Origin of the sequence: Accumulibacter sp. (assembly GCF_031732815.1) — a bacterium.
Taxonomy (GTDB): domain Bacteria; phylum Pseudomonadota; class Gammaproteobacteria; order Burkholderiales; family Rhodocyclaceae; genus Accumulibacter.
The window spans coordinates 1-47,333 of sequence record NZ_JAVMKF010000035.1; the positions used below are offsets into that span (position 1 = coordinate 1).

The window sequence follows — 47,333 nt, forward strand, 5'->3', positions numbered from 1 at the left end:
GCGGTGCCGCACTCAAGCGCCGCCGCGGATTTGCAGCTCTGCCGAAAGGACACGGAAAGCCGCCCGGGACACACCGTGCCTCGCGCACGTGCTGCGCTGGGGTACGCTGGCGAAGGTCGACTCGGCGCGGTCGGTGGTGCGCTGGTGCATCGAGTGCTCGACCAAAAAGTCGTACAAAACGAGCACGGCTTCGCAGTCCTTGACGTGACTGTCGCTGGCCTCCGGTTATCTGGCCTGGTCGCTCTTCAGGAAGGTATTGGAGGCGATGATCGCCAGCGCTCGGGTGGGCGGCGCCATCCCGACGATTTCGTGCAGCACCGCTCGGGCCTGTCCTGCACGCTCATGGAGAGTTTGCTAGCACGTAGGCGCGGTGGCGCACCCAGCGGCGCTGCGGGCGGCTTTCGGGATCGAGCGGGTCGGGCGCCGCCCGTAAGCCGAGCGCCGCGGTCGCCGGGTTCGACTGGACGTAGCGCACACAACGGTATGAAGAATTGCCGATATCACCCTAGGCGAGAGGTGCACCGTAGCCGGCAGGCGACCTGCCCTGGCCGCGACCGCGCGACCGAAATTTCGCTGCGCCTTAGCTGTTCGCCCAGTCGATGATCGGCTGCCACTGCTCGACATCGCGCGCTGCGCGCGATGGGGTAAGGTCGAAAATCGTCATGCCGAGCATCGTCGTCTGGACGTAAAGCTGAGTGTTGCGCAGATACGCGAGAACAGGAACGTCGAACCTGGCGAAGAAGTGCTCGAGTTCGGTGGCTGAGCGCGTGCGTGGGTCTACGCGCATTCCGACGACGGCAACGAAGGCATGCTCGTTGCGCACGGCCTTTTCTTCGAGCAAGGCGGCCAGGAAGTGGCGCGTTGCCAGCATGTCGAAGAGCGAGGGCTGCACCGGTACGAGGACGCGATTGACCTGTTTGACGACGGTATCAAGTGCGCGGCCGTGCAGGCCGGCTGGCGTGTCGAGGACGACGTGCGTCGTCCCCTTCGGCGGTTTGGCCGTTTTTCCCGGTTCGATTTCCCAGTTGCGGATTTTCGGCAGCGCTTCAGGTCGCAGGCGCAGCCATTCGCGTGACGATTGCTGGCGGTCGACGTCGCCCAACATGACGCGATGACCGCTGCGTGCAAGGTGACCGGCGAGATTGATCGCCAGCGTCGATTTGCCCGAACCGCCCTTGGGATTGGCAACCAGGAAGGATCTCATCGTTTCTTGTCCTCGTCATGGATCGCGGCCAAGCGCCGCAGCTTCTCGCGAACCAGGTTGATGTGTTCGCGCAAAGTGTAAAGCAGATCGGTAAAAGCCAGTGGAATATTGCGCGTGCTGGCGTCGTCTTCGATACGCTCGAGACGTTCGACGTAGCTCTGGTGGGAAAGCGGGTCATAAGCGGTGCGCAGTTCGTTTTCGAGGAACTTCAGGTCGCCGTAGCAGCGATAGATTTTCGAGCGGACGCGCCAGGTGTAGATCGTCGGGGCGAATTTCAGGAGCGGCAGCGAAATCATGACAAGCGGCAGAATCATGACAAACATGCGCTCGACGAGAACGGCAAGCCAGAAGGGAAGGTAGCGCTGGAGAAACGGTGGCCCCGATTTGTAGTAGCGCTGCGCGTCCGGTGAAAGCAGGAAACTCTGGTCCTTGTAGTTGGGGAATTCGCCGGCGCGCTGAAAGAATCCCCCTTTGCCGTTGACCTCGGTCATCGCCTGCAGCAGCAGTGTGGCCAAAGCCGGGTGCAGGTCGTCGCGCACGACGACGTTGGCGGTCGTTGCCAGGAGAACGGTATCGCGTGGCGGCAGGTCGCGTACCAGATCGACGACACCGCGCGGCAGTACGATCTTCGACAGGAAGGGGAAACGGCGCAGGTAGGCGTCGGCCTGACTGAAACTGACCACGCGCAGACCGGGTGAGCGCAGCATGACCTGGACCACCGGTGCTTCCTGCGCGGCGACGATGAACGCGGCATCGATCTGGCTCTGCTGCAGCGCTTCGGCCGCGGTCAGCCCGGCCAGGGGCACCAGATTCGGGCTGTTCGCTTTGATGTCGTTGGCTTCGAGCAACTGCAGCGCGAGACCGCGTATGCCGCTACCCTCTTCACCGACGGCGATGCGCCGGCCGTCGAGCTGGTACAGCCGGTCTACGCGCTGCTCATTGCGGTAGAAAACCCAGACCGGTTCGTAGGAGACGCTGCCGAGCGAGAGCAGAGCACGCGGGCGTTCGTCCTCGTTCTCGGCCGGCGGGACGATGCCGCCCTGGACGAAGGCGATGTCGGCTTCGCCGCTTTCCAGTCGCTTGAGGTTCTCGTAGGAGCCGGCTGAGGTGCGCACCTCGAGGGTGATTCCCTTGGCTGCGAGCAGCGCCGCGTAGCGTTGCGCATACGCGTAGTAGGCGCCGGTATCGCTGCCGGTACTGATCGTTACCCGCCGCGGCGGCTCGGGTGCGACGAACTGATAGGCGACGAGCAGGCCGACCGCCGTCAGGAGGACGATCGGCCACGCCGTGGCCAGCATGTAGCGCACCGCCACCAGGCGAGCGCGCAAGCGCTCGATCACGGCAGCAGGATGGTCGATCCGGTCAGTCTGCGGGCTTCCAGGTCACGATGTGCCTGCGCGACTTCGGCCAGCGGGTAGCTCTGGTTGACTTCGATCTGCAGCTTGCCGGTGGCGACGGCCTCGATCAGCGCGCCGCCCAGTGCCAGCAGGTCGGCGCGCTTCGCCGTGTAATGCATCAGCGTCGGTCGAGTCAGGAAGAGCGAACCCTTCTGAGCGAGGAGCAGCGGGTCGAAGGCCGGCACCGGGCCGGAGGCATTGCCAAAGCTGACCAGCATGCCGCAGGTGCGCAGACTGTCGAGTGAGCCGGTAAAGGTGTCCTTGCCGACCCCGTCGTACACTACCGCAACGCCTTCACCGCCGGTGATTTCACGCACCCGGCTGACAAAGTCCTCGCGCGTGTAGTCGATCACGTGGTCACAGCCGTGCGCCGCCGCCAGCATCGCTTTGGCTGCGTTCGAGACCGTCCCGATCACCGTGGCGCCCAGCGCCTTCGCCCACTGACAGGCGATCAGGCCGACGCCGCCGGCCGCGGCGTGGATGAGGACGGCGTCGCCGGGTTTCACCGGGTAGGTGCGCAGCAGCAGGTAGGCGCTGGTCAGACCCTGCAGCATCATTGCCGCCGCGGTGTGAAAGTCGATCGCCGCCGGCAATTTGAGCAGGCGGTCGGCCGGCAGGCAGCGCTCCTGGCTGTAGGCACCGACCGGCCCGCCAGCGTAGGCGACGCGGTCGCCCGGTGCCAGATCGCTCACCGCATTGCCGACCGCAACGACGACGCCGGCGGCTTCCAGGCCGAGCCCGCTCGGTTGTGGCAAGGGATAAAGGCCGCTGCGGTGATAGATGTCGATATAGTTCAGCCCGACCGCCGCGTGGCGTACGCGCGCCTCGTGCGGGCCGGGTTCACCGACCGGCACTTCCTCCCAGGACATGGCTTCCGGCCCACCGGGGTGTTGCAGACGAATGGCGAATGGCATGGCGGATCCTCCGTAGACGTGGTCTGACAGTCTATGCGTCCGCCTGCTTCTTGAGCAAGTGAAAAAAAGGGTGTGTTACTCGCCACTTGTCGCTCACACTGAGGGTCGGTCCACAGGCTTGTCCACACAAACGGTGGGAAAGCGGCGCAGGGTGCGGCTTTTTTCACAGTTGGTTCGGCGGGAACGGCGGCCGGCGGGGATCACGTCGCGGTGAGCTTGGCGGTCGCCAGATGCAACCATTTCATGCCGTGCTCGGCGAAGTTCACCTGCGCCCGCCCATCGCTGCCGGAACCTTCGAGGGCAACGACAACGCCACTGCCGAAACGCGCGTGGTGTACGCTGCGACCGACGCGCAGCCCCCCGATCATGCGCGCCTGCGGCCAGGCCGGGCTGCCGACCCGGGCCGTGGATAGGCGGCCGCTACCGACGCTCGGCCGTTCGATGCGACGCAGCAATTCGGCCGGAAGTTCGTCAAGAAACAGCGAGGGCAGACACTCGCGCGTCTGCCCGTGCAGCATGCGCTGCTGGGCGTAGGTCAGATAGAGCTGGCGCCGGGCGCGGGTGACGGCGACGTACATCAGTCGGCGTTCTTCCTCGATCCCTTCGCCGGCGCGTGCCGCGTTCTCGTGCGGGAAGAGACCCTGCTCAAGACCGGTGATAAAGACCGCGTCGAACTCCAGGCCCTTGGCCGCATGTACGGTCATCAACTGAACCGCCTCCTGGCCGTCGCCGGCCTGATGCTCGCCGGCTTCCAGCGACGCGTGCGCGAGAAAGGCGGTCAACGGGTCGGCGCCGGCGACCGGCTGGCCGTCATTGCTCGCCTCGCCGTCGTCGCCTTGGTCGGCGAGGAAGACGATCGTCGCATTGAGCAATTCGTCGAGGTTGGCGAGCCGCTCGCGACCTTCACGGTCGTTCAGGTAATGCTGGCGCAGACCGCTGTGCTCGATCGCCAGCTCGACGATTTCGGCCAGCGAACGGCCTTTCACTTGCGCGCGCAAGTGGTCGAGCAGGGCGGTGAATTTCGCCGCAGAACTGCCGGCCTTGCCGGGCAGGCCGGCGGCCGCCCGATAGAGGCTGCTGCCGGCCTGCCGCGCGGCCTCGGCAAGGACTTCCAGACTGCGGCTGCCGATGCCGCGCGGTGGGAAGTTCACGACGCGAGCAAAAGCGGTGTCGTCATCGGGATTGGCGATCAGCCGCAGGTAGGCCAGAGCATGCCTGATTTCCTGGCGGTCGAAGAAGCGCAGGCCGCCGTGCACGCGGTAAGCCACGCCGCGCGTATAGAGCTCATGCTCGAGGACGCGCGACTGCGCATTCGAGCGATAGAGCAGGGCGATCTGGTCGCGCGCGATTCCGCTGCCGACGAGCGCGGCAATCTCGGCGACGATGAAGCGTGCTTCGTCGACGTCCGACCAGCCGGTGAACACCCGGATCACCTCACCGGCGCCGGCTTCGGTCCACAGCTTCTTGCCCAGGCGGCTGCGGTTTTGCTGAATCAGTGCGTTCGCCGCGTCGAGGATGTTGCCGTGCGAACGGTAGTTCTGTTCGAGCCGGATCACCTCGGCAAGCTGGAACTCGCGCTGCAGGTCGCGCATGTTGCCGATCTCGGCGCCGCGGAAGGCGTAGATCGACTGGTCGTCGTCGCCGACGGCAAAGAGACACGCGCCAGCGCCCTCGGGCGCGACACTGCCGTGCCCGGCGAGGAGTTTCAGCCACTCGTACTGCAGGCGATTGGTATCCTGGAATTCGTCCACCAGGATGTGGCGAAAACGCGCCTGATAATGGCGGCAGAGGGGTTCGTTGCGGCGCAGCAGTTCGTCGGCGCGCAGCAGCAGTTCGGCGAAATCGACCACGCCTTCGCGCTGGCACTGCGCCTCGTACGCGGCGTACAGTTCGACGCGCCGACTGGTATATTGGTCGTAGGCTTCAGCCTGCGCGGCGCGTATGCCCTGTTCCTTGTGCGCGTTGATGAAATGCATCAGCTCGCGCGCCGGGTAGCGCTCTTCGTCCACACCCTGGTTCTTGAGCAGCCGCTTGATCGCCGAGAGCTGGTCAGCCGCATCGAGAATCTGAAACTGCGCCGGCAGGCCGGCTTCCTGGTGGTGGGCGCGCAGCAGGCGGTTGCACAGGCCGTGGAAGGTACCGATCCACATGCCGCGCGGGTTGATCGGCAGCATCGCGGCGAGACGCAGTTGCATCTCCTTCGCCGCCTTGTTCGTGAAGGTGACCGCCAGAATGCCGTGCGGCCCGACCTGTCCGTTGGCAATCAGCCAGGCGATCCGCGTGGTGAGGACACGCGTCTTGCCGCTGCCGGCACCGGCCAGAATCAGCGCGTGCTGTGCCGGCAGCGTGACCGCCGCGCGTTGCGGCGGGTTGAGATGGGCGAGCAGGTCGGACATGGATCTCGATCGGACAGTCAGACAAGGTACGATTATAGCCGCCGACCACCCGCTCACCCGGTGCAATGCGATAATGCCGGGCCGACTTGCGATTGATCCACATCAATGCCGGCGTGAGGTCCGTGTCCTCTAATGCTTGGTCTTGCGTTGCCGGCCCTGCCCATGTTTCGCCTTTCCCAGTACATGCACGAACTCGTCGCTCCGGTGGCCGCCGGTCCGAAGCGGAATCCACCGGCGCCGGTGGTGATCTGGAATCTGATCCGGCGCTGCAACCTGACCTGCCGGCACTGCTACTCGATTTCTGCCGACAAGGATTTCCCGGGCGAACTGACGACGGACGAGGTCTGCTCGGTGATGGACGACTTGCGGCGCTTTCGCGTCCCGGTGCTGATCCTTTCCGGTGGCGAGCCTCTCCTGCGCAACGACCTGTTCGCCATCGCCCGGCGGGCGAAGGGCATGGGTTTCTACCTTGCCCTGTCTTCGAATGGCACACTGATCGACGCTGCGAATATTGCTCAGATCGCCGACTGCGACTTCGATTACGTGGGTATTTCACTGGACGGCATCGGCCCGACGCACGACCGCTTCCGGCGCCTGCCCGGCGCCTTCGACGCGGCGCTGGCCGGCATTCGGCTGTGCCGCGACCGCGGCCTGAAAATCGGCGTCCGCTTCACGCTGACCCAGGATAACGCGCACGATCTGCCGCGCCTGCTCGATCTGGTCGACGACGAGGGCATCAACCGCTTCTACTTCTCGCACCTGAATTACGCCGGCCGGGGCAACACCAACCGGCGCGACGACGCGCAGCATCGCTTGACGCGCTGGGCGATGGATCTGCTCTTTGCGCGTTGCGCAGAGCACGTCCAGCGCGGAATCCACAAGGAGTTCACTACCGGCAACAATGATGCCGACGGCGTCTATTTCCTGCACTGGGTCGAGCGACACTTTCCCGCTCAGGCGGCGCACATGCGCGCCCGGCTCGTCCAATGGGGCGGCAATGCTTCCGGCGTCAATGTCGCCAATATCGACAACCAGGGGCATGTCCATCCGGATACGATGTGGTGGCACCATGACCTGGGAAGCGTTCGTCAGCGGCCCTTCTCGGCGATCTGGAACGACCTCTCCGACCCCCTGATGGCGGGCTTGAAACGCGTTCCGCGCCGGGTTGCAGGCCGTTGCGGCGAGTGTCGACACTTCGACATCTGCAACGGCAACACGCGCGTGCGTGCCTACCAGTTGACGGGCGACGCCTGGGCGGAAGACCCCGGTTGCTATCTTGACGACGAGGAGATTGGCCTTGCTGCGGCTCGTGCAGCGGCGACTCCCCAGCGTCGCATCACCTTGCGGAGCCTGTGATGAAGCTTTTCCTATGCCTGCTCATCGCCTGCCTGACCAGCCTCTTCGCCGGCACGCCGCCAGCCGCCGCCAGCGACGCGGCCGGCCTTTATCAGGAGCACTGCGCGGCATGTCATGGCGAGCGGCGGCTGGGCGGCATCGGCCCTGCCCTGCTGCCCGAAAACCTCGAGCGGCTGCGCCAGCCGGAAGCACTCAGGGTCATCCGTGAAGGGCGGACGGCCACGCAGATGCCGGGCTTCGGCGACAAGTTGAGCAACGCCGAAGCGCAGCAACTGGTCGAACTGATCTACGCGCCCGTTGTGCCCGCGCCGCTCTGGGGAGAGCGCGAGATTCGCACCTCGCATATCGTCGATCGCCAGGCCGCCGCGCTGCCGGCGCGGCCGGCTGCCGCGCTGGCGGGAGTCGATCCGCTCAATCTCTTCGTCGTCGTGGAAACCGGCGATCATCACGTTTCGCTGCTCGACGGCGACAAGCTGGAACGTCTGCACCGCTTTCCCAGCCGCTATGCGCTGCACGGCGGCCCGAAATTCTCGCCGGACGGACGCTTTGTCTATTTTGCTTCGCGCGACGGCTGGATCAGCAAGTTCGATCTCTATCACTTCGTCGTCGTCGCCGAAATTCGCGCCGGGCTCAATACACGCAATGCCGCGGTTTCGGGCGACGGCAAGTGGGTGATGGTAGGCAACTATCTGCCGCACAGCCTGGTCGTGCTCGATGCCGCCGACCTTTCCCTGGTCAAGATCATTCCGACCGTCGATGCCTCGGGCAAGAAGACGTCGCGCGTTTCGGCGGTCTACGATGCGGCGCCGCGCAAGAGCTTCGTCGCGGCGCTGAAGGACGTTCCGGAAGCCTGGGAGATCAGCTACGATACGCAAGCGCCGCCGATCGCCACCGGACTGGTGCACGATTTCCAATACATGGAAGGCGCTTTCACGCCGGCGATGTTCAACCCGCGCCGCATCCTGCTGCAGGACTATCTCGACGACTTCTTCTTCACGCGCAGCTACGACGAGATTCTCGGCTCGTCGCGTTCAGCCAGCAAGGGACAGGTGATCCATCTCGACGTGCGGCGCAAGATTGCCGATCTCGATCTGCCCGGCATGCCGCATCTGGCGTCCGGGATTACCTGGAACTGGCGCGACGCCGAGGGCCGGCAGCGAACGGTGATGGCTTCACCCAATCTGAACGAAGGCGTGGTCAGCGTGATCGACCTTGAGACCTATCAGACGGTAAAGCAGATCAGGACGCTCGGCCCGGGTTTCTTCATGCGCAGCCATGAAAACAGCCGCTACGCGTTTACCGACTCGATGATGAGCAAGGAACACCGCAACACGCTGCAGGCGATCGACAAGACGACGCTGGAAGTCGTCGGGCAGATCAGGGCCGAGCCGGGACAGACGCTGGCGCACGTCGAGTTTACCCGCGACGGCCGTTACGCACTGGCCAGCCTGTGGGAAATGGACGGTGCGCTGGTCGTCATCGACAGCCGTACGCTGCGCGAGGTCAAGCGCATTCCGGCCCGGAAACCGGTCGGCAAGTACAACGTATGGAATAAAATATCGCGTTCTGAAGGGACCAGTCACTGATCGGGGTCGCGGCTCGCCCCGTACCGGAAAGGAAGGCCGAGCGACCTGCCGATGAAAAACCAAACCACTCTTCGCCAGCGATACCTGGTGGTCGCCAGCCTGTGCCTGTTCTGTGCCAGCGGATGGGCGGTACCGAAAGCCGCCGAGACGGAAGACGATCCGGTCGGTTTCAGCGAAGCCGTCGCGCCACCCCGGACAGCCGGCAAGGCGCGTACCTTGCCGCCGCCAGCTGCCGCCGGAGCCAGCGCGGGCGTCAAGACGGTGGGCAAGACGGCGCGACAGGGTGGCAAGCGAGTGACCACGGCGGGCAGCAGGCCAGGACACGCCGCGGTTCGCCCGAGCCAGCGACTGGCCTTGTCCGGGCAGCCGGGCGCTGCCGCCGGCAAGCCGGCCAGCGCGCTCGCGGGCAGAAAGGCTCGCGCAGTGGTCGCGCCGGAGGCACGGCCGACTCAGCGCGGTGCGCCAAAGCCGACCCGTTTCCGCAAGCCGTAGTTGGAGAAGTCGTCGCCAGAGCAGGATCGCCATCGCCCCGCCGACTCGCCTTCGAGCCCGCCAACGGCCGCCGTCCTGCCTGACTACACCCTTGAATTTACGCGGAGTTTGTCATGTACAGCTTGGTATTTCCTGCCCTCGGTCTGCTCCTGCCGCTTGCCTCGGCAGGCGCTGCGGAGTTGCCGCGCATCGAGTTGACCGCCGGCTTCTACCGCATCGAAGCCGAAGTGGCAGCCGACGATCCGACGCGCATGCAGGGTCTGATGCAGCGACGAAGCCTGCCGCCCAATAGCGGCATGTTGTTCGTGTTTGCCCAGGCAGATCAGCATTGCATGTGGATGCGCAATACCTACCTGCCGCTCTCGGTAGCCTTTCTTGACGAAGAAGGACGGATTCTGAACATTGCCGACATGCAACCGCAGACCGACAACAACCACTGCGCGGCAAAGGCGGCGCGCTACGCGCTGGAAATGAATCTGGGCTGGTTTTCCAGCAAGGGGATCAAATCCGGCAGCCGCATCCTGGGAGTGGAAAAATCTCCCCGGCCACGCTAAGCGAGGGCAACGTAGCCGTCTGTCCGCGATGAATCGGGTTCGTCGGCCGGTCTGGCGCAGCCGTTTGCTGCACACAATCGACAACCTGGCGCTGCGCGCCTGGCTGGCTGACCGCGGATCGTTGACCGCACGCATTCAGACAAAGGGGCAGTTTGCCGTACGGGTCCTGCGTCAGGGGCTGGGCCAGCCAACGCCCGACGAAGCTGCGGCGCTCGATCTCGATCCTGGCGAACTCGTCTGGGTGCGCGAAGTCGCCCTGTCCTGTGATCGAGTGATCGTCGTCTTCGCGCACACCGTTCTCCCCCGACGACCGCGCGGGCCACTCAGCGTCTGGTTGGCGCGCCTGGGCAATCGCTCGCTGGGCGCGCTGCTTTTTGCGCACGCCGGATTCGTACGCGGTCCGATTCACTTCCGGCGACTTGATCGGCGCGACGGACTCTTCGCCGCGGCACATCGTACGCTGGCGGTCGACGGCGAAGCACCGCGAGCGCTGTGGGCGCGCCGCTCGCTTTTCGCCTTCGGACCCCAGAAGGTATTGGTGACCGAGGTTTTTTCACCGCGCATCGCGCAACGCTAGGCGCTTGGGCAGCGTCTTGGCCGGCTGGCCGGCGCCTGCCGGTGTAGCCTCGCCGACCTCTGGCGTTGCGTGCGATGTTCAGGTCCTGGGCTTGCCTGGGTCGGTCTCGCGCGTGCTCTGATAGCCGCTCAACTCCATGAAACCAACCCCGGTATGTGATCCGCTCACCTTGACCGCGCCTTCCCAATAGACGTTCATCGTCGTCGTCAAAGCGTTGAACTGGCTCCAGCGGATCACCGGGTCCACCTTCAAGCTCAGGCCCTTGGCCGGGATCGAAATCGTCCAGTCCATCGGATAGACCGTTCCCGTCGATGGGCTCTTCCAGCTTCCACGTGCGTTGGTGGCGAAATCGCTGCTCGCCAGACCTTCTGCCTTGCCCTCCTTGGCGTAGGTTCCCATGCGCAGCACCGGTCCGCCCTGACGGTCGAAGAGTTCGAAGATCATCAGGTCGGCGCCGTCGGCCAATTGCAGCGCAAACCAGTTCCAGCGCAGTTTCGCCGCTTCAAAATCACCCCACTGGTGATCGAACCAGACTTCGCCCCGCACCGCCTTCGCTGTTCCGCCGATACTCAGCGTACCCTGGGCGCTCATCCGCGGTCGTGAGGTGTAATAGCTCTTGCCCGCCGCGCCGAAGTCGAGCAGCCCGGCGACCGGGGTTCCCGGGACCTGATGCAGAACCGGCGGCAGGCGATCGGTCAATTGCACTTCAAGTCGGAAGTCCTTGCCCGCCATCTTTGCTGCGTGTTGCTCGCCGCTCCCGCGCAACTGCCAGTCGCCATACGAGAAGGCAAAGCCGTCACGCCGCATGTCCGCCGGAACACCCGCGGTACGTGCCTGTTCGGCATACAGTTTTTCGTTCTGGTGATCGAGCAGCGAGCCGTGGAAAACGGTGTGCGTCAACGTTCCCCGGCGCACGAAAGCAGCCATGTGAAACGAGTAGCGCTCGCCCGCTTCAGTCTGCAGGTGGCCGCTGTAGTACCACCACTCGGTGAGCTGTTCATGCACCGCGTCGTCGGCCGGCAACTTCACCGGCGCCAGGTTGCCGCCCGCCGCGCCCGCTGACGGCTCGCTGCCGAGACTCATCGTGGGCAGGCCGTTCGAAGGCTTGTCGACGCGAAAGAAAAGAACCCAGAGAACGACGAGTAGCGCAATCAGCCAGCCGGCGATGACCAGCCAGCGATAGCGTCGGAACCAGCGGGCCGACCCGGGCCGTGCTTTGCCGCGCGCAGTATGACTTCTCCGATAGTTGTTGCTTTCCATACCTTCCTTCTCTCTGCCTGACGAGCCTTGCGCTCGGCCAGATCACCGGCATCACGGCGTGCCGCAGTCACTTCGGCCTTGCGCGCGACCAAGGGCGGGTCCGTCGGTGCGCACTGTGCTGATAAGCCTGAGTGTAGTCGACCGCACCAGTGACGTCCGTGAGATGGGTCACGTCCGCCGGTCGATCCGTCGACGAGCGCGAGTACCCTCCGGTGACGCGATTGATGAGAGACTCCGCCCCTGGTGCAAGGTTCAGCCCGCAGGAGTGTCGTCGCCTGGATTGTCAGCGCATGTATAATACCCAGCAGGTACCCGCATGAATACTCACCGAGAACCGACAACCGCTTTCCCGGCGGTCGAGGCGGCGTCCGGTCCGGCCGCCGTTCCAGTGTTTGAAGCGAAGATCATCCAGCCTGAGCAGCTTGCGCTGCGAGGCGCAGCGTTGCCGCGCCCGCTGGTGTTCACCAATGGCTGTTTCGACCTGCTCCACCGTGGACATGTGACGCTGCTCGCGCAGGCGCGCGCGCTTGGCGCGGCGCTCGTCGTCGCGCTCAATTCGGACGCGTCGGTCCGCCGCCTGGGCAAGGGCAACGACCGGCCGGTGAATCCGCTGGCCGATCGGCTGGCCGTCATCGCCGCGCTCGAGTCGACCACACTGGTCACCTGGTTCGACGAGGACACTCCACTGCAGCGCATCCTCGACTGTCGTCCGGATGTGATCGTCAAGGGAGGCGACTGGCCGGTCGATACGATCGTCGGCAATACCGAGGTGAGATCCTGGGGCGGTTGCGTGCTCTCACTGCCTTTTCAGCACCAGGTGTCAACTACCGCGCTCCTGGCAAGGGTCCGCCAGCCCTGACCGCTGCGCGGCATGCCCGGAGCGGGTCGAAGAACGAGGTTCAGGTTCCCAGAGCGCTCTTCAGCGAAGCGACATCGCTCAGCGACTCGGAACGCAGCGCGCGCACGACATCAGTTGCGAGCAACTTGTCGATCGGTATGCGGTCTTCGACCGGCGCGAACTGCGGATCGCGCCAGCTCTGCTCGACGCTCGCCCATCGATTGGCGATGAACAGCACATCGGCCAGCGAGTCGACCTGGGTGATCGAGCGTTCGATTTCGTGTTCCTGTACGAGCGTCAGAAGCTCGTCCGGCATGCCCATCGCGGCGAGCAGCGCGTGCCCGATTTCGGCGTGCCAGCGGACGAGCAACTCGTGCAGCGAGGCCGGATCGGCGATCAATTCGGGGAAGCTGGCGGTCCGGTAGAGCAGATAGAAAACGCCGATATCGTGCACCAGGCCGGTGAACATCGCCTCGTCGGGGCTGTTCCGGGTCAGCCGGCGAGCGAGCACGCGACATAGCGCGGCGACATGGATCGAGTGTTCCCACAAGCGGCGGGAGAGCGCTTCGAAAGGCGCCATCTTCTTGGAACCGAGAAGCTGTTCCATCGCCACGGCAAACGAGACGCTGCGCACCGCTTCCATGCCGACGATGGAAATCGCGTTGTTGACATCGACGATCTTGCGCCGCGTACGATTGAGCGCGGCCGAATTTGCCAGGCGAATGATCTTCGTGCTCATCAGTGGCTCGGCGCTGATCAGAGCGGCCAACTGCTCGATCGACAGGTTCGGGCTTTTCAGCGCGGTGCGCACGCGAAAAGTGATGTCGAGAAAAGTCGGAAACGATATCGATTCGCCCGAGAGATCGCGCGCGATGTCTTCCAGGATGCTAAAAGTCAGTTCGTGGCTCATGCGGTTCTGCCTTCAGGTCTTTCTCCAGAGCGCGGCGCGGCGCAGGGCTCGCGGTCGCGCAGCAACATTCGACGGCCGGTCGACGGAGCGCATTCTGCCTGAAACTCTCGTTCACGTTCCAGGCAGAGATTCGGGAGGCAGTTGCAGACGTTCGAGCAAGGCTTCATGGCTGATCCGCAAGAGCGCCTGAATGGCAGCGAAATCGTCCGGCAGAGCGGCGTCGGTCCACCCATTGAGCGAGTGGCGGGCGAGATTGACCGCCAGACGCACGTTCTGCACGCGCGGCAGGTGGGCGTTGGCGTCGTCGATCAGGGTGGTGAGCAGTTCGGGAAGGTGCCAGGCGTGGCACAGCGCCAGTTGCAGGGCGCTGAGCGGAAATCCGAGCATCTCCTGCTGCACGACAGCGCTGCGCAGGGTCTTGTCGGCGAGCAAGCGCGAACGAATCGCGATCGCCTGAGCCGGCGCGTAACACCAGAGGAGAATTTCGGCCAGGTCGTGCAACAGGGCGGCGACGGCCACTTCCTCGATGTTCAGGTCATGTCGCACGTAGGCCCAGTCGCGCGCGTAACGCGACGCGCGTTGGGTGCGCAGAATGACCTGCAGCACCCCGAGCAGGGCAATCGGATGCGTCTTCAGCGTAAGCTCGATGGTCGGCAGATCATCAAATTCACGAAAGAAGGGCTCGACGCCGAGCATCATGATGGCGCCGCCAATCGTCGTGATATCGCGATGCAGGTGGCGGCCACCGAAGGACTGAATATAGGCGAGCACGCGCACCGCCAGCAGCGGATCCTGGAAAACGATTTCGCTGATTTCGCGGCTCGTGACACGATCGGCACGGCGGCGCGCCTCATCGAGTTGTCGAACCGTCTGTCGCAGCACCGGCAGTTCGACACTGCCGAAGAACTCGAGCCAGGCGGCAATTCCGGCACTGGCCGATGACGTGGGAGTGGTAAACATCGATGTCGTCTCGGGCGAGAAAGCGGTCGCGAGCCTGCCGGAACGACCCGTACGTCGATCCGACCCGTCTGGTCAAAGCTGCTCAATCGATCTGCGACGCGGCCAGTCGGCAGCTTCCCGCGCGCGCGCCGTGCAGCGCGGCCGGCTCGTGGCGATTGCCCGGCAGCTCGCAGGCAATGGTAGACGCCGCTGGCCCGCCTCGCAAGCTGGCTGCCGAAACGAATCTGCTCAGCGCGCTGGCCGGGCAGCCGCGCGTCGCTCAGAAGCGCTCGTCGCCTCGCAGGTAACGCCACTTTCCGGGCGGCAGCCTGCCCAGTGGGACGCTGCCGATGCGCACCCGCCTGATCTCGCCGAGTGGCAGCGCCAGCAGTTCGCACATCCGCTGAATCTGCCGCCGGCTGTTGTCATGCACGACGAAGCGCAACTGCTGTTCGCTCAAGCGTGAGACCCGTATCCGCGGCAGCTTGACGCCGTCGACGGTCAGCCCATGTCGCAAGCGATCAAGACCCTGGTCATCCAGTTCGCCGAGGAAACGCACGTGGTATTCCTTTTCCCAACGCGAGGCGCGACCGGTCAACTGGCGGGCGGTATTGCCATCCTGGGTGAACACCAGCATTCCGCATTCGTCGGGCGCAAGTCTTCCGGCCAGTGCCAGTCCGCGCAGATGCGTCGGCGCCAAGCGCCTGAGCGCGCGGTCCTCACTCCAGTGGTTGTCCGCCCGAATGATCTCGCCCGGCGGCACGCGTTCGTCGAGCTCGTCTGCTGACGGCGTCCTTGGCACCTGGTGGAAGACGATGGTGATTGCTTCGCTACGTTGCTGGCCGGCCACCGGGTTGATTTCTATCCGGGCGTTCGGGTGGACGCGCGCACCAAGGCGGGCGACGACCTTCCCGTCTACGCTGACCCAGCCATTTTCGATCCACTCGTCGGCTTCACGCCGCGAGCACAGCGCCAGGCGGCAAACCAGCTTCGCCAGCCGTGGTGCTTCCTTCCCCCCGCTCGCGAGCACTTCTGCCGGACGCTTCTGGTCAGTCGGGTGCTCGGCTGCCGGTGGCCTGCCGGCGACCGCTGGTCGCGCTGCGCTCGGCGTCGGCCTCGATGTCGGCGTCGGCGTCACCGGCGAGTCGGCCGCGGCGGGCAGTCTTGGCCCCGTTTCGTCGCGCGGCCTGCCGGCTGCCGGGGGCAATGCACGGGCACCGGTGCTGCGCGCGATACCACGTGGCGGATGCACGACTGTGGGCTTGGCCGCCGGGGGGGCTGCCGCGGACACGGCGGGCGGGGCAAGCGGCGGTCGCGGCCAGGCGTGTTTGCTGCCTGGCGAGCCGCCACGGATCGGCTTGCGCGTGCCAGGCACGCTCGACCCGCGGGCAGTCTGGGCAGGCGTCGGCCGGGGGAGTTTCAGCGTTGGGCGAGGCATGGCGCGACCTTTCCTGGATCAAGCCAGTAGTCTACGCCAGAAACAAGCATTGTCTCAACGCAAAGGCGGCGGGGGCGGAGCGCCGCGCGGGGGCGGCGGGGGCGCGGGCAGCAAGGGCCTGTCGACCCGCGGACCGACAGCGCTTCTCGGCGGTAGCGCGCTTGCGCCGACCAGCGGCACCTTGTGGCCTTGTGCGTACATGCACTGCAGATAGTTCTGGTCGTAGCGTTGCTGCAATTCGTACGCCGACGCGCGACTCGTCGCGGCGCCGCTGCTGCTGCCGGCGAGCAGACCAAAGCCGGCCCCGACCGCCGCGCCACGCGAGCCGCCGACCGCCGCTCCAACGGTTGCGCCGACTGCCGTGCCGACGGCAGCACTGGCGATTCCAGACTCGACGCCCGCCGCGCTTGGGCTGCTCAGGCCAATCGCCTGCCGGGCATAGTTTCGGCACGCGGCGTCGTCGTTGCGAAACTGCTCGAACGATTGCCCGCGCCCCGGCAAGCTCATGACGCTTGGCCCCTCCGGCGGCAGGATGACGCAAGCGGCCAGGAGGGGAACAAGCAGGAAAGGGGTGTAGCGGCGTGGTCTGTTCATGCTGGGCCTCTGGCGACAATGTTGCGCGTGCGCTGCTGGAAACGCTCGGCGAGCCGTCGGACGGCCAGCGGGCGGTCGTCGCGGCGAGCGGTCAACCACACAACGTTTGCCCTGCCGATCGGCTGACCCGGAAAAGCACTCAAGTTGTTTGCCGCGAATGCCGTATCTGACCAATGTAGCAAGTGGTGAGATCGCCGGGGCACACAGCGTGGCCCGGCATGGCCGGCCGACGGCGCCCGTTGGCTGCGTATCGATCGGGCGCGCTCGTCTGGTATGCTGGTGCTTGCGCTACCGGGCTTGCCAATGATTTGAGTTGGACTGCTGCCATGCCGGAACATTCTGCCATATCGGTCGCCAGCCTGGGCGACCTTGTCGAAGAACAGGGCGCGCTGCCCGGCTTTGTCGTGCAGCGGACGGACGGTCTGCATGTTCTCCGCTCCCGGCTTGATTCCCCCGCCGCGTTCTTACAGTTTGTCAATCGGGTGATTGACGCCGGCCTCTACTTTCGTAACCTCGACTATGCACGTTTCGTCGAACTCCTCTACACCGAAACAGCACGCGAGCAAGGCGGGGACCCGGCGGATGTCTTCCTTGCCTCGGGCATGCGACCTTTTGATCCGGAGCGCCGCGCGCTCTATCACTCGTTACGTGCCGACCAGAACGAAGCAAGCTTTCTGTTCGAGCCGATCCACGCGCTCGCTGGCGAATTCGCGCACAACGAACGGGCGAGCGGCGGACGCCAGCGCGACGGGGAACGCACGGTCCTCGACATCGACGAGTTCATCGCCTACGCCTGGGCCGAGGGCGTGCGCTACGGCATCGATGTTGCGGCGGTGTGCGAGGGCTTCGAACTAAGCAAACCGGAGAAGCGCATCGTCGCGCGCAGTCTGCCCGCGCAACCGGGAAAAGATGCCGAAATCCGTGAGCTGGCGCCCGGCTTGCACCGCAACAACGCCCCTCGGCGGATGGTCAGCGGTCGGGTCGACCTGCGCCAGTTCGAAACGCGCTACCCGCAGGTTGCCGCCAGCCTTCGCCTGGTGCAGAAAGTTCCCAGCAAGCCCGGTGTAGATGGCCGCCTGATTTCCGGCGAAGCGATCCCCGCCTTGCCGGCCAAGGACTTTGAGCTGGCCAGCCTGGCCGGCCCGGGAACCCAGGTCAAGCGGGAGAAGGACGTCGAGTTTCTGGTGTCCTCGGTGTGTGGGTTTCTCAGCGTCGACACGCAGACGAATCAGTTCTCGGTCGGCGACAAGATCGTCAGTCATGAAGGCGTCAGCACGCGCACGACAGGTGATCTGCTGCTCACCGGTGAGGTCTATGAGCAGCACGGCGAAATCCAGGAGCAACGTATCGTCCGTTGCCGGAGTATCACGGCGCATGCCGACGTCTTCGGCCACGTCCAGTCGATGGGCGGCATCGTGCATCTCAAGCACAACCTGGTCGGTGGCAGCGCGAGCAACGAGGCAGGGGACATCGTCGTCGACGGCGTAGCCTCCGGCGCGACGCTCTCCGCCTTGAACGGCTGCGTCACGCTGCGCCGGGCCGACAACTGCGTCATCCTGGCTCGCCGGGCAGAGATCGGCCAGGCGACCGCGTGTACGATCGTCGCCGACGAACTGGAACTGGACATCTCGGAGGCGTGTGCGGCAGCGAGCCGATGGCTGCACGTGCGCTTGAGCCGTTCGCGCCGCGAGATCGACAATGTCTTCCTGGTTCGCGTGCCCGACCTTTCGGCGCACACGACGCAGATCGCGACCTTGCAGAAGAGGCTGGAAACCTTGCTGAAAGCGATCGCCGGGCAGCGCGAGAGGATCGCTGCAATGCGCGAGGAAAAGGAGCTGGCCAACTACCTTCGCCTCGCCGAAAAGCTGCGCCGCAAGGAACTGACGCTACGCCCGGAACAGGAAGTGAGCTGGCGCCGGCTGGCGGGACAGGTCGCCCCGGCCTTGAAGGCCCTGGCGCAACTGTCGCAGTCGGTCACCGAGATGGACGCTGAACACGGACGGATCAGCGTCAACGTCGGCGAGTTGATCGCCGAGCGCGACGCCTTGTCGGCCGGGATCGCGTGCAGCGTCGAACAGATGGTCGACGAAACGCGCATCAGCATGTTTCTTTACCGGCCGGCCGATCCGCCGCTCAGCAGCCTGTCGAGCAAGGAGCTGAAAGCGCGCTTGCGACGTACCGATGCGGCAACTCGGCTGCTCTTCGCTGGCGCCAAGGGGAGCTTCGCCTGGACCTATCAGTCGGCGACAAGTTGAGTTGCACGCGTCCTGCCGCAGCAGGTGCAGCAACACGATGCGCTCAGCCAGGTTCGCGCTGACCAGCGCCGGCTCAGCCCTCGCCCAGGCGCCGCGCGATATGCTCCAGCGCTTCTTCGATCTGGTCGATCAGAATCAGGCAGAGGTCGCCGGGCTGCAGGTCGGCGAGGGCCGTGTCGATGGCCAGGAATTCGCCGCGAATCTCCAGCACGTCGGAGGTCCGGCTCGCTTCGGTCAGCCCCTCGCGCAACAAGGCGAGCACTTCGCCGTCTGCACGGCCGCGCTGACATTGGTCCTGGTAAAGAATCACCCGATCGAAAGCGCCGCCGAGGATTTCAGTCTGCCGGCGGATGTCCTGGTCGCGCCGATCACCGGCGCCGCTGATCACGACTGAACGCCGCCCGCTTCGCCCGGCGGGCATGTTTTCGATCGCCTCGACCAGCGCCTGGATCGCATCCGGATTGTGTCCGTAGTCGGCGATCAGCGTTGCCCCACGGTAAGTGAAGACGTTGAAGCGCCCGGGTGCGGTCTGCGCGTCGTTGACGAAGAGGCTGAGGCCAAGGCGTATTGTTCGCCAATCGACGCCAAGCGCCCAGGCTGCCGCCGTCGCCGCCATCGCGTTCTCGACCTGAAAGCCGATGGCGCCGTTCTGGGTCAGCGGGATCTCGCTCAGCGGAATCCGCTGCTCGATGCTCCCGGCCGAAGCGACGATCGCATCGCCATCGCGATAGACGACGCGCTTGCGCTGCGCGCGGTGCATCGCCATCACCGGGTGATGCCGGTCGGTAGCAAAGTAGATGACGCTGCCCGGGCACGAGTCGGCCATCCGCGCAACCATAGGGTCGGCGGCATTGAGGATGGCAACGCCGGTGGTCGGTTTGACGTTCTGTACGATGACGCGCTTGACCACCGACAAGTCCTCGACGGTGCTGATGTACGACAAGCCGAGGTGGTCGCCGAGACCGATATTGGTCACCACGGCAACGTCGCAGCGATCAAAGCCCAGGCCCTCGCGCAGCACGCCGCCGCGCGCCGTTTCGAGGACCGCCGCGTCTACCTCGGGATGGAGCAGCACATTGCGCGCGCTTTTCGGCCCGCTGCAGTCGCCGGTATCGATCCGCCGGTCGCCGACGTAGACGCCGTCGGTCGTCGTCATCCCGACGCGCAGTCGTTGACGGCCGAGAATGCACGCGATCAGGCGCACCGTCGTGGTTTTTCCATTGGTTCCGGCGACTGCGACGAGCGGGATGCGTGCGTCATCGCCGGGGGTGAACATGCTGGCGATGATCGCTTCGCCGACCGGCCGCCCCTTGCCGAAGGACGGTTGCAGGTGCATGCGCAGGCCGGGTGCGGCGTTGATTTCGACGATGCCGCCGCCCTGTTCCTCAAGCGGTCGCAGGACGCTGTCGCAGACCACGTCGACACCGGCAATGTCGAGCCCGATCGTTTGCGCCGCAGCCACCGCGCGCGCGGCAAACTCGGGATGCACATCGTCGGTGACATCGGTCGCCGTTCCCCCGGTCGACAGGTTCGCGTTGTTGCGCAGGACGACACGCTGGCCGCGCGCCGGCACCGATTCGGGGGTCAGACCGGCAGCGCGCAGCAGCGCCAGGGCGACCTCGTCGAGGCGTATTCTGGTCAATGAAGTGGCGTGCCCTTCGCCGCGTCGCGGATCGCTGTTCACGCGGTCGACGAGCTGCCGGATGCTGTGCCGGCCGTCGCCAACGACGAGCGGCGGATCGCGCCGAGCGGCCGCGACGAGTTTGTCGCCGACGACGAGCAGGCGGTAGTCGTGGCCGGGCAGATAGCGCTCGACGAGCACTTCGTCACTGACCTCGGCGGCGATCGCGTAAGCCGCGTCGATCTGCTCGCGCGTGCTCAGGTTGACCGCGACGCCACGGCCCTGATTGCCGTCCTGCGGCTTGACGACGACCGGCAAGCCGAACTCGCACGCGGCCGCCCACGCGTCTTCGGCACTGAGCACCGGGCGGCCGACGGGAACCGGAACTCCGGCGGCGTGCAACAGGATCTTGCTCAGCTCCTTGTCCTGCGCGATCGATTCGGCAACCGCACTGGTGCGGTCGGTTTCCGCCGCCTGGATTCGTCGCTGCCGGCTGCCCCAACCGAACTGTACCATGCTGCCTTCGGTCAGACGGCGAAAGGGAATATTGCGCGCCGCCGCGGCGTAGACGATCGCGCCGGTACTCGGCCCCAGCCGTACGTCCTCGTCGAGCTCGCGCAAGCGCGCCAGCGCCTCGCCGAGGTCGAACGGCGTATCGTCGTAGGCCGCCCGGCACAAGGCCGCCGCGAGGTCGAAAGCAAGCCGGCCGACGGCTTCCTCGCTGTACTCGACGACGACCTGATAGGTGCCCGCATCGACGGTGGGTGAGGTGCGGCTGAAGGTTACCGGGCAGCCGGCTTGCGCCTGCAGACCCAGAGCGGCAAACTCGAAAGCCTGCGCCATCGAAACGGCTTCATCGTGACCGGCCGGGCGCAACATGGCCAACTCGGGAAAACGTTCGCGCAGTCGGTTCTCGAAACCGGGCAGATGGTCCAGGTTCCGCTCCTTATCCGGGCAGATGACGATCGCCTCGACCGCCGGGTGCCGGCTCCAGAGGTTAGGGCCGCGCAAGGCGCGGATACGCGACACTTCCATGAATCGTTTTCCTTATCATCTGGTTTGCACTGGGCTGTGCATGACTGACCGGGCGGGGGCGAGCCCGCTACCCTTGTTCAGGCGGCGGTGAACGTCTCCAGGCCGGTCCTGATCACTTCCGGCGCCAGGCCGAGCGCCCAGGCCGTTCCGGTGGCGGCAAGCACGTTGTCGACCTGCCAGGCGATCTTCCCGCCTTGCGTCAGCGGCACATCGAGCAGCCCGACGATCGGCGTTTCCTCGTCACCGACGGCGACGATCACCTGAGCGTCGCGCACGAAGACGACCGTCTGGCCGCTTGCCCGATGCGCGGCGAGCACCGGCAGGTCGGCGTCGGCGGCGAAGAAGACGACCTTGCCGTCGCACAGTCCGGCCATTTCGACGAGCATCGGAAAGCCCGCGTTGAGCACCGCGCTGCCCTTCGGCAGGACCAGATCGACCTGCGTGCGCAGGACGGTAAATACCTGTTCGGGCGTCTGAATGTCGTACGGCCCGAAATGTGCGGCAGGCTCGACGTTGGTCACGACGCCGATCTGGCAACGATCGTAAGCGAGTCCTTCGGCAAGAATCGTCGTGCTGCCGTTTTCCAGGACAGCCGCCTCGACCGAGCGATTCATCAGAACGCGCTGGGCAGCGCGCCAGTTGGCACTGTCGCCCTTCTCGATACCGCGCCGGTCGACGAACAGACCGGCGCTGCAGGCGAGTCCGGTACATTTGCCGGAGAGGCTGATGAAACGCGCCACCAGTTGCGCCACGGTCGTCTTGCCGAAGCTGCCGCTGATTCCGATGACCGGAATTCGCCCGTCGGCGCCGTCGGGAAACAGTTGGTCGACGATCGCCCGGCCGACCGGACGCGGCTGGCCGGTTTCCGGTTTCAGGTGCATCAGCAGGCCCGGGCCGGCGTTGACTTCGACGATCGCCCCGCGCTGGCCGTCGAGCGGCTGCGCGATATCCTCGCAGACGAGATCGACCCCGGCGATGTCAAGCCCGACGATGCGCGCGGCGAGCGACGCGATGGCGGCTGTTTCCGGGTGGACCGCGTCAGTCACGTCGTCGGTGTGGTTGCCGCTGCGCACGATCAGAACTTCGCGCCCGGCGGGCGGCACCGAATCCGGGGTGAAGCCCTGACGCGTCACTTCCAGACGGGCCACCGGATTGTCTGCCAGGTCGATGACATCAAGCGGAAACTCCTCGGCAGCACCGCGTCGCGGGTCGGAGTTGATCTGCAGGTCGATCAGTTGATTGATCGTCGATTGGCCATCGCCGACCACGCGCGCGGTCTCGCCGCGCGCCGCAGCGACCAGCTTGCCACCGATGATCAGCAAGCGATGCTCGGAGCCGCGCACGTAACGCTCGACGATCACCCCGCTGCCTTCTTCGACGGCCGCCAGGTAGGCGGCCTCGACCTCGTTGCGCGCGACCAGGTTGGTGAACACGCCGCGTGCGTGGTTGCCATCGGACGGTTTGACGACGACCGGCAGGCCAATGTCCTCGGCCGCTACCCAGGCGTCTTCAGCGCTGTCGACCAGGCGGCCAGCCGGTACCGGGACGCCACAAGAGCTGATCAGCGTCTTGGTCAGATCCTTGTCGCGCGAGATCCCCTCGGCAATCGCGCTGGTGCGGTCGGTCTCGGCCGTCCAGATGCGACGGCTTGCCGCGCCGTAGCCCAGTTGCACCAGGTTGCCGTCGGCGAGCAGCCGAATCGCGGGAATCCGCCGGTCCTTGGCGGTAGCCGCCTCGACGATGCAACCCGTACTCGGGCCGAGCAGCTTGCGCTCGGCCAGATCGGCGAGACGGGTGACCGTTGCGCCAACGTCGAACGGCGTGTCGTGAATGGCGGCGAGCAGCAGTTCACGCCCGGCCTGCAGGCAACTGCGCGTGACTTCGTCGTGCCAGGCGCGCACGACGACCTTGTATACGCCGCGCTGCGAAGTTTCGCGCGCCTTGCCGAAGCCGCCCGGCATGCCGGCGAGGTTCTGCAGTTCGAGCGTGACGTGCTCGAGAATGTGCGCCGCCCAGGTTCCCTCGGCCAGGCGGCGCAGGAAGCCGCCGCGTTCGCCGTAGCTGCAGCGATGCTCGACGAGCGAGGGCAGCAGGCTGGTCAGTCGTTCGACGAAACCCGGCAGCGTGTTCGACGGGAAGTCCTCGAGTGTACCGATATCGACCAGTGCTTCGATCACCGGGCGGTAGGTCCAGATGTTCGGCCCGCGCAGGTGGCGCATTTCGAGGAAGCGGATGTCATGGTTTTTCATGTCGGCCTTTGCGAAAGGGGGCACGGTGCGCGGTCAGGCGCGGGAAAACCCTGGCGTCTGGGCGGAACCATCGAATCCGCCAGCGCTCGTCGCGAGAATAACGTTGCCGCGACGAATCGGCTTACGCTGGCTGCCGCGACGCGTGATCAGCGGGCGGCGGCTCACAGGAAGCGGTCGAGGAAGCGGCGGCTGGGCGCATCGAGCGCGTAGCGGTCGCGAATCAGAAAGTGGATTCCATGGCTGTCGGAGATGAGCAGCGCGGAAGGCGCCAGGCGGCGGATGTCCTCCTCGCCTTTGAGCACCAGTTGCGTCGTGCCACGGTCGGTGTCGACCAGCCAGGTGCTGGGCGTGGCAAAGCTCGAAACGCTGACGATGCGCGCAATCACCGGCATGAACTCACGCTGCGCCAGTTCGTCGGCGAGCAGGCGCTGCATGTCCTCCGGCAGGTCGCTCAGGCGCTCGATCCAGGCCAGCTCGTGGCCGTGCGGGTCGACCAGGGCGAGACCGTAGTCGGGCGCGCCGATCGGAAAGGCGCGCACCGGTGCGACCTCGTCGTGGCAGGTGCCGGCCGCGTCGATCAACTCGAGGCGACCGAAACTGTTGCGCCGCAGGCGGTAGTCCGGGGCAACGCTCATTGCCGCTCCTCGTCACCGCGCCGGGCGATTTCCAGCGCGCGCAGATCGTCTTCCACGTCGATGTTGCGTGCCTGCGCCTGATAGAGGCGGTAGTAGTGTCCTTCGGCCGCCATCAGCTCGTCATGGCTGCCGACTTCGACCACCCGGCCGCGGTCGAGGACGACCAGCCGGTTGGCGTCGCGCAGCGTAGACAGGCGGTGCGCGATGGCGATCGTCGTCCGTCCGCGCACCAGGTTGTCGAGCGCCTTCTGAATCTCCTTTTCGGTCGTCGTATCGACCGACGAAGTCGCTTCATCGAGGATCAGGATGCGCGGGTCGATGAGTAGTGCGCGCGCGATCGAAATGCGCTGGCGTTCGCCCCCCGAGAGGGCCTGTCCGCGCTCGCCGACGAGAGAATCGTAGCCATGCGGCAGGCGCAGGATGAACTCGTGCGCATGCGCGGCGCGTGCGGCGGCGACGATTTCCTCGCGCGTCGCGTCGGGTTTGCCGTAGGCGATGTTTTCCGCGATCGTGCCGAAAAAGAGGAAAGGCTCCTGCAGCACGAGGCCGATGTGCCGGCGGTACTCGGCAACCGGCAGCGAGCGGATGTCGACCCCGTCGATCAGGATCGCGCCTTCGCTGACGTCGTAGAAACGGCAGATCAGATTGACCAGCGTGCTCTTGCCAGAACCGCTGTGGCCGACCAGGCCGACCATTTCGCCGGGTTCGATGACGAGATCGATGTCGCGCGTGACGCTGCGCGTGCCGTAGCGAAAACCGACCCCGCGCAGTTCGATGCGCCCAGCGACCTTCGGCAGATGCACCGGGTGGTTCGGCTCGGGCACACTGGATACGTGGTCGAGGATGTCGAAGATGCGCTTGGCGCCGGCTGCCGCTTTCTGGGTCACCGAAACGATGCGGCTCATCGAGTCCAGGCGCAGGTAGAAGCGGCTGATGTACGCGAGAAAAGCGGTGAGCACGCCGACGGTGATCTGGTCGCGCGCAATCTGCCAGATGCCGAAGGCCCAGACGGTGAGCAGACCGATTTCGGTCAACAGCGTGACGGTCGGCGAGAACAGCGACCAGACCTTGTTGACCCGGTCGTTGACTTCGAGGTTGTGCGTATTGGCAGCGCGGAAACGCGCCGCCTCGCGGCTCTCCTGAGCAAACGCCTTGACCACGCGTATCCCCGGAATGGTGTCGGCGAGGACGTTGGTGACCTCGGCCCAGACCCGGTCGACACGCTCGAAACCGGTGCGCAGCTTCTCGCGCACGACGTGGATCAGCCAGGCGATGATCGGCAGCGGGAGCAGCGTGACAGCCGCCAGCCAGGCGTCGATCGAGACGAGAATCACCGTCGTCATCAGGATCATCAGCACATCGGTGGCGAAATCGAGCAGGTGCAGCGAGAGGAAGATGTTGATCCGGTCGGTCTCCGAGCCGATGCGCGCCATCAGGTCGCCCGTCCGCTTGCCGCCGAAGTACTCCTGCGAAAGCTTGAGCAGGTGTTCGTAGGTTGCCGTGCGCAGATCGGCGCCGATGCGTTCGGAGACGAGCGCCAGAATGTAGGTGCGCGCCCAGCCCAGCACCCAGGCAACGAGCGAAGCGGCGAGCAGACCGGACAGGTAGAGGGCCACCGTCGCCACCTCGATCGGCTTACCGTTCTGGTACGGAATCAGCACGTTATCCATGATGGGCATGGTCAGATAGGGGGCCACCAGGGTGGCTGCCGTGGTCAGCAGCGAAAGGACGAAAGCGGCGAGCAACTGCCCCTTGTAGGGTCGGGCGAAACGCCCCAGGCGAAGCAGCGTCCAGGTCGATGGCGGCGTGTGGATTTCCTTGCTGCACAGCGGGCATTCCTCCTGACCGGCGAGCAGCGGGCTCTCGCACTTCGGGCAGAGTGCCTGGGGCGCGGCCGGAGGCAGCGTGCCGTCGATGCGCAGGCTCGACTGCTGTGCAAAGCGTTCGACCAGACGTCCGGCGGCAACGTCGCCGCCCAGCGTGTAGCGCCATTGTCCGAGCAAGGCACGCGTGTCATGCAGTTCGAGCGTGCCGACGCCGGAATGGTCGCGGCGGGCCAGGGTGAGGCCGGCGCGGTAGGGCCAGCTCTGCCAGTCGGCTTCCGCGCTGGCCTTGGCGAGCAGGCGTTCGCTGGTCAGCACGACGATTCCGGAGGTGAAATGCAGGCGCGCGTCGAGGTCGATTTCGAGCCAGGCAAGGACCTGCTCGTTGTCGACCAGGTGCTCGCCGAGCGCGGGTAGCCAGACGGACGGGGGCGTCGGAACGGACGTTGGTTCAGCGAATGCCGCAGGCGGCGAGATCGGGCTGGCACTTGGCGTCATGCAGTCACCGCTCTACCTGGGCAACCGGCGGCAGCCGGCTTCACGGCTGGCGCAGCAGGTCGACGATCTCGAGCAGTTCGACGCGCAAGACCTCGGGCGTCAGTCCAGGAGCAGCGCCGGAATCGGGGTCGACTTCATCCAGACGATGGCGTGCGCCACTGATGGTGAACCCCTGGCTGTAGAGCAGTTCGCGAATCCGGCGAATCAACAGCACCTCGTGGTGCTGATAGTAGCGCCGGTTGCCGCGTCGCTTCACCGGTTTGAGCTGGGTGAATTCCTGCTCCCAATAGCGCAGAACGTGCGGCTTGACGCCGCACAGCTCGCTGACCTCGCCGATCGTAAAGTAGCGCTTGGCGGGAATTGCCGGCAGAACCTCAGTCTCAGGCTCTCTAGGACTGGCTTCCATGATAGGCGTGCTCCACGTCGGTCTTCAGCTTCTGGCTGGCATGAAAGGTAACCACCCGGCGCGCCGTGATTGGAATCTCCTCGCCTGTCTTCGGATTTCGCCCTGGTCGCTGCGGCTTGTCACGCAACTGGAAGTTGCCGAAGCCCGAGAGCTTTACACCGTCGCCACGTTCGAGGGCGTTGCGGATTTCCTCAAAGAACGCTTCGACCATGTCCTTTGCCTCGCGCTTGTTCAGGCCAACCTTTTCGAACAGCAAATCGGCCAGTTCTGCTTTTGTCAGCGTCATTCCATCCCCTTTCTCAAACCCGAAGTTGCGCTGCGAAGGCATCCTGCAGGTAGGCGACCAATTGCTGAACGGCCGCGTCGACTTCGGCTTCCAGTAACGTCTTTTCAGTATCTTGCATCACTATGCGGAAGGCAAGGCTTTTCTTGCCCGCTTCGACTCCCCGGCCAAGGTAGACATCGAAGAGGGTGATTTCCTGAACGATCGGTGGACCGTTCAGCCGCATTCCTTCGATCAGACGACGAACTTCGAGCGCCTGATCAACGACGATCGCCAGGTCCCTGATCACCGGCGGCTGGCGCGAGACCTCGCCGAACTGCGGCAGGCGGGCGGCGAGCAGCGGTTGGAGATCGACTTCGAAAACGACCGGAACCGACGGCAATTCGTACTTCTGCTGCCATTCCGGGTGCAACTCGCCGATGAAGCCGATCGCCTGGCCGGCGAGCGTGACGCGCGCGCTGCGGCCCGGGTGCAGGGCCGGGTGTGGGCAAGGGGCGAACTCGGCGACCAGCGGCGCGAGGAGAAACTCGAGGTCGGCCTTGAGATCGAAGAAATCGACGTTGCGCGTCGTACAAGCCCATTGCTCGGGCAGCGCGCTGCCGTAGGCGAGAGCGGCGAGTTTCCACGGTTGGCGAAAACCGTGCACCGGCGCGCCGGCGTCATCGCGGAAGAAGCAGCGGCCGCTCTCGAAAAGGCGGATTCGGCTCTGCTTGCGCCGCAGGTTGGTCGCCACATTCGCCACCAAGCCGCCGATCAGACTCGAGCGCAGGACGCCGAGATGCGCCGCGATCGGGTTGGCCAGGCGGATCGCGCCAGCGTTGGCGGCGAAATCGACCTCCCAGCGCTCGTCGACGAAGGCGTAGTTGACCACTTCCTGATAGCCGCAGTCGGCCAGAATCTGGCGCAGACGGGGCAGCGAACGCGTGTTTTCGCTCTGCGGCAGCATCGACAAGCTCGCCCGCGGCGCGGCGGCCGGGATTTGTTCGTAGCCCTGCAGGCGGGCGATCTCTTCGATCAGGTCCTCTTCGATCGCCAGATCGAAACGATAGCTCGGCGGAACGACGACGAAGCTTTCACCCTCCCGGGCAAGCGGAAAGCCGAGCCGCGCGAGGAGTTCGCCGACCCGTTCAGCGCCGAGCGACGCACCGAGAACGCGCGCCACGCGCGAGGCGCGCACGCGCACCGGCAAACGTTCCGGCAGACGCGCGGTGGTCTGGCTGAGCGGACCGGCGTGGCCACCGCAGATGTCGAGAATCAGCCGGGTCGCCCGTTCGAGCGCGCGGCTCGTCCCGCCGAAGTCGACGCCACGTTCGAAGCGATGCGAAGCGTCCGAACCGAAAGCGTAGCGGCGCGCCCGTCCGGCGATCGCTGACGGGGCAAAGAAGGCCGCTTCCAGGAACAGCTCGCGCGTCTCGTGCGTGATGCCGCTCTCCTCGCCGCCCATGATCCCGGCCATCGCCAGCGGGCCGCGATCGTCGGCGATCAGCAGGATGTCGTCGTGCAAGGTGATCGACTGTTCGTTGAGCAGCCTGAGCTGCTCGCCGGGGCGCGCCATGCGCGCCCGAATCGCGCCGCACAGGCGAGCGTTGTCGAAGGCATGCAGCGGCTGCCCGAGCTCGAGCATGACATAGTTGGTGATGTCGACCAGCGCCGAGATCGACCGCAGGCCGCAGCGTTCGAGGCGCCGACGCATCCAGTCGGGCGTCGGCGCCGTCGCATCGACGTCGGCGATCACGCGCCCGCAGTAGAGCGGACACGCCTCCGGTGCTTCGAGCACGATCTGGCGCGCACTGGCGATGCTCGCCGCAACCGGCGCGACTTCGAGCAAGCGCAGCGGCTGACCGGTGAGCGCCGCAACTTCGCGCGCAATTCCTTCGAGCGACAGACAGTCGGCGCGGTTCGGCGTCAGCTTGAGCGTCAGCAGGCGGTCGTCGAGGTCGAGCAACTGGCGCACATCGCTGCCCGTCGGGGCGTCGGCGGGTAAAGCGAGAAGGCCGGCAGCGTCTTCGGAAATCCCCAGTTCGCGCGCCGAGCAGAGCATTCCGTGCGAGTCGACACCACGCACCCGACTCACCCTGATGCGCAGCGAACCCGGCAACTCGGCACCCGGCAGCGCGCACGGCACTTTCATCCCGGGCGTGACGTTCGGCGCGCCGCAGACGATCAACAGCGGTTCGCCGGCGCCGACCGCGACTTGGCAGACGCGCAGACGATCGGCGTCCGGGTGCTTGTCGACGGCTTGCACATGGCCGACGACGACCCCGCTGAAGGGCGGTGCAACCGGTTCCTCCGACTCGACTTCGAGACCGGCCATGGTCAACAGATGCGAGAATTCGTCTCCCTCGAGCTTGGCATCGACGAAGCTGCGTAACCAGGATTGCGAGAATTTCATTGCGTCAGGTGGGCGGGAATAGGCGCGTCAGATGGCGCGTCAGATGAACTGGCGCAGAAAGCGCAAGTCGCCGTCGTAGAACAGGCGCAGGTCGTTGACGCCATAGCGCAGCATCGTCAGGCGGTCCGGCCCCATGCCGAAAGCAAAGCCGATGTAGTTCTCGGGATCGATCGCGACATGGCGCAGCACGTTTGGATGCACCATGCCGCAGCCGGCGATTTCCAGCCAGCGCCCCTCGAGCGGCCCACTCATGAAGGCCACGTCGATTTCCGCCGACGGTTCGGTAAACGGGAAGAACGACGGGCGGAAGCGGACGCGCAGGTCGTCGTTTTCGAAGAAGCGGCGCAGGAAATCGGCGATCACGCCCTTCAGGTCGGCAAAACTGACGTTCTCGCCGATCCACAGCCCCTCGACCTGATGAAACATCGGCGAGTGGGTAGCATCCGAATCGACCCGATAGACGCGTCCGGGCGCGATCACGCGGATCTCAGGCATGCGCGCCTGGCCGGCATGGCGGGCGACGTGCGCCTGCATGTAACGCACCTGGATCGGGCTGGTGTGCGTGCGCAGGAGAACGCCCGGCGCGACCTCGCCACGCTCGTCGAGTAGATAGAAGGTGTCGTGCATCGAACGCGCCGGGTGGTCCTCAGGCGTGTTCAGTGCGGTGAAATTCTGGAAGTCGCTTTCGATTTCGGGGCCATCGGCCACCTCGAATCCGATCGAGCGAAAGAGCGCTTCGATCCGTTCGAGCGTGCGCGTTACCGGATGCAGGCCGCCGCGCGCCTGACCGCGCCCGGGCAGCGTGACATCGAGCGCCTCGGCCGCCAGCTTGCGCGCCAGCGTCTTGCGGCGAATCGCCTCGCGCCGCTCCTCAAGCGCCGACTCGACGGCTTCCTTGGCACGGTTGATCGCCGCGCCGGCGGTCTTCCGCTCGTCCGCCGGCAACTGCGCCAAGCCCTTGAGCAGCCCGGTGATCTGACCGCTCTTGCCGAGATAGGCGGCCTTCACCTGTTCGAGCGCGGCGTGGTCGTCGGTTGCGGCAAAGGCGCTGGTCGCGGCCTGGATGATTTGATCGAGATTGTGCATGGTCTACTGAAAAAAGGAGGCTTGCGCCTCCTTTGCCGGCACTCGCCGCGGTCAGGAGTCGAGCTGGCTTTTCGCCTGCTGCGCCAGCGCGGCAAAGGCTGGTTTGTCGAAAACCGCCAGGTCGGCGAGCACCTTGCGGTCCACCTCGACTTGCGCTTTCTTCAGTCCGTTCATCAGCGTGCTGTACTTCATTCCCAGTTCGCGCGCCGCCGCATTGATGCGGGCGATCCACAGACTGCGGAACTGGCGCTTGCGTTGCCGGCGGTCGCGATAAGCGTACTGCCCGGCTTTCATCACCGCCTGCTTGGCGACGCGATAGACGTTGTTGCGGCGGCCGCGGAAGCCCTTGGCCAGGGCAAGAATCTTCTTGTGGCGCGCGTGCGCGGTTACACCACGTTTTACTCGGGGCATCTCTTATCTCCTCAGGCGTAGGGCAACATTGAACGGACCACGGCCTTGTCCGCGTCATGCACCGCGGTCATCCCGCGCAACTGACGCTTGGTCTTCGTGTCCTTCTTGGTCAGGATGTGTCGCTTGTACGCGTGTGAGCGCTTGATACGCCCGCTCGGACTGATCTTGAAGCGCTTTTTCGCGCCTGTCTTGGTTTTCATCTTGGGCATTGAATGCTCCTGTTTATGAACATGCTGCCAGGTGGCTCCCGACGGGAACGCTTGTAACCCGGCACCACTTGTTATCGCCGCGTCTTCTTGTCGCGGCGCTGTCGCTCGAACTAGCGTCGCTTGTTCGGCGTCAGCACCATGACCATCTGGCGGCCTTCCATTTTCGGCATCTGCTCGACCAGCGCGATCTCCTGCAGGTCGGCTTTGATTCGCTCGATCTGGCGCATGCCGATATCCTGATGCGCCATCTCGCGGCCACGGAAGCGCAAGGTCACCTTGACCTTGTCCTCCTCCTCGAGAAAGCGCGTCATGTTGCGTAGCTTGATCTGGTAGTCGTTCTCGTCGGTCCCCGGACGGAACTTGACTTCCTTGACCTGCACCTGCTTCTGCTTGAGCTTCTGCTCATGCTGGCGCTTCTGCTCCTGATACTTGAACTTGCCGAAATCGACGATGCGGCAGACCGGTGGCTGCGCCATCGGCGCAATTTCGACCAGGTCGACCCCAGCTTCTTCAGCCAACGCCAGTGCTGCCCTGACACTCATGACGCCCAATTGTTCGCCGCTGGCTCCGATCAGGCGGACTTCCGGTGCGTTGATCTCTTCGTTGACGCGTTGCGCCTTTTGCAGTGCGATGGTTCCGCTCCTTGTTTCGAGAAAAGTCAGGCCGTTGCGCGGCGCGTTGCGACTTCCTCGAGAAGTCGCCCGGTCAGGGCCTCGATCGACATCTGGCCGAGGTCCCGGCCGCCGCGTGTACGCACGGCTACCAGATTGGCTGCCACTTCCTTGTCGCCGACGACGATCTGGTAAGGCAGCTTGTTCAAGCTATGCTCTCGTATTTTATAGGTAATTTTTTCATTGCGCAAATCGGCCGCAACGCGCAGTCCGGCCGCGCGCAGATTGGCCGCCACCTGCTCGGCATAATCGGCCTGGCGCTCCGAGATATTCAGCACCACCGCCTGCTGTGGGGCCAGCCACAAGGGCATGGCACCGGCATGATGTTCGATGAGGATGCCGATGAAGCGTTCGAGCGAACCGAGGATCGCCCGGTGCAGCATCACGGGCACCAGGCGCTCGTTGTTCTCCGCGATGTAGTGCGCGGCGAGCCGCTCGGGCAGGGCGAAATCGAGCTGCAGCGTGCCGCATTGCCAGACGCGCCCGAGGCAGTCCTTGAGCGAAAACTCGATCTTCGGTCCGTAGAAAGCGCCTTCGCCGGGCTGCAGTTCGTAGTCCAGTTGCTTCGCCGCGAGCGCCTGCGCCAGTGCCTGCTCCGCCCGGTCCCAGACTTCATCCGAACCGATGCGCTTGTCGGGCCGCGTGGACAGCTTGACGAGAATCTCGGTAAACCCGAAATCGGCATAGATCTGTTGCAACAGATCGATGAAAGCCGAAGTCTCGGGCAGAACCTGCGCTTCCGTACAAAAAATGTGGGCGTCATCCTGCACGAAAGCGCGCACACGCATCACGCCGTGCAAGGCGCCGGACGGCTCGTTGCGGTGGCACGAGCCGAATTCCGCCAGCCGCATCGGCAGGTCGCGGTAGCTGCGCAGACCCTGATTGAAGATCTGGATATGCCCCGGACAGTTCATCGGTTTGATCGCGTAATCGCGATTCTCCGCCGCCGTCGTGAACATGTGCTCGGCGTAGTTCTGCCAGTGTCCCGAGCGCTCCCAGAGCACCCGATCGACGATCATCGGCGTCTTCACTTCCAGATAACCGTGCGCGGCGAGGACGCGCCGCAAGTACTGCTCGACCTCCTGCCAGATCGTCCAGCCCTTCGGATGCCAGAACACCATCCCCGGCGCTTCGTCCTGCAAGTGAAAGAGATCGAGTTGCCGGCCGAGCTTGCGATGGTCGCGCTTCTCGGCCTCTTCCAGCATGTGCAGATACGCTTCCTGGTCTTCCTTCTTCGCCCAGGCCGTGCCGTAGATGCGCTGCAGTTGTTCGTTGCGATGGTCACCGCGCCAATACGCACCGGCGACCTTCATCAGCTTGAAAACCTTCAGCCGGCCAGTCGAGGGGACATGCGGACCACGGCACAGGTCGACGAAATCGCCTTCGCGATACAGTGACACTTCCTCGCCGGCCGGGATGGCGCCGATCAGCTCGGCCTTGTAGCGCTCGCCGATCGACTCGAAGAAAGCGACCGCCGCATCGCGTTCCCACACCTCGCGCTGCACCGGCAGGTCGCGTCGCGCCAGCTCATGCATGCGTTGCTCGATCGCCGCCAGGTCGTCCGGCGTAAACGGACGCTCGTAGGCGAAGTCGTAGTAGAAGCCGTTTTCGATCACCGGGCCGATCGTCACCTGCGCCGTCGGGAAAAGCTCCTTGACCGCGTAGGCCAGCAAGTGCGCGGTCGAGTGCCGGATGATCTCCAGACCTTCCGGGTCCTTGTCGGTGATGATCGCCAGACTGGCGTCGCTGGCGATGCAATACGAGGTGTCGACCAGACGCCCATCGAGCTTGCCGGCGAGCGCCGCGCGCGCCAGTCCGGCGCCGATGCTCTGGGCAACCTCGGCGACGCTGACCGGCTGCGCAAAGGCTCGCTGCGAAGCGTCAGGCAGGGAAACGACGGGCATGGTGCACCTTGCAAATAGGAAGAGCGCAAAGAAACGAAAAAAGCCAGCAACTCGCACTGGCTGGCAGATGAACCGCGTGAGCCCCGCCGGCCGGCCGCCATGGCTGGTGCGGACGACGCCCGGTGTTGCTCGGCAAGCGCCGAATCATAGCACAGACCGGCTGGCATGACCTTTTCGGCGCGCGCGTTCGCGCGTTTGCAGGGCCAGTTTCAGTCCCGCCCGCAACGCGCCGCGCACGTGTGGGCGGCGGCGGCGTCGTTTCCCGGCGGTATCGACCGGAAGGCGCCGGGTCCGCACGGTGGATGCCGGCTGACGCCGGGACGGTCATTGCGCGCCCATTGCGCGCCGCCGGCGCAGCGGTCGCAGTCGGGTTTACCCGCTTCCCGCGTTGCCGCTGCCTCGCTGCCAAAAGCGGCGTCGAATCGGCTAGACTGTAGGTATGCGCCACTCGATTGACCCGAAGATCGATTGTGTTTTCAAAGCGCTGCTCGGTGCGGACAGCAACCGGCGGCTGCTCATCCACTTTCTCAACGCGGTCCTTGGCGCGGCACTGCCGGGTCCGATCCGCCAGGTCAGCATTCTCAACCCCTACAACGAGCGAGAATTCCTCGACGACAAGCTGAGCATCGTCGACGTCAAGGCGCGCGACGATGCCGGGCAGATCTACCAGGTCGAGATTCAGCTCTTGAGCTATGCCCAACTGCCTGCGCGTATTCTGTACGCCTGGGCCGACCTTTACAGCGCGCAACTGGGCAGCGGGCAGGACTACGCTGCGCTGCGTCCCACCTATGCCATCTGGTTGCTGGCCGAGAATCTGCTGCACGACGATCCCGCATACGCCCACAGCTACCGCCTGCGCGACGAGAACGGCCGGATATTGCTGGAGCACGGCGGCATCTGGCTGCTCGAACTGAACAAGTTTGTCGCCGAACGGGTCGAAACCGAGCAGCAGCGCTGGCTGAAATTCTTCACCGAGGGCCAGCGGCTGGATCAAACCCAGTTGCCGACGTGGATGCAAACCGACGAAATGAGGCAAGCCATGGACACCCTGAATACCTTTTCCGAAAAAGAGCGCGCCTACCACGCGTATCAGGCGCGGCAAAACTACCTGCGCGAACAGCGCTGCATTCAGCGCGAGTTGGAAGGGCGCCAGATGGAAGCCGAGCGCTTGCGCGCGGAAGCGGAAAGGCTGCAGATGGAAGCCGAAAGGCTGCAGACGGAGACGGAAAGGCTGCAGATGGAGACGGAGCAGCTGCAAACGGAAAGCGCGACGCTGCGCACGGAGAAAGATGCGCTGCTGACAGAGAAAGATGTGCTGCGCACGCAAACGGAGACGCTGCGCACGGAGAAAGGGACCTTGCTCACCGAGAACGAGGCGCTGCAGGCCGAAGCGGAAACGCTGCGCATCGAGAGCGCGCGCGAACGTGCTGCCAGGGAAGCCGCCGTGCAGGAGAAGGAAGCGGCCTTGGCCGAACTGGCGCGTCTCCGGGCGCTACTGCGTGATTCCTGAGCGAACGCTGATCGCTGCGCCGACCGACCGGTCTCAGGCGTAGCGTCGCCCGCTTCCCCCCGCTTCCCACTCTCCTCCGCCTCGCCTTGCGAGGCTGCGACCGCTCGGCAACGGTCGCGCCGGGCATTGCTCGCCTCGCCCGTGTGGCCGCGCTGCCAGCGGGCGTCCCGCCTGCCGCCTGCCGCCTGCCGCCTGTCGCCTGTCGCCTGTCGCCTGTCGCCTGTCGCCTGTCGCCTGCCGCCTGCCGCCTGCCGCCTGCCGCCTGTTGCCTATTCCCTATCGCCTACCTCAGAACCGCGTAAGCGCTCGACCAGTCGCGTATCATCGCGGGCGGGGTATTTCGTCCAGTCCAGTAATGAGCAGGGGAGCGAGTGGAGGCCGACTTATCGAGGCGGGCGTGCTGCTTGCGCGTGACGATTGCTTATCTGCCCAGGCTGAACTGGTCGCTGCTGCGCGCCGGTGTGCCGCTGATCTGGCGGCTGGCGGTCGAAAATTGCGGGGCAGCGGCGGTCGCCGGCTGCGCTTTGCGCATCGAGCTGCCAGGGTTTCTCGACTCGGGAGCGATCGCCTTGCGCGAGCTGGCACCGGGCGAGACGCTGGAACTCGACGCGGCGCGCCTGCCGTGGGTGCGGCGCGATTTCGCGCGCGCGGCGCAGTTGACCCGCGACGAGGAAACCTCGCTCCATCTGACGCTGCGCGCCAGCGATGGGCCGCTGGTCGGTAGCGCGCTGCGCGCCGGGCTGTGCCCGCTGACCTTGCTGCCGCCGGATGAATGGGTTCCGGGCCTGCGTTACGACGATGAGCGCGCGGCGTTCGCGCTCGATCCGCGGCTCGATCTGGCGCAGGCGACGATCGATTTTCCCGGTGGCGGAACAGCGCAGCACGCGCGCAGCGAAGCCACGTGGCAGGGTCAGCCGCCGCTGCCGGCGGCGGTGGCGGCCTTGCTTTGCGCCGAGCATCCGCAGGTCGAGCTGATCAAGGACGAAGCAATGCGCATTCTCGGCGACGTGCTCGGCAAGCCGCGCGCCTCGCTCGACGAAGCGGTGCGCGGCTCGCCCGAAGAGCGCAAGGCGGTCGTACACTCGCTGTTCATGGCGCTGCACCGCGTCTACCGGGAGGTGCAGCACGATGTCGAGCGCCTCAGCCTGGAACCGCGCAGCCAGCGGATACGCCTGCCCGCGGCGATTGCGCGCGGCGCGACCTGCGTCGATTTCTCGCTGCTGCTGTGCAGCGCGCTCGTCGCCTGCGGACTGCGCGCGCTGTTCGTACTGACCGCCGGCAGTGCGGGCCTCGGGCACGCGCTGGTCGCCTGCCGCCTGGCCGACGGCGACCCGGACACGGCCGTGCTGCTCACCGACGCCGAAGCGCTGCTGCGCCAGGTCGACGCCGGAACGCTGTTGCTGGTCGACGTCACCGGCTTCGCGCGCGGCAGCGGCTTTCCGGCGGCGTGCCGCGACGGCCGCGAACAAATTGCGGCGGGCACGCTGTGCTACGCGGTCGATCTCGCCGTCGCCGCCGACCCGACGCGCTGCGCGATCCGGCCGCTTCCCTGGCCCGCGCCAGCGCCGGCTGCTGCGCCAGCGCCGGCGCTACCATTTGCCCAACCGGTGCCGGCAACGCCGACGCCAGCGGCAACGCCGGCCGCCCCAGCCGTCGCAGCCGTCGCAGCCGCGCCGCTCCCCCGGGCGAGTACCTGGGAGCGCCTGAAAAGCTGGTTGTTCGACCGCCGCTACACGCGGCGTTACCGGCGCCGGGTCGCCGACGAGATGGCGAAATTCACCTTCCTCGGCGTCAAGGCGCTGGCGCTGGAGAAAATCTACGTCGGGCTGCAGGTCGGCGACTACGCGCCGCGCGAGCTGCTGCCGGACGAGCCGACGGCATCCGCCGACGGCGAGGCGCCCGCCTTGCCGCCCGCCGGAACGCCGGTCGACGTGCCGACGGCCTTGTCGCTCGCGCCGTCGCTGCTCGTGCTCGGCGACCCGGGATCGGGGAAAACGACGCTGCTGCGCCACCTGGCGCTGCAACTCGCGCGTCGCGACCCGTCGCTGGCCGACTTCGCCCGCGCGCGCGTGCCGCGCCGCGGCGCGTTGACACTGGCCCGCGTCTGCCGCGCGCTGTCCGGCGCCAACCTCTTCTGGGCCGGGTTCTGGTGCAGCGTCGCCGCGCTGCTCGTCTGCTTCGTCCAGGTGTTCTTCTCGCCGCTGCCGTGGCTGGCGCTTCTCGCCTGGCTGGCGCTGTTCGGCAGCTTGTTTTTTCTGGTGTTTCGATACCCTTCAAGACGTGTCATGGCGACTGCGTCGCTGCTTGTCGCCGGCGTCATGCTCTGGGCTGGAGTGCTGCAACCCGGACTCGTCGGGCGTTGGCCGCTGGCGCTGGTCGGCATCGCGTGGGCGATTGTCTCGTTTCCTGACTGGGTCAGGCTGCCGCTGGCTGCTCTGCGCGCCGGCTTGCAGCGCGTGACGCGCTATCCGCTGCCGGTGTATCTGACGCTGAACAACGCCAGCGCCGATGGCCGGCCGCTGCTCGCCCACCTGGCCGAGGTGCCCGGGCTTGCCGGAGTTCCGGCGGCGCCGGATTTCCTGGCGCGCAAGCTGGCGCGTGGCGAATGCGTGCTGCTGCTCGACGCGCTCGACGAGGTGGTCGATCCCGCCGCGCATCGCCGCGTACTCGCCGAGATCGCTCGCCTGCGCAAGACTTGCGGTGCGCAGAACCAGATCGTCGTCAGTTCGCGCAGCGCGGGCTACCGGCACGCGCTCGAAGCGTTTCTGCCGCTCGAAGTGCAGCCTTTCGATTCGGCGCAGGTGCGGCGCTTCGTCGCCGCCTGGTTCGCTGCCGGCGAGCCGGCGAGCGCGGCAGCGCCGACCGACGGCGCCGCCGGATTGAACTCCGCGCTCGACAGCAACCCGCGACTCGCCTTGCTGGCGGCCAACCCCTTGCTGGTCTCGCTGATCAGCCTGCTCTACGAAAAGAACTGGCGTTTGCCCGCGCAGCGCGTCGACTTGTACGAACAGTGCGTCGAACTGCTCGACGAACTCTGGGACCAGCGGCGCGGCGTCGAACGTGCGGCGCGCTTCAGCCGCGAGCAGAAGCGGCACGCGCTGCTGGCGCTGGCCGCGCACCTGCAGCGCAAGGGCGCGCGCGTCTTCGAAGTGGACGATCTGTGCGCAGCGCTTGCCCAAGCCGGCGGCACGCCGGCGCCCGTTACAATCGGCGGCACGCCGGCGCGCGTTACGATCGGCGCCACGCCGGCGCACGTCATGATCGGCGGCCCGCCGGCGACCGTCGCCGTCAGCGACGCCCAGGCGCTCCTCGACGAGATTCTCGCGCACAGCGGGCTGCTGCGCCGCAAGTCGCGCTCGGCCTACGATTTCGTCCATCTCTCGTTTCAGGAGTACTTCGCCGCGTGCGATTTCCTCGCCCGCGACGCCGGCGACGAGTTGCTGGCGCAAGTCGGCGAAGCGTGGTGGCGCGAGGTCATCCGACTGTACGTGGCGATGGCGCCGCGAGCGCCGCAACTGCTCGCTGCGCTGCAGCGCGCCGATCTGCTGCTCGCCGCCGGCTGCCTGGCCGACGCGCGCGATCCGGGGACGAGCGAGTTCGCGGCCACCGCGCAGGCGATCATCGCCGATCTGGGCGAGCGCCTGCACGACGACGCGGCGGGCCGCCAGGCGGCGGCCGACGCACTTGCCGAATTGACCGAGCTGAGCGGCCGGCAAGCGAACGCGATCCTGCTTGCTGCGCTGGCCGACGCCGATCGCCCGGACCTCGCGCGTTCGGCGCTGCTGGCGCTTGCCCGTGCCGGCGACCCGGCGACGCAAGAGACGCTGTTCGCCGACCTCGGGCGGGCGCTGCGCCTGCTGCACGCGGGTCTGCCGCGAGCGGCCGGGGCCCAGCGCACGCGCATCCTGGCGCTGCTCGAAAGACTCGGGCAGCCGCTCGCCTACGTTCCCGCCGGCGATTTCTGGATGGGCAGCGACGATGGCTATGCTGACGAAAAGCCGCGCCATCGACTCCGCCTTTCCGAGTACTGGATCGACCGCTACCCGGTGACCAACGCGCAGTACGCGAGCTTCGTCGAAGCCACCGGCTACCGCGCGCAGGGCGAATGGCGCGAGGCGGCTGGCTCCGGCCGCGAGCAGCATCCGGTGGTCAACGTCACCTGGAACGACGCGCTCGCCTATGCAGAATGGTGCGGCAAGCACTTGCCGAGCGAAGCGCAGTGGGAGAAAGCGGCGCGCGGCAGCGATGGCCGTATCTGGCCGTGGGGCAACGTCTGGGATGGCAACCGCTGCAACGCGACGCGGCGGGGAACGACGCCCGTCGGCAGCTACCCGAGAGGCGTCAGCCCGTATGCTTGCCACGACATGGCCGGCAACGTCTTGGAGTGGGTGGCCGATTGGTACGATGCCGGCTATTACGCGCGCTCGCCGGGAAGCGATCCCCGCGGGCCGGAGAGCGGCGATTCCCGCGTGGTGCGCGGCGGCTCGTGGCGCAACTTCGGCCGGGGCGTGCGTTCCGCCTACCGTTACGCGTTCGGGCCTGGCTACCGCTACCAGTTCGTCGGGTTCCGGCTCGCCCTAGGTCACCGGGGGCCGGCGGAGCCGGCCCAATAGGCCGGGGAGTAAGTGCCGGCGGAGCCGGCACCCCGGGTAGTCGGCCGGGACGGACGGCTACCCGGCGGCCGGGTTGAGCTTGCGGGTGAGACGCCGTGCGGGCGATGGCCGACGAAGGAACCGGGGGGATGCGCAATCGCAAGGCGAGGATCGCGCGGCGCGCGCAGCGCGCCGCGCCGCGTTTTTTTTCTCGCTGCTCGTCAGCCGCCCGTCAATCGAACAGCAGGCGCGCGTACGGGTCGCCGAAGTAGGCGTAGGCGAGCGCTGTCGGGTCGTCGCTCGCCGCGCGGCGCCGTTCGACGAGTGCTTCGCCGACGCTGTAGCCGGCCTTGAGCTTGCGGTAGAAAGCAACGCCGAAGGTGGCGGCCTTGGCGTCGAGCACCGGCCAGTACGGCGCGACGACACCGCTCCAGCCGCTGGCGATGCAGTTGCCGGCAAAACCGCCGGCGCGCCCGAGAACGCGCCCGCCGCGGCCGACGGTGCACGCGTTGAGGAAGAGCAGCGGCTGCCGCGTATGGCCCAGGCGGCTGGAGGCGAAGGCCATCGCCGGGATCGACTCGCCGCCCTCGAGCGCGAGCGCCGCCAGGTCGGCGTTGGCGCCAGCTTCGCCGTGGCCGGAGAAATGCACCAATTGCGCGTCGCCGTCGCGCAGCAGCTCGTCGAGCCGCCGGCGCGTCGCCGGTGTCAGCGGCTGCGCGCAGGGCAGCAGCGCGCGCAGTTGCTGCAACTCGTCGGCGGCGCAGGGCAGGCCGCTGTCGCTCGCCGCCGGGACGACGATCGCCATGCGCGCCACCGGCAGCGCCTGCGGCTGCGGGCGGGCAGCGGTCGCCGGCAGCCAGCGGCCGAGCAGATGCGCGCTGCCGAGCGGCGGCAGTTCGACGAAGCGGCCGTCGATCGTACCGCTCGGGCGGATCAGCTCCCAGGGAAACGATAATTCGTCAGCGAAAATGGACAGCGAGCGCGGCGGCTCGTCGAGCGCCATCAGCCGCAGGTACTCGTCGCGGAAGGCTTGCGGCAGATGCAGCCAGAGCTGCTTGCCGAGGTCGGCGAGCGTCGTCAGAAAGGCTTCGTTCCAGGCGGCGACGGCGGCATCGTAGGCGGCAGCGGACAAGCCGTCGTCGGGGAAGCGCGCGAAGCTCGGGTCGAGCGCCTGCGCGAGGTAGCTCGCCAGTTCCTGGCCGTCGAGATCGAAACTGCCGAAGTCGCGCGCTTCGTACTCGGCGCCGGGAATCTGGCAGCGCAGAGTGAGCGTGAACACCTCGCAGCCGATCTGCGGCCGGCGCAGGATGACGACCAGGTCGGCTGCCTGGCGTGGCTGCCGCGCCAGGCGAAGCGTGCTGCGCCGCGCCGGACGCTCCGCCGCGGCTTGCGGCGCAGCACGCGCATCGTGCGCGGCGGGGCTGCCATGCGCATCGTGCGCACGATGCGTGTCATCCGCCGGGACGACCAGCGTGCGCTGCGTGACGCCGCCGACGCAGTCGTTGCCGCGAAAGAACGAGACGGCGATCGTCCGCTCGACCGGCGCGCTGCCCGGGTCGAGCGCGGTCAGCCGAAAGCGCGCGGTTTCGCATGCGGCGTCGCGCTCGCGCAGCAGGCGCAGCGTCGCGTGCCGCGCGCCGGCGATGGAAAATCCCGGTGCGCTGACTTCGGTGACGAGTTCGATCTCGTCGCTGCCGGCGGCGAAGGCGAGCGCCATTCTCCCGGCCGCCGGCACGCTGTTCGCCGGCAGTTCGAGACGGACGACGAGGTCGGCGCTGGCGCCGGCGGCGAGCCGCTCACAGAAATCGACTGCGGGTTCGCGGCACACCGTATCCTCGCGCCCGCCCGGCGCGGCGCGCCAGGCGGCAGCGTCGCGCGTATCGTGCGCGTGCCCCGCGCCGCGCGGGGGCTGGGGGGGCGGGCCGCGAAAGGCCGGGCGGCGGGCCAGCGCCGCCTGCCGCACGCGCTCGAAATGCGCCTCGATATGCGCCAGCGTGCGCGGCTCGGCGAAGAACGCGGTGTGCCAGACGCCGTCGGCAGCGGCGTAGCGCAGCGCGTCGGCAATCGGAAACGAGGGGTGGCCATTCGCCGCGAAAACGCCGTCGGTCGGCACGACGAGGTCGTTGGCCAGCGCCTTGCCGTCGACGGTGAACACGCGATCGACCAGCGCGTCGGCGACGCCGGCAAAGCGATCGATCAGCCAGCCGTTGTCGCGCCCCGGCTGCGCTGCGAAGTCGGCGGCAGCGGCACTGTAGAGCGCCGGGCTGCGCTGCGCATTGCGGTTCAGCGTATCGACGATGTAGCCGCGCTGCATGCCGAGCGCGGCGATTCCCGGCAGCTCGTCGGTGATCGCGTACACGGCGAGCGTCACCAGGCCGAGCAGGACTTCGGCCGAGTAGGTCGCCGGTTCGTCCGGGAAAGCGGTGAGCAGGTTGCTGTAGAGGTCGATCAGCTCGCGCAGGTGTGCGGCGTCACCGAGCGGCGAGCCGGCGTTCGGCGTCGCGGCAAAATAGACGCTGCGCCAGCGGCAGGTGCTGGCGGGCAGCAGTTCAGCGCCGCGTTCGGCGAGCGTGCGCGCGACGATGCCGCCGCGACTGTGGCAGACGATGTCGAAGACCAGCGCTTCGTTCGGCGCCTGGCGTGCGATCATCTGCAGCAGTTGGCGCGCGTTGTCCTCGGGCGAAACGCTCACCGTCGGGTGGTTGAACGCCAGCAGGCGGCCGTCGTAGCGCTCGTACCAGCTTTGCAGCGCACTGCGCGGCAAAGCCGAGAGCATGCCTTCGACCGAGCTGAAGATGCCGTGCACCAGCAGCAACACCGGCCCGGCGCGCAGGCGCGACCAGTCGACGCTCGCTTCGTTTGCCGCCGGCGGCCGACGGTAGTTGTCGGGCGTCGGCTGCCAGAGGAATTGCGGACGATGGCGCTGCTCGACTTTCTCCGCGAACCAGCGCAGCGGATCACCGAGCAAGGCCGACAGCGCGGGCACGATCAGCACCTTGAAAATCTTGCGCCCGACGGTGGTCAACGGCCCGCGCAGGCTGCGTCGCGGCAGTCCACCGCGCAGGCTGCCGCGCGCCGGCGCGCTGCGCAAGGGGATGACGAAAACCGGCGGCGCCGGCCTGCGCCAAGGAGCGCGCGCGGGCGATTCGGCTGCCGTCGCCAAGTGCCAACTGACGCCGCCCGATTCGTCCTGATAAAGGACGACGCGCGGCGCCGCATCGCCTGCGGGGATCGCCGGGCGCAGCGTCAGCCGGTCGTCGGCGCCGGCGCGCAGCTCGCTCGCTTCGAGGCTGATCGTTTCCTGCTCACGAATGCCGAGTTCCTTCAGCGCACGCGTGAAGCTCACCGCGCTATCGGCCTGCGCCGGAACGGCCGCCGAGCGCAGCGCTCCGCTCTCCGGGCGCCGCTGGTGCACCCAGCCGTTGCCGCCGAGTCCCTCGATGATCGTTCCATTGCCGAAGCGTATCGGCGCCGGCTCCACCGCCGTATCGAGCTGCCTGCTTTCCTCTGCCATGCCTGCTCCCCCTTGGCCGAACCGTCGCGCGCACGTCAGCGCGCAGCATGGCCATTTCCCTTGCCGAGCGCAAGCGCGGAACGCGGAACGCCGTGCGCGGTGCGCGGTGCGCGGTGTGCGGTGTGCGGTGTGCGGTGTGCGGTGTGCGGTGTGCGGTGCGCGGCCGACCGAACGGCTGGGCAAACCGCCGAAGAGGCTGTGCTCTGCGTGCCGCCGGCAACGACCACATCCTGGCCCAAGGCCTCGCCGTGTCCCTCGCGTGCCTCGCTTCCATCGCTTCCATCGCTTTCCTCGCGCCCCTCGCCGTCTTCCGGGCTTGATGATGGGCGGCAGCGGCAGAGATACTTGAGTCACTGCGGTTGATTTTTCTCTCCGCATGGCACGCACGCTTGACTTCCCCGGGCGCGCCGGAAACGAACATCCGGCAAACGAAGACCCGGTTTATTCCTGGCGATTGGGCAGCCGTGGTGGTCCGGCCTCGGCTTGCCGGGGCGAGTCGCCGAGGCCGGCAGCCGGTGCCCGCCAGCGTCGCGAACGGCGAGCGTGGACATGACCGGCTCAGCCCTGCGTGCCGTCCCCGATCTTCATCGGGACGGCGGTCGGCGTGGGGAAATGCGGGGTGACGCAAGGGGGAAACGGAATGGCTGCCGACAGCATCTTTCTCAGCTATGCACACGCCCAGAGCGACTGGGTGTTCGAACGTCTGCTGCCCGCGCTGCGTGGCGGCGGCGCACAGGTGATCGTCGACCGCGAACGCTTCGCTGCCGGTCGCGCGGTCGTCGGCCAGATGGACGAGTGGCAGGACGCCGCGGCGAAAACGCTGCTCGTGCTTTCACCCGAGTACCTGGCCAGCGCCTGCTGCCAACACGAAATGCGCCGCGCGATCGCACGCGACCCGGACTTCCGCGACGGGCGCGTGATCCCGCTGCGCCGCGTGGCCTGCCCACTGCCCCCCGAGATCGTCGCCGGCGGGCCGTTGCACATCGACCTGACCGACGACGGCGCGTCACAAGTCGCGCAATGGGAACGGCTGCTGCAGGCAAGCGGCGCCGACCTCGGCGGCGACGCGCCGGCCTGGCTGCAAGCACGCAGCGAGCTGCGCCGCCACCTGTCGCGCGGGCAATCGGTGAATGTGGTCGTCGGCGCCGGCGCGCGTTGGCGGCCGCTGTTTGACCAACTACGCGACGACCTGGCCAGCGAGGGGCGCCGTTTGGCGCGAGTCGACCTCCAGCGCGGATTGACCGCCTCGCGGCGGGGACTGATCGGCGAGCTGCTCGCCGAGCTGCACGGGGCTTCGCTGCCGATTCCACCCGAGCCCGACGACCTCGCCGAATTCGACCGGCAGATCGCCGCGCGGGAAAAGTCGTAGCTGGTAATCGAGCACTTCGATCTCGTCGCGCACCGCCCGCAGTACGGCGTAGACCTCTTCTCTGCCTTGCGCTACCACCTGATGGAAAGCCGCCGTCTGGTGCTGCTCGTCCATTCGCACACGCCATTCGCCACGCTGCTGCCGCGCGCGCACCCGCTGTCGGCGATCGACATGCAGACCGTCGAACTCCCGGGACGATGAGCGACCCGCCAGACGATCGGCGGGCGCTCGCCGACCTGCGCGCCTTCGACCACCGCGCCGCGCTGTGGTGGCTGGCGCTGCTCTACCGGCGACCAAAGCGCTTTCAGGAGGCGCTCGGCGGTCTGGCCAGCCATCGGCAGCGTCTGCTCGTCGGCGTCTGCGTGTTCCTGCATGCGCTTCCCTACGTCGTCGTGCTGGCGATCGGCGGGCGCTTGCTGTTGCACGCGCTCGGCGCCATCGATCTCGGGCGCAGCGGTTTTGCTGCGCTGGCGTATCATGCGGTGCAAGGGATCGCCGTAGGGATCGCCCTCGGGATCGCCGAAGGGATCGCCTTCGGGATCGCCCTTCTCCGCCCCTACTACCACCTCTACGCCTGGCTTTTCGTTTGGCCGCGGGTGAACGGTCGTGCCTACCCTTGGCATCCGGTCGCCTGGGACGATCTTTGCAGCCTGCCGTTCGCCCGCCTCGACCGACTGCTCGTCGCCTACGCCGAACACGATCGGACGGCGGCGCTGGCCGAAATCGAGCGGCTGATCAGCGACTACCCCAGTCAGCGCCCATCGGCCTTGCGCGCCCGCACGCGCCTCGTCGTGCGCGCGGCCGCCGGCGCGCCGTCGCTGGCGTCGCTGGATGCGCTGGCCGCGCCGTTGCCGGAGGGCGAGCGTGGCTTTCTCGCCGAAACCGCCCGCGTCAAACAGTGGATCGGCGAAATCTCGGCCGTTCAACGGCAGCTCGACAGCGCCGACCGGCCGCTCTTTCGCGCCCCGCTCGCCGAGCTGCTGGTCGAACGCATCGCGCATTTCGGCCATCGCATCGCCGGACTGCACGAGCCGCTGGCCAGCGAGTTGCAGCCGGCGGCGGCCAACTGGCTGGCGATTGCGCAGCGCCAACGCGACGAGGTTGAGCGCTGTCGCGCGCGCGAGCCGACGCCGCAGGTCTTCCGCGCCGGCGACCCGGTCGACCGCGACCAGGAAGCCTTCGTCAGCCGCCTGCCGGTGATCGGCGAACTCGAGCGGCAGGTGATGCTGAGCACCGGCTGCCCGGGAATCGTCCTGTACGGCCGCCGCCGCACCGGGAAGTCGACGGTGCTCGTCAATCTGCCGGGCTTCCTGCCGGCGACGGTGCGCACCGTCCATATCTCGCTGCAGCAGCCGCGCGCCTTCGCTTCGCTCGCCTCGCTGCTCGAACTCCTGGTCGCGCGCTGCCGCGAGGTCTTGGCGAGCAGCGCCCCGCCGGCGCCGGCGCGCTACGATCTGTCGACGGCGTTCGCCTTTTTCGCCGACATCGACCGCCGGCTGGCGGCCGAGCAAGGACGGCTGCTGATCGCCCTCGACGAGTACGAAATGCTCGACCAGAAAATCGGCGAAGGCGTCTTGCCGTCAGCGCTGCTCGACACCTTGCGCGAGTCGATCCAGTCGCACCGCCGGATCACCTGGCTGTTCGCCGGCAGCCACGAAATCGCCGAACTGCCGAACGCGGCATGGACTTCGTACCTGGTCAGCGCGCGCACGCTCGAGGTAGCGCTGTTCACCAGCGAGGAAACGACCATGCTGCTCAGCGATCCGCTGCGCCACTCGCGTTACTACCAGCAGCCGGGGCGCCAGCGACCGCGCTTCGCCGCCGATTTCTGGGGCGCCGACGGGATCGACCGCATCCACCGCGAAGCCGGCGGCTGGCCGCACCTGGTGCAATTGCTCGCCGAAACTGCGGTCGACCTGGCCAACGACCGCGGTCAGCGCACGGCAGACGCGGCGCTGCTCGAAGAATCCTTTGCGCAAGCAGTCGTGCGCGGCACGACGGTGCTGCAGGAACTGCTCTGGCGCGAGTGCCAGCAGCCCGGCGAATGGCAGTACCTGCGCGGATTCGTGCGCAGCGAACGGCAGCCGCCGCCGACCGATGCGCACGTCTACGCCTCGCTGCGCCGCCGCCTGCTCGTGCTCGACGACGACGGTGCCTGCCGGCTGCGCGTACCCCTGATGCGGCGCTGGCTGGTGCAACGCGCCTGGACGATCCCCGACTGAGCATCGCCGCCTGGCTCTGCGCAGCACACTGGCGCGGTTGCCGCCAGGCGAGCACCCGCCTTGAGCGCCAGTCGATCACGGCGAACCGATGCTGGAAGCCGCGGCACGCCGCGACGGCGCTGGCGGTGCGCCGGCGGAAGGCTCAGACAACCTGATCTCGGTCCCATGACGATTGCACGATTGTGATCGCGAA

The 47,333-nt window shown here is 66.6% G+C and carries 33 protein-coding genes; 11 read left to right on the plus strand and 22 right to left on the minus strand.

Annotation, left to right across the window (positions count from 1 at the left end; translation table 11 throughout):
• Positions 1-580: 580 nt before the first annotated feature.
• From RKP46_RS02920 to RKP46_RS02935, 4 genes are all read right to left on the minus strand, one after another.
• Complete coding sequence (locus tag RKP46_RS02920; RefSeq protein ID WP_311105238.1) at positions 581-1,204, minus strand: ParA family protein; 624 nt, start codon at positions 1,202-1,204, stop codon at positions 581-583.
• Entirely contained in the window at positions 1,201-2,544 is a 1,344-nt protein-coding gene (locus RKP46_RS02925) for a TAXI family TRAP transporter solute-binding subunit (RefSeq protein WP_311105239.1), read from the minus strand. The genes RKP46_RS02920 and RKP46_RS02925 overlap by 4 nt, the downstream gene beginning before the upstream one ends.
• The gene (locus tag RKP46_RS02930; RefSeq protein WP_311105240.1) at positions 2,541-3,515 is read right to left on the minus strand and encodes a quinone oxidoreductase; all 975 of its coding nucleotides are present in this window, start codon (positions 3,513-3,515) and stop codon (positions 2,541-2,543) included. The genes RKP46_RS02925 and RKP46_RS02930 overlap by 4 nt, the downstream gene beginning before the upstream one ends.
• A 200-nt stretch (positions 3,516-3,715) precedes the next feature.
• Positions 3,716-5,911, minus strand: coding sequence for a UvrD-helicase domain-containing protein (locus RKP46_RS02935; protein WP_311105241.1), 2,196 nt, complete (start codon positions 5,909-5,911; stop codon positions 3,716-3,718).
• A gap of 162 nt (positions 5,912-6,073) precedes the next feature.
• Between RKP46_RS02935 and nirJ the strand changes: the two genes are divergently transcribed.
• From nirJ to RKP46_RS02960, 5 genes are all read left to right on the plus strand, one after another.
• Entirely contained in the window at positions 6,074-7,267 is a 1,194-nt protein-coding gene (gene nirJ, locus RKP46_RS02940) for a heme d1 biosynthesis radical SAM protein NirJ (RefSeq protein ID WP_311105242.1), read from the plus strand.
• Positions 7,267-8,853: a cytochrome D1 domain-containing protein gene (locus tag RKP46_RS02945; RefSeq protein WP_311105243.1), complete on the plus strand. Its 1,587-nt coding sequence runs from the start codon at positions 7,267-7,269 to the stop codon at positions 8,851-8,853. The genes nirJ and RKP46_RS02945 overlap by 1 nt, the downstream gene beginning before the upstream one ends.
• A gap of 51 nt (positions 8,854-8,904) precedes the next feature.
• Complete coding sequence (locus RKP46_RS02950) at positions 8,905-9,345, plus strand: hypothetical protein (protein WP_311105244.1); 441 nt, start codon at positions 8,905-8,907, stop codon at positions 9,343-9,345.
• 113 nt (positions 9,346-9,458) lie between these two features.
• The gene (locus tag RKP46_RS02955) at positions 9,459-9,899 is read left to right on the plus strand and encodes a DUF192 domain-containing protein (RefSeq protein ID WP_311105245.1); all 441 of its coding nucleotides are present in this window, start codon (positions 9,459-9,461) and stop codon (positions 9,897-9,899) included.
• Positions 9,900-9,963: 64 nt separating this feature from the next.
• Positions 9,964-10,476, plus strand: coding sequence for a chorismate lyase (locus tag RKP46_RS02960; RefSeq protein WP_311105246.1), 513 nt, complete (start codon positions 9,964-9,966; stop codon positions 10,474-10,476).
• 78 nt (positions 10,477-10,554) lie between these two features.
• Here RKP46_RS02960 and RKP46_RS02965 read toward each other — a convergent pair whose 3' ends face one another.
• Positions 10,555-11,736: a lipocalin family protein gene (locus RKP46_RS02965; RefSeq protein WP_311105247.1), complete on the minus strand. Its 1,182-nt coding sequence runs from the start codon at positions 11,734-11,736 to the stop codon at positions 10,555-10,557.
• Positions 11,737-12,052: 316 nt separating this feature from the next.
• On the opposite strand from RKP46_RS02965, the gene RKP46_RS02970 reads away from it, so the two are divergent.
• The gene (locus RKP46_RS02970) at positions 12,053-12,595 is read left to right on the plus strand and encodes an adenylyltransferase/cytidyltransferase family protein (RefSeq protein WP_311105248.1); all 543 of its coding nucleotides are present in this window, start codon (positions 12,053-12,055) and stop codon (positions 12,593-12,595) included.
• Positions 12,596-12,635: 40 nt separating this feature from the next.
• Here the strand turns inward: RKP46_RS02970 and RKP46_RS02975 are convergent, their stop codons facing one another.
• The 4 genes from RKP46_RS02975 to RKP46_RS02990 all read right to left on the minus strand — a co-directional run bounded on the left by RKP46_RS02975 (position 12,636) and on the right by RKP46_RS02990 (position 16,455).
• Positions 12,636-13,484, minus strand: a complete 849-nt coding sequence (locus RKP46_RS02975) for an HDOD domain-containing protein (RefSeq protein WP_311105249.1) — start codon at positions 13,482-13,484, stop codon at positions 12,636-12,638.
• A gap of 111 nt (positions 13,485-13,595) precedes the next feature.
• Entirely contained in the window at positions 13,596-14,444 is an 849-nt protein-coding gene (locus RKP46_RS02980) for an HDOD domain-containing protein (RefSeq protein ID WP_311105250.1), read from the minus strand.
• 259 nt (positions 14,445-14,703) lie between these two features.
• Positions 14,704-15,453 (minus strand): RNA pseudouridine synthase, encoded by a 750-nt coding sequence (locus tag RKP46_RS02985; RefSeq protein WP_311105251.1) that lies wholly within the window; start codon positions 15,451-15,453, stop codon positions 14,704-14,706.
• Between the two features lie 462 nt (positions 15,454-15,915).
• Complete coding sequence (locus RKP46_RS02990) at positions 15,916-16,455, minus strand: glycine zipper family protein (protein WP_311105252.1); 540 nt, start codon at positions 16,453-16,455, stop codon at positions 15,916-15,918.
• Between the two features lie 326 nt (positions 16,456-16,781).
• Here RKP46_RS02990 and RKP46_RS02995 point away from each other — a divergent pair, with 326 nt between their 5' ends.
• Positions 16,782-18,710, plus strand: a complete 1,929-nt coding sequence (locus RKP46_RS02995) for a flagellar assembly protein A (RefSeq protein WP_311105253.1) — start codon at positions 16,782-16,784, stop codon at positions 18,708-18,710.
• A 73-nt stretch (positions 18,711-18,783) separates the two neighbouring features.
• Here the strand turns inward: RKP46_RS02995 and cphA (RKP46_RS03000) are convergent, their stop codons facing one another.
• The 12 genes from cphA (RKP46_RS03000) to thrS form a co-directional block, all read right to left on the minus strand.
• A complete protein-coding gene (gene cphA / locus RKP46_RS03000; RefSeq protein ID WP_311105254.1) occupies positions 18,784-21,366 on the minus strand; it encodes a cyanophycin synthetase in 2,583 nt (860 codons plus the stop codon).
• A 77-nt stretch (positions 21,367-21,443) separates the two neighbouring features.
• Complete coding sequence (gene cphA, locus RKP46_RS03005) at positions 21,444-23,615, minus strand: cyanophycin synthetase (protein ID WP_311105255.1); 2,172 nt, start codon at positions 23,613-23,615, stop codon at positions 21,444-21,446.
• Positions 23,616-23,776: 161 nt separating this feature from the next.
• Positions 23,777-24,250, minus strand: coding sequence for a DUF1854 domain-containing protein (locus tag RKP46_RS03010; protein ID WP_311105256.1), 474 nt, complete (start codon positions 24,248-24,250; stop codon positions 23,777-23,779).
• Positions 24,247-26,571 (minus strand): ABC transporter ATP-binding protein, encoded by a 2,325-nt coding sequence (locus RKP46_RS03015; protein ID WP_311105257.1) that lies wholly within the window; start codon positions 26,569-26,571, stop codon positions 24,247-24,249. The genes RKP46_RS03010 and RKP46_RS03015 overlap by 4 nt, the downstream gene beginning before the upstream one ends.
• A 40-nt stretch (positions 26,572-26,611) precedes the next feature.
• Positions 26,612-26,977, minus strand: a complete 366-nt coding sequence (locus RKP46_RS03020) for a MerR family transcriptional regulator (RefSeq protein ID WP_311105258.1) — start codon at positions 26,975-26,977, stop codon at positions 26,612-26,614.
• On the minus strand, positions 26,961-27,263 hold the full coding sequence (locus tag RKP46_RS03025) for an integration host factor subunit alpha (RefSeq protein WP_300327856.1): 303 nt from the start codon (positions 27,261-27,263) through the stop codon (positions 26,961-26,963). The genes RKP46_RS03020 and RKP46_RS03025 overlap by 17 nt, the downstream gene beginning before the upstream one ends.
• Before the next feature lie 13 nt (positions 27,264-27,276).
• Entirely contained in the window at positions 27,277-29,652 is a 2,376-nt protein-coding gene (gene pheT / locus RKP46_RS03030; RefSeq protein WP_311105259.1) for a phenylalanine--tRNA ligase subunit beta, read from the minus strand.
• Between the two features lie 39 nt (positions 29,653-29,691).
• Positions 29,692-30,738, minus strand: a complete 1,047-nt coding sequence (gene pheS, locus RKP46_RS03035) for a phenylalanine--tRNA ligase subunit alpha (RefSeq protein WP_311097988.1) — start codon at positions 30,736-30,738, stop codon at positions 29,692-29,694.
• A 51-nt stretch (positions 30,739-30,789) separates the two neighbouring features.
• Complete coding sequence (gene rplT, locus RKP46_RS03040; RefSeq protein WP_300327846.1) at positions 30,790-31,149, minus strand: 50S ribosomal protein L20; 360 nt, start codon at positions 31,147-31,149, stop codon at positions 30,790-30,792.
• A gap of 11 nt (positions 31,150-31,160) precedes the next feature.
• Positions 31,161-31,358, minus strand: a complete 198-nt coding sequence (gene rpmI, locus RKP46_RS03045; protein WP_300327848.1) for a 50S ribosomal protein L35 — start codon at positions 31,356-31,358, stop codon at positions 31,161-31,163.
• A gap of 110 nt (positions 31,359-31,468) precedes the next feature.
• Positions 31,469-32,020, minus strand: coding sequence for a translation initiation factor IF-3 (gene infC / locus RKP46_RS03050; RefSeq protein WP_409194017.1), 552 nt, complete (start codon positions 32,018-32,020; stop codon positions 31,469-31,471).
• Positions 32,017-33,933: a threonine--tRNA ligase gene (gene thrS, locus RKP46_RS03055; RefSeq protein ID WP_311105260.1), complete on the minus strand. Its 1,917-nt coding sequence runs from the start codon at positions 33,931-33,933 to the stop codon at positions 32,017-32,019. Before thrS ends, infC begins: the two co-directional genes overlap by 4 nt.
• Before the next feature lie 439 nt (positions 33,934-34,372).
• Here thrS and RKP46_RS03060 point away from each other — a divergent pair, with 439 nt between their 5' ends.
• Both RKP46_RS03060 and RKP46_RS03065 read left to right on the plus strand, forming a co-directional pair.
• Entirely contained in the window at positions 34,373-35,443 is a 1,071-nt protein-coding gene (locus tag RKP46_RS03060) for an Rpn family recombination-promoting nuclease/putative transposase (RefSeq protein ID WP_311105261.1), read from the plus strand.
• A gap of 410 nt (positions 35,444-35,853) precedes the next feature.
• A complete protein-coding gene (locus RKP46_RS03065; RefSeq protein ID WP_311105265.1) occupies positions 35,854-40,056 on the plus strand; it encodes an SUMF1/EgtB/PvdO family nonheme iron enzyme in 4,203 nt (1,400 codons plus the stop codon).
• A gap of 211 nt (positions 40,057-40,267) precedes the next feature.
• On the opposite strand, the gene RKP46_RS03070 is transcribed toward RKP46_RS03065, so the two are convergent.
• A complete protein-coding gene (locus tag RKP46_RS03070; protein ID WP_311105262.1) occupies positions 40,268-43,549 on the minus strand; it encodes a CHAT domain-containing protein in 3,282 nt (1,093 codons plus the stop codon).
• A 619-nt stretch (positions 43,550-44,168) separates the two neighbouring features.
• Here RKP46_RS03070 and RKP46_RS03075 point away from each other — a divergent pair.
• Together RKP46_RS03075 and RKP46_RS03080 are read left to right on the plus strand one after the other, a co-directional pair.
• Complete coding sequence (locus tag RKP46_RS03075; RefSeq protein ID WP_311105263.1) at positions 44,169-44,918, plus strand: toll/interleukin-1 receptor domain-containing protein; 750 nt, start codon at positions 44,169-44,171, stop codon at positions 44,916-44,918.
• A 197-nt stretch (positions 44,919-45,115) separates the two neighbouring features.
• Positions 45,116-47,140: an AAA family ATPase gene (locus RKP46_RS03080; RefSeq protein ID WP_311105264.1), complete on the plus strand. Its 2,025-nt coding sequence runs from the start codon at positions 45,116-45,118 to the stop codon at positions 47,138-47,140.
• Positions 47,141-47,333: the final 193 nt, after the last annotated feature.

Bases quoted from the DNA above. Each gene is read 5' to 3' on its own strand.
- RKP46_RS03025 (WP_300327856.1), bottom strand. From the start codon at position 27,263: ATGACGCTGACAAAAGCAGAACTGGCCGATTTGCTGTTCGAAAAGGTT.
- RKP46_RS02935 (WP_311105241.1), bottom strand. From the start codon at position 5,911: ATGTCCGACCTGCTCGCCCATCTCAACCCGCCGCAACGCGCGGCGGTC.
- RKP46_RS03060 (WP_311105261.1), top strand. From the start codon at position 34,373: ATGCGCCACTCGATTGACCCGAAGATCGATTGTGTTTTCAAAGCGCTG.
- RKP46_RS02980 (WP_311105250.1), bottom strand. From the start codon at position 14,444: ATGTTTACCACTCCCACGTCATCGGCCAGTGCCGGAATTGCCGCCTGG.
- RKP46_RS02920 (WP_311105238.1), bottom strand. From the start codon at position 1,204: ATGAGATCCTTCCTGGTTGCCAATCCCAAGGGCGGTTCGGGCAAATCG.
- RKP46_RS02955 (WP_311105245.1), top strand. From the start codon at position 9,459: ATGTACAGCTTGGTATTTCCTGCCCTCGGTCTGCTCCTGCCGCTTGCC.
- nirJ (WP_311105242.1), top strand. From the start codon at position 6,074: ATGTTTCGCCTTTCCCAGTACATGCACGAACTCGTCGCTCCGGTGGCC.
- cphA (WP_311105255.1), bottom strand. From the start codon at position 23,615: ATGAAAAACCATGACATCCGCTTCCTCGAAATGCGCCACCTGCGCGGG.
- rplT (WP_300327846.1), bottom strand. From the start codon at position 31,149: ATGCCCCGAGTAAAACGTGGTGTAACCGCGCACGCGCGCCACAAGAAG.
- RKP46_RS02990 (WP_311105252.1), bottom strand. From the start codon at position 16,455: ATGAACAGACCACGCCGCTACACCCCTTTCCTGCTTGTTCCCCTCCTG.
- RKP46_RS02965 (WP_311105247.1), bottom strand. From the start codon at position 11,736: ATGGAAAGCAACAACTATCGGAGAAGTCATACTGCGCGCGGCAAAGCA.
- RKP46_RS02975 (WP_311105249.1), bottom strand. From the start codon at position 13,484: ATGAGCCACGAACTGACTTTTAGCATCCTGGAAGACATCGCGCGCGAT.
- pheS (WP_311097988.1), bottom strand. From the start codon at position 30,738: ATGCACAATCTCGATCAAATCATCCAGGCCGCGACCAGCGCCTTTGCC.
- RKP46_RS02945 (WP_311105243.1), top strand. From the start codon at position 7,267: ATGAAGCTTTTCCTATGCCTGCTCATCGCCTGCCTGACCAGCCTCTTC.
- RKP46_RS03020 (WP_311105258.1), bottom strand. From the start codon at position 26,977: ATGGAAGCCAGTCCTAGAGAGCCTGAGACTGAGGTTCTGCCGGCAATT.
- thrS (WP_311105260.1), bottom strand. From the start codon at position 33,933: ATGCCCGTCGTTTCCCTGCCTGACGCTTCGCAGCGAGCCTTTGCGCAG.
- RKP46_RS03070 (WP_311105262.1), bottom strand. From the start codon at position 43,549: ATGGCAGAGGAAAGCAGGCAGCTCGATACGGCGGTGGAGCCGGCGCCG.
- RKP46_RS02930 (WP_311105240.1), bottom strand. From the start codon at position 3,515: ATGCCATTCGCCATTCGTCTGCAACACCCCGGTGGGCCGGAAGCCATG.
- rpmI (WP_300327848.1), bottom strand. From the start codon at position 31,358: ATGCCCAAGATGAAAACCAAGACAGGCGCGAAAAAGCGCTTCAAGATC.
- RKP46_RS03015 (WP_311105257.1), bottom strand. From the start codon at position 26,571: ATGACGCCAAGTGCCAGCCCGATCTCGCCGCCTGCGGCATTCGCTGAA.
- RKP46_RS03010 (WP_311105256.1), bottom strand. From the start codon at position 24,250: ATGAGCGTTGCCCCGGACTACCGCCTGCGGCGCAACAGTTTCGGTCGC.
- cphA (WP_311105254.1), bottom strand. From the start codon at position 21,366: ATGGAAGTGTCGCGTATCCGCGCCTTGCGCGGCCCTAACCTCTGGAGC.
- RKP46_RS02950 (WP_311105244.1), top strand. From the start codon at position 8,905: ATGAAAAACCAAACCACTCTTCGCCAGCGATACCTGGTGGTCGCCAGC.
- RKP46_RS02970 (WP_311105248.1), top strand. From the start codon at position 12,053: ATGAATACTCACCGAGAACCGACAACCGCTTTCCCGGCGGTCGAGGCG.
- RKP46_RS02995 (WP_311105253.1), top strand. From the start codon at position 16,782: ATGCCGGAACATTCTGCCATATCGGTCGCCAGCCTGGGCGACCTTGTC.
- RKP46_RS03080 (WP_311105264.1), top strand. From the start codon at position 45,116: ATGAGCGACCCGCCAGACGATCGGCGGGCGCTCGCCGACCTGCGCGCC.
- pheT (WP_311105259.1), bottom strand. From the start codon at position 29,652: ATGAAATTCTCGCAATCCTGGTTACGCAGCTTCGTCGATGCCAAGCTC.